This window comes from Mesorhizobium sp. WSM4822 (assembly GCF_055811155.1).
Genome location: NZ_JBVVQM010000015.1, coordinates 1 through 57,005 on the forward strand (window position 1 = coordinate 1; position 57,005 = coordinate 57,005).

At 62.3% G+C, this 57,005-nt stretch carries 50 protein-coding genes and 1 pseudogene (1 of these 51 running past the window's edge); 33 read left to right on the forward strand and 18 right to left on the reverse strand.

The annotated features are described in order from the left end of the window. Positions 1-195: 195 nt before the first annotated feature. From pyrH to lpxB, 11 genes are all read left to right on the forward strand, one after another. The gene (gene pyrH, locus AC0L3E_RS28380) at positions 196-918 is read left to right on the forward strand and encodes a UMP kinase (RefSeq protein ID WP_013531760.1); all 723 of its coding nucleotides are present in this window, start codon (positions 196-198) and stop codon (positions 916-918) included. A gap of 100 nt (positions 919-1,018) precedes the next feature. Next, positions 1,019-1,573, forward strand: a complete 555-nt coding sequence (frr, locus tag AC0L3E_RS28385; protein WP_013531759.1) for a ribosome recycling factor — start codon at positions 1,019-1,021, stop codon at positions 1,571-1,573. Positions 1,574-1,607: 34 nt separating this feature from the next. After that, entirely contained in the window at positions 1,608-2,342 is a 735-nt protein-coding gene (locus tag AC0L3E_RS28390; protein ID WP_023812930.1) for an isoprenyl transferase, read from the forward strand. Further along, complete coding sequence (locus AC0L3E_RS28395) at positions 2,339-3,154, forward strand: phosphatidate cytidylyltransferase (RefSeq protein ID WP_473606138.1); 816 nt, start codon at positions 2,339-2,341, stop codon at positions 3,152-3,154. Before AC0L3E_RS28390 ends, AC0L3E_RS28395 begins: the two co-directional genes overlap by 4 nt. Positions 3,155-3,258: 104 nt before the next feature. Further along, positions 3,259-4,401, forward strand: coding sequence for an RIP metalloprotease RseP (gene rseP / locus AC0L3E_RS28400; protein WP_127273216.1), 1,143 nt, complete (start codon positions 3,259-3,261; stop codon positions 4,399-4,401). Between the two features lie 217 nt (positions 4,402-4,618). After that, on the forward strand, positions 4,619-6,982 hold the full coding sequence (bamA, locus tag AC0L3E_RS28405) for an outer membrane protein assembly factor BamA (RefSeq protein WP_473606139.1): 2,364 nt from the start codon (positions 4,619-4,621) through the stop codon (positions 6,980-6,982). A 75-nt stretch (positions 6,983-7,057) separates the two neighbouring features. Beyond that, positions 7,058-8,116, forward strand: a complete 1,059-nt coding sequence (gene lpxD, locus AC0L3E_RS28410; RefSeq protein WP_027036658.1) for a UDP-3-O-(3-hydroxymyristoyl)glucosamine N-acyltransferase — start codon at positions 7,058-7,060, stop codon at positions 8,114-8,116. Continuing rightward, positions 8,109-8,576: a 3-hydroxyacyl-ACP dehydratase FabZ gene (gene fabZ, locus AC0L3E_RS28415; protein ID WP_127268627.1), complete on the forward strand. Its 468-nt coding sequence runs from the start codon at positions 8,109-8,111 to the stop codon at positions 8,574-8,576. Before lpxD ends, fabZ begins: the two co-directional genes overlap by 8 nt. Before the next feature lie 13 nt (positions 8,577-8,589). Then, positions 8,590-9,423 carry an acyl-ACP--UDP-N-acetylglucosamine O-acyltransferase gene (gene lpxA / locus AC0L3E_RS28420; RefSeq protein ID WP_473606140.1) on the forward strand — a complete coding sequence of 278 codons (834 nt, stop codon included), beginning with the start codon at positions 8,590-8,592 and terminating at the stop codon, positions 9,421-9,423. After that, on the forward strand, positions 9,395-10,312 hold the full coding sequence (locus tag AC0L3E_RS28425; RefSeq protein ID WP_127810459.1) for an LpxI family protein: 918 nt from the start codon (positions 9,395-9,397) through the stop codon (positions 10,310-10,312). Before lpxA ends, AC0L3E_RS28425 begins: the two co-directional genes overlap by 29 nt. Further along, positions 10,305-11,483 carry a lipid-A-disaccharide synthase gene (lpxB, locus tag AC0L3E_RS28430; protein WP_473606141.1) on the forward strand — a complete coding sequence of 393 codons (1,179 nt, stop codon included), beginning with the start codon at positions 10,305-10,307 and terminating at the stop codon, positions 11,481-11,483. The genes AC0L3E_RS28425 and lpxB overlap by 8 nt, the downstream gene beginning before the upstream one ends. A 55-nt stretch (positions 11,484-11,538) precedes the next feature. Here the strand turns inward: lpxB and gltA are convergent, their stop codons facing one another. After that, a complete protein-coding gene (gene gltA / locus AC0L3E_RS28435; RefSeq protein ID WP_127270290.1) occupies positions 11,539-12,867 on the reverse strand; it encodes a citrate synthase in 1,329 nt (442 codons plus the stop codon). 185 nt (positions 12,868-13,052) lie between these two features. After that, positions 13,053-14,477 (reverse strand): glutamate--tRNA ligase, encoded by a 1,425-nt coding sequence (gene gltX, locus AC0L3E_RS28440; protein WP_352583907.1) that lies wholly within the window; start codon positions 14,475-14,477, stop codon positions 13,053-13,055. Positions 14,478-14,579: 102 nt separating this feature from the next. On the opposite strand from gltX, the gene AC0L3E_RS28445 reads away from it, so the two are divergent. Continuing rightward, positions 14,580-17,042: a ComEC/Rec2 family competence protein gene (locus tag AC0L3E_RS28445; RefSeq protein WP_473606142.1), complete on the forward strand. Its 2,463-nt coding sequence runs from the start codon at positions 14,580-14,582 to the stop codon at positions 17,040-17,042. Here the strand turns inward: AC0L3E_RS28445 and lexA are convergent. The 4 genes from lexA to AC0L3E_RS28465 all read right to left on the reverse strand — a co-directional run bounded on the left by lexA (position 17,036) and on the right by AC0L3E_RS28465 (position 21,962). After that, a complete protein-coding gene (lexA, locus tag AC0L3E_RS28450) occupies positions 17,036-17,776 on the reverse strand; it encodes a transcriptional repressor LexA (RefSeq protein ID WP_127272195.1) in 741 nt (246 codons plus the stop codon). The two genes, AC0L3E_RS28445 and lexA, sit on opposite strands and share 7 nt — an antisense overlap. Positions 17,777-18,184: 408 nt before the next feature. Further along, entirely contained in the window at positions 18,185-19,432 is a 1,248-nt protein-coding gene (gene kynU, locus AC0L3E_RS28455; protein ID WP_473606143.1) for a kynureninase, read from the reverse strand. 71 nt (positions 19,433-19,503) lie between these two features. After that, on the reverse strand, positions 19,504-20,340 hold the full coding sequence (kynA, locus tag AC0L3E_RS28460; RefSeq protein ID WP_473606145.1) for a tryptophan 2,3-dioxygenase: 837 nt from the start codon (positions 20,338-20,340) through the stop codon (positions 19,504-19,506). Continuing rightward, the gene (locus AC0L3E_RS28465) at positions 20,337-21,962 is read right to left on the reverse strand and encodes an AMP-binding protein (RefSeq protein ID WP_473606146.1); all 1,626 of its coding nucleotides are present in this window, start codon (positions 21,960-21,962) and stop codon (positions 20,337-20,339) included. Before AC0L3E_RS28465 ends, kynA begins: the two co-directional genes overlap by 4 nt. Positions 21,963-22,274: 312 nt before the next feature. Here AC0L3E_RS28465 and AC0L3E_RS28470 point away from each other — a divergent pair, with 312 nt between their 5' ends. Beyond that, positions 22,275-23,105 (forward strand): alpha/beta hydrolase, encoded by an 831-nt coding sequence (locus AC0L3E_RS28470; RefSeq protein ID WP_128308560.1) that lies wholly within the window; start codon positions 22,275-22,277, stop codon positions 23,103-23,105. A 48-nt stretch (positions 23,106-23,153) separates the two neighbouring features. Here AC0L3E_RS28470 and AC0L3E_RS28475 read toward each other — a convergent pair whose 3' ends face one another. From AC0L3E_RS28475 to AC0L3E_RS28495, 5 genes are read right to left on the reverse strand one after another with little or no spacing between them, the layout of a single operon-like run. Beyond that, positions 23,154-24,359 carry a molybdopterin molybdotransferase MoeA gene (locus AC0L3E_RS28475; protein WP_128308559.1) on the reverse strand — a complete coding sequence of 402 codons (1,206 nt, stop codon included), beginning with the start codon at positions 24,357-24,359 and terminating at the stop codon, positions 23,154-23,156. Further along, complete coding sequence (moaC, locus tag AC0L3E_RS28480; protein ID WP_127271357.1) at positions 24,359-24,841, reverse strand: cyclic pyranopterin monophosphate synthase MoaC; 483 nt, start codon at positions 24,839-24,841, stop codon at positions 24,359-24,361. The genes AC0L3E_RS28475 and moaC overlap by 1 nt, the downstream gene beginning before the upstream one ends. Positions 24,842-24,843: 2 nt before the next feature. Continuing rightward, complete coding sequence (trpC, locus tag AC0L3E_RS28485; RefSeq protein WP_128308558.1) at positions 24,844-25,656, reverse strand: indole-3-glycerol phosphate synthase TrpC; 813 nt, start codon at positions 25,654-25,656, stop codon at positions 24,844-24,846. A gap of 10 nt (positions 25,657-25,666) precedes the next feature. Continuing rightward, positions 25,667-26,677 (reverse strand): anthranilate phosphoribosyltransferase, encoded by a 1,011-nt coding sequence (gene trpD / locus AC0L3E_RS28490; RefSeq protein ID WP_127397779.1) that lies wholly within the window; start codon positions 26,675-26,677, stop codon positions 25,667-25,669. After that, positions 26,674-28,566, reverse strand: coding sequence for a SurA N-terminal domain-containing protein (locus AC0L3E_RS28495; protein WP_473606147.1), 1,893 nt, complete (start codon positions 28,564-28,566; stop codon positions 26,674-26,676). Before AC0L3E_RS28495 ends, trpD begins: the two co-directional genes overlap by 4 nt. A gap of 145 nt (positions 28,567-28,711) precedes the next feature. Here AC0L3E_RS28495 and tpiA point away from each other — a divergent pair, with 145 nt between their 5' ends. The 5 genes from tpiA to AC0L3E_RS28520 all read left to right on the forward strand — a co-directional run bounded on the left by tpiA (position 28,712) and on the right by AC0L3E_RS28520 (position 33,790). Further along, positions 28,712-29,479 carry a triose-phosphate isomerase gene (gene tpiA, locus AC0L3E_RS28500; RefSeq protein WP_473606148.1) on the forward strand — a complete coding sequence of 256 codons (768 nt, stop codon included), beginning with the start codon at positions 28,712-28,714 and terminating at the stop codon, positions 29,477-29,479. Between the two features lie 171 nt (positions 29,480-29,650). Then, positions 29,651-30,121, forward strand: a complete 471-nt coding sequence (gene secG / locus AC0L3E_RS28505; RefSeq protein WP_127268768.1) for a preprotein translocase subunit SecG — start codon at positions 29,651-29,653, stop codon at positions 30,119-30,121. Between the two features lie 211 nt (positions 30,122-30,332). Then, the gene (locus AC0L3E_RS28510; RefSeq protein ID WP_127319981.1) at positions 30,333-31,460 is read left to right on the forward strand and encodes a L,D-transpeptidase; all 1,128 of its coding nucleotides are present in this window, start codon (positions 30,333-30,335) and stop codon (positions 31,458-31,460) included. Positions 31,461-31,606: 146 nt separating this feature from the next. Continuing rightward, positions 31,607-33,235 carry a CTP synthase gene (locus tag AC0L3E_RS28515; RefSeq protein WP_164761665.1) on the forward strand — a complete coding sequence of 543 codons (1,629 nt, stop codon included), beginning with the start codon at positions 31,607-31,609 and terminating at the stop codon, positions 33,233-33,235. 18 nt (positions 33,236-33,253) lie between these two features. Continuing rightward, positions 33,254-33,790, forward strand: coding sequence for a DUF1697 domain-containing protein (locus tag AC0L3E_RS28520; RefSeq protein ID WP_127268715.1), 537 nt, complete (start codon positions 33,254-33,256; stop codon positions 33,788-33,790). Between the two features lie 35 nt (positions 33,791-33,825). On the opposite strand, the gene AC0L3E_RS28525 is transcribed toward AC0L3E_RS28520, so the two are convergent. Together AC0L3E_RS28525 and AC0L3E_RS28530 are read right to left on the reverse strand one after the other, a co-directional pair. Next, positions 33,826-35,283, reverse strand: a complete 1,458-nt coding sequence (locus tag AC0L3E_RS28525) for an NCS1 family nucleobase:cation symporter-1 (RefSeq protein WP_127268714.1) — start codon at positions 35,281-35,283, stop codon at positions 33,826-33,828. Between the two features lie 242 nt (positions 35,284-35,525). Continuing rightward, entirely contained in the window at positions 35,526-36,428 is a 903-nt protein-coding gene (locus AC0L3E_RS28530; protein WP_127397238.1) for a LysR family transcriptional regulator, read from the reverse strand. A 234-nt stretch (positions 36,429-36,662) separates the two neighbouring features. Between AC0L3E_RS28530 and AC0L3E_RS28535 the strand changes: the two genes are divergently transcribed. The 8 genes from AC0L3E_RS28535 (at position 36,663) to AC0L3E_RS28570 (ending at position 45,239) form a co-directional block, all read left to right on the forward strand. Next, a complete protein-coding gene (locus AC0L3E_RS28535) occupies positions 36,663-38,177 on the forward strand; it encodes a leucyl aminopeptidase (protein ID WP_127319989.1) in 1,515 nt (504 codons plus the stop codon). A 55-nt stretch (positions 38,178-38,232) separates the two neighbouring features. Next, positions 38,233-39,138, forward strand: a complete 906-nt coding sequence (locus AC0L3E_RS28540; RefSeq protein WP_473606149.1) for a proline iminopeptidase-family hydrolase — start codon at positions 38,233-38,235, stop codon at positions 39,136-39,138. 19 nt (positions 39,139-39,157) lie between these two features. Then, the gene (locus tag AC0L3E_RS28545; protein WP_127270356.1) at positions 39,158-40,819 is read left to right on the forward strand and encodes an ABC transporter substrate-binding protein; all 1,662 of its coding nucleotides are present in this window, start codon (positions 39,158-39,160) and stop codon (positions 40,817-40,819) included. Positions 40,820-40,858: 39 nt separating this feature from the next. Beyond that, positions 40,859-41,875 (forward strand): ABC transporter permease, encoded by a 1,017-nt coding sequence (locus tag AC0L3E_RS28550; protein ID WP_128309592.1) that lies wholly within the window; start codon positions 40,859-40,861, stop codon positions 41,873-41,875. Continuing rightward, entirely contained in the window at positions 41,875-42,846 is a 972-nt protein-coding gene (locus AC0L3E_RS28555) for an ABC transporter permease (RefSeq protein ID WP_023813929.1), read from the forward strand. Before AC0L3E_RS28550 ends, AC0L3E_RS28555 begins: the two co-directional genes overlap by 1 nt. Beyond that, positions 42,843-43,802 (forward strand): ABC transporter ATP-binding protein, encoded by a 960-nt coding sequence (locus AC0L3E_RS28560; RefSeq protein WP_128309591.1) that lies wholly within the window; start codon positions 42,843-42,845, stop codon positions 43,800-43,802. Before AC0L3E_RS28555 ends, AC0L3E_RS28560 begins: the two co-directional genes overlap by 4 nt. A gap of 8 nt (positions 43,803-43,810) precedes the next feature. Further along, a complete protein-coding gene (locus AC0L3E_RS28565; RefSeq protein WP_127267732.1) occupies positions 43,811-44,797 on the forward strand; it encodes an ABC transporter ATP-binding protein in 987 nt (328 codons plus the stop codon). Positions 44,798-44,936: 139 nt separating this feature from the next. Next, a complete protein-coding gene (locus tag AC0L3E_RS28570; protein WP_127267728.1) occupies positions 44,937-45,239 on the forward strand; it encodes a DUF982 domain-containing protein in 303 nt (100 codons plus the stop codon). Positions 45,240-45,346: 107 nt separating this feature from the next. Here AC0L3E_RS28570 and AC0L3E_RS28575 read toward each other — a convergent pair whose 3' ends face one another. From AC0L3E_RS28575 to AC0L3E_RS28585, 3 genes are all read right to left on the reverse strand, one after another. Further along, positions 45,347-46,153 (reverse strand): DUF1194 domain-containing protein, encoded by an 807-nt coding sequence (locus AC0L3E_RS28575; RefSeq protein WP_127327377.1) that lies wholly within the window; start codon positions 46,151-46,153, stop codon positions 45,347-45,349. Positions 46,154-46,194: 41 nt separating this feature from the next. Then, the gene (locus AC0L3E_RS28580) at positions 46,195-46,896 is read right to left on the reverse strand and encodes a hypothetical protein (protein ID WP_127267726.1); all 702 of its coding nucleotides are present in this window, start codon (positions 46,894-46,896) and stop codon (positions 46,195-46,197) included. 112 nt (positions 46,897-47,008) lie between these two features. Next, complete coding sequence (locus AC0L3E_RS28585) at positions 47,009-48,007, reverse strand: DMT family transporter (RefSeq protein ID WP_128309247.1); 999 nt, start codon at positions 48,005-48,007, stop codon at positions 47,009-47,011. A gap of 151 nt (positions 48,008-48,158) precedes the next feature. Between AC0L3E_RS28585 and AC0L3E_RS28590 the strand changes: the two genes are divergently transcribed. The 3 genes and pseudogenes from AC0L3E_RS28590 to AC0L3E_RS28600 form a co-directional block, all read left to right on the forward strand. Beyond that, entirely contained in the window at positions 48,159-50,141 is a 1,983-nt protein-coding gene (locus AC0L3E_RS28590) for a BTAD domain-containing putative transcriptional regulator (protein WP_128309248.1), read from the forward strand. A 330-nt stretch (positions 50,142-50,471) separates the two neighbouring features. Beyond that, positions 50,472-50,957: a hypothetical protein gene (locus AC0L3E_RS28595; protein WP_128309249.1), complete on the forward strand. Its 486-nt coding sequence runs from the start codon at positions 50,472-50,474 to the stop codon at positions 50,955-50,957. Between the two features lie 255 nt (positions 50,958-51,212). Beyond that, positions 51,213-51,364 (forward strand): annotated as a pseudogene (locus AC0L3E_RS28600) (recombinase family protein); the annotation flags it as partial. A gap of 180 nt (positions 51,365-51,544) precedes the next feature. On the opposite strand, the gene AC0L3E_RS28605 reads toward AC0L3E_RS28600, so the two are convergent. Next, a complete protein-coding gene (locus AC0L3E_RS28605; RefSeq protein WP_473606150.1) occupies positions 51,545-52,273 on the reverse strand; it encodes an SDR family NAD(P)-dependent oxidoreductase in 729 nt (242 codons plus the stop codon). Between the two features lie 95 nt (positions 52,274-52,368). On the opposite strand from AC0L3E_RS28605, the gene AC0L3E_RS28610 reads away from it, so the two are divergent. Then, the gene (locus AC0L3E_RS28610) at positions 52,369-52,791 is read left to right on the forward strand and encodes a winged helix-turn-helix transcriptional regulator (RefSeq protein WP_245470126.1); all 423 of its coding nucleotides are present in this window, start codon (positions 52,369-52,371) and stop codon (positions 52,789-52,791) included. A 734-nt stretch (positions 52,792-53,525) separates the two neighbouring features. After that, positions 53,526-53,852 (forward strand): DUF736 domain-containing protein, encoded by a 327-nt coding sequence (locus tag AC0L3E_RS28615; protein ID WP_473606151.1) that lies wholly within the window; start codon positions 53,526-53,528, stop codon positions 53,850-53,852. Between the two features lie 30 nt (positions 53,853-53,882). Here AC0L3E_RS28615 and AC0L3E_RS28620 read toward each other — a convergent pair whose 3' ends face one another. Continuing rightward, the gene (locus AC0L3E_RS28620; RefSeq protein ID WP_127268216.1) at positions 53,883-55,259 is read right to left on the reverse strand and encodes an aminotransferase-like domain-containing protein; all 1,377 of its coding nucleotides are present in this window, start codon (positions 55,257-55,259) and stop codon (positions 53,883-53,885) included. 142 nt (positions 55,260-55,401) lie between these two features. Between AC0L3E_RS28620 and AC0L3E_RS28625 the strand changes: the two genes are divergently transcribed. Both AC0L3E_RS28625 and AC0L3E_RS28630 read left to right on the forward strand, forming a co-directional pair. Beyond that, a complete protein-coding gene (locus tag AC0L3E_RS28625; RefSeq protein ID WP_473606291.1) occupies positions 55,402-56,721 on the forward strand; it encodes a hydroxymethylglutaryl-CoA reductase, degradative in 1,320 nt (439 codons plus the stop codon). A gap of 3 nt (positions 56,722-56,724) precedes the next feature. After that, positions 56,725-57,005: the beginning of an ABC transporter permease gene (locus AC0L3E_RS28630; RefSeq protein ID WP_128308858.1), read on the forward strand. The gene runs 727 nt beyond the window's last position; 281 of the gene's 1,008 nt are visible here — the first part of the coding sequence; its start codon is at positions 56,725-56,727; the stop codon falls past the right edge of the window.

Consider the following 57,005-nt stretch of genomic DNA (forward strand, 5'->3'; position numbering starts at 1 on the left):
GGGGGGGTTTTTTCCCCTCCGTTCTTCTGGGCTGTTTTTTTGGGGGGGTTTTTTTAAAAACGGCGTTTATATTGGGGGGGGGGGCGCGGGTTCACCGGGGGGCCCCCTTCGTGTATCGGAACGCCATTGTTTCGGTGGCGCGCCTGCGCGAGAGCAGCCACCCGGAACGCGCCACATGCAAATGAAGAGGCCCAGATGACGGTGAAGCCCCTCTACCGACGTGTCTTGCTGAAAGCGTCGGGCGAAGCGTTGATGGGCGAGCAGCATTTCGGCATCGACGTGTCAGTGGTGGATCGCATCGCCGGCGACATCGCCGAGGCGCGTGCATTGGGCATCGAGGTCGGCGTCGTCATCGGCGGTGGCAACATCTTTCGCGGCGTGGCCGTTGCCTCCAAGGGCGGCGACCGTGTCACCGGCGACCACATGGGCATGCTTGCCACGGTGATCAATTCGTTGGCGCTGCGCACGTCATTGAACAAGATCGGCGTCGACGCCGTGGTGCTTTCGGCGATCGCCATGCCCGAACTTTGCGAGAGCTTTTCGCAGCGCCAGGCGACCGCCTACATGAACCAAGGCAAGGTGGTGATCTTTGCCGGCGGCACCGGCAATCCATTCTTCACCACTGATTCGGCCGCAGCCCTTCGCGCCGCTGAAATCGGCGCCGACGCGCTGTTCAAGGGCACTCAGGTCGACGGCGTCTACTCGGCGGACCCGAAGAAGGACCCGAATGCAACGCGTTTCGAGCGCATCAGCCATGGCGAAGTCATAAATCGCGGCCTTTCCATCATGGATACTGCTGCGATTGCACTTGCGCGCGAAAACAACATTCCGATAATCGTCTATTCGATCCACGAAAAAGGTGGTTTCGGCGATATTCTGAGGGGCGGCGGCCGCTGCACGGTCGTCGCGGACGATTGATCGGCGGCCTGACCCGAAAAGGGAAGCCGGTTTTCGAAAGTTCGATTCGAAGACGGCCCCGAAGCAGTGAGCCCGCATTAGACGGGTCGAGGAGATAAAGATGAGTGGTGAGTACGACGATCTCAAGCGGCGCATGGATGGGGCCATTGCCGCGTTCAAGCATGATCTGGCCTCGCTGCGGACCGGTCGCGCCTCCAGCAATCTGCTCGATGCGATCCAGGTGCAGGCCTACGGCACCACCATGCCGATCAATCAGGTCGCCAACGTCTCGGTGCCGGAGCCGCGCATGATCTCGGTATCGGTATGGGACAAGTCGATGGTTGGCGCGGTCGACCGCGCGATCCGCGAATCCAATTTGGGGTTCAACCCGATCGTAGACGGCACCAACCTCAGGATTCCACTTCCCGAACTTAACGAACAGCGCCGCAAGGAACTGGTCAAGATCTCGCACACCTACGCCGAGAACGCCCGTGTCGCCGCGCGCCATGTGCGCCGCGACGGCATGGACTTCCTGAAGAAGGCGGAGAAGGACGGCGACATCAGCGAAGACGATCAGCGCAAACGCTCGGACCAGGTCCAGAAACTTACCGACGAGACGATCAGCACCATCGACCACCTGCTTTCCGATAAGGAAGCTGAAATCATGCAGGTTTAGGGTCATGGCCGCCGGCTGACCCGAAAGCGAGAACATGGCAACGCCCGCGCATGTCGCGATCATCATGGACGGAAACGGACGCTGGGCCAAGGCGCGCGGCATGCCCCGTCTTGCGGGCCACCGTGCCGGTGTCGAGGCGCTGCGCAAGACGGTGCGCGCGGCACCTGGGCTCGGCATTTCCTACCTGACCGTCTATGCTTTCTCGTCGGAGAACTGGTCGCGGCCGAAGTCCGAGGTCAGCGACCTGATGGGCCTCTTGAAAATGTTCATTCGCCGTGACCTTGCTGAACTGCACCAGAGCGGTGTGCGGGTTAGAATCATCGGTGACCGGGCAGGGCTGCAGTCTGATATCAGGGGACTGCTCGACGAGGCCGAAACGCTGACGGCCGCAAACGAATCGCTGACGCTGGTGATCGCCTTCAACTATGGCGGACGAGACGAAATCGTTCGCACGGCACAAAAGCTTGCGGCGGCCGTGGCGCGTGGCGAACTCGACGCCGAGGCGATATCAGCCGAAAGCTTTGCCGGCGCACTCGATACGCAAGGCATTCCCGACCCGGAATTGGTCATTCGCACCAGCGGCGAGCTCCGGCTGTCGAACTTCCTTCTGTGGCAAGCCGCCTATAGCGAACTCGTCTTCCTGCCTTGCTACTGGCCCGACTTCAGCCGCGAGCACCTTGCGGAAGCTTTGCGTGAGTTTGCTGGCCGCGAACGCCGTTTCGGCGGACTTGGAGGCCAGGACGTCGCTTCGCGACCGGCCGCGGGATGAGCAATCTTCAACTACGTATCGTTTCGGCGATCGTGCTCGCCATCATCACTCTCGGTTTGACCTGGCTCGGCGGTTTGCCGTTCCGGCTGCTGTGTGCCGTGATCGTAGCGGCGATCTTCTATGAATGGACCCGCATGTCGCGGCCAACCGGGGCAACGGGCCTTGGTTTCCTGCCGGAAGCACTGCTGGTTGTCTTCATTGGCGCCTTGATTGGCGGTCTGGCCGCCTCCTGGCTGCTGCCGCTTGTGGCGGCCATCGTTGCCGCAACGGCGATAGCCGCCTCGGTTCGCAAGACCGGACAATGGGATGCGAGCGGCCTTGCCTATGCCGCGGTTTCAGGCCTGTCGCTCGCCTTGCTGCGCGATGGCGATCGTTCAGGCCTCATTGCCATCCTGTTCCTGTTCGCTGTCGTCTGGGCCACCGATATCCTTGCCTATTTCGTTGGCCGAGCCGTTGGGGGGGCGAAACTGGCGCCCTCTATCTCGCCCGGCAAGACGCGCAGCGGCGCACTCGGCGGCGCTGTCGGCGGCGTCGTCGCCGGGCTGGTCCTCGCCGCAGCTGCCGGTGTCGGCAATCTGGCATTGCTCGGCCTGGTCGCGCTCGTGCTGTCGATTGTCTCGCAGGCAGGCGACCTGTTCGAATCCTGGATCAAGCGCCGCCATGGCCGCAAGGACTCAGGTGCGCTCATCCCGGGCCATGGCGGCGTCATGGATCGCGTCGATGGGCTTGTCGCAGCGGCATTCGCCCTATACGTCATCGGCTGGATTTCGGCGAACGCCGATCATCCGGCGCAGGGTCTGTTTCCCGTTTGAGCGATGTCATTTCAGGGTCCTTTGCGCGGTGCGCCTTGGATTCGCCCGGATTGGTGTCACAGTCACGGCGCAGTCTGCGCCGTGGAAGAATTTGAGGGTTTGTCTTGAACGAGATTCTTCACGCGCTTTTCAGCACAGAAGGCTTTGTCCTCGGCACGCTGGTGCCATTCCTCTTCGTGCTGACCGTAGTCGTGTTCGTCCACGAAATGGGCCATTACCTTGTCGGGCGCTGGTGCGGCATCGGCGTCAGGGCCTTCTCGATCGGCTTCGGCCCGGAACTCTTCGGCTTCAACGACAGCCACGGCACGCGCTGGAAACTGTGTGCGATACCGCTTGGCGGCTATGTAAAATTCGTCGGCGACATGAACGCCACATCGAGCCAGCCCACGTCGGAAGAAATTGAAACGCTGACCGAGGACGAGCGCAAGGTCGCTTTTCACACTCAGCCGATCTGGAAGCGCGCGGCAACGGTGGTGGCCGGACCATTGTTCAATTTCCTGCTGACGATCGTCGTCTTTTCCGTGCTGTTCACCGCCTATGGCCGCTATGTCGCCGAGCCCATGGTGGCCGAGGTGACCGCCGACAGCCCGGCGGCGAAGGCCGGCATCCTTCCCGGCGACCGATTCGTCAGTGTCGACGGCAACAAGGTCGAAACCTTTGGCGACGTCCAGCGCCTGGTCTCGGGCCGTGCCGACGACGCAATCACCTTCGTCATGTTGCGCGACGGCCAGGAGGTCACTGTGACCGCGGCGCCGCGGCTGATGGAACAGGAAGACGCGCTCGGCAACAAGGTCAAGGTCGCCGTGATCGGTGTCGTCAACAACAAGGAACTCGGTCAGCCGAGGCTGATCACCTACACGCCGGTCGGAGCGGTCGCGGCGGCGGTCGAGGAAACCGGTCACGTCATCCAGCGCACCGGCCAGTTCCTGCAGCGCTTTGTTGTCGGGCGCGAAGACAAATGTCAGCTGGGCGGTCCGGTAAAGATCGCCGACATGGCGGGCAGGGCTGCGAAACTGGGATTCGAATGGCTCGTGCAGCTGGTTGCACTGCTATCCGTTGGCATCGGAATTCTGAACCTTTTGCCGATTCCCCCCCTCGACGGCGGTCACCTCTTGTTCTACGGGGTGGAGGCTGTCATTCGCCGTCCAGTGTCGGAACGGATGATGGAAATGGCCTATCGGGCCGGGTTGCTTCTGGTGCTGTGCTTCATGGGGTTCGTTTTTTGGAACGATCTGTTTGGGTGCTGAAATCATGAAGAAATTTGGCTTCTGCATGGACGATGTTGAGACGCCGTTTACCATGCAAGGGGATATGAGTGACGCGAAAGCCACGCCGCAGGGTTAAGTAAATACAAATTAACCAGAAGCCTTGCGTGTAGGGAAAATCCGGTTAATACGGTAGGGGAAATTACCGCACGTCCGGTTTTCTCGCCGTGGGGACTACGAGAAAAGGTTATTAAGCCCGATGAAGGCAGCATCCAAGTTTCTAAGCGCCGCGTCCGCGGTGACCCTGTCCGCGGCCATGGTCGTGCCAGGCGCGCTCGCAGTGCAGTTCGTTGCCACATCGGCGGCTGAAGCCGCTGTCGTCAGCAGAGTGGAAGTGAGCGGCAACCAGCGTATCGACGCTGAGACCATCCGCAATTACATCACCATCAAGCCGGGCAAGGCGTTCTCCAGTTCCGATATCGACGGTGCGGTCAAGGCACTGTTCGGCACTGGCCTGTTTTCGGACGTGCAGATCAACCAGGTCGGCTCGACGCTGGTGGTCAAGGTCGCCGAGTACCAGGTGGTCAACCAGGTGCTGTTCCAGAACAACAAGAAGCTCAAGGACAATGCGCTTGCGGCGGCGGTGCAGCTGAAGCCGCGCGGAACGTTCTCACAGGCGACGCTCGATGCCGACGTGGAATCGGTCAAGGCTGCTTACCGGCGCATTGGTCGCGACGATGTGACCGTGACCACGCAGGTTATGCAGCTTGGCGACAATCGCGTAAACGTTGTCTTCAACATCGTTGAAGGCGATCGCACGCAGATCGCGGCGGTCAATTTCGTCGGCAACAGTGCCTATTCCAGCCGCCGCCTGGCGGATATCATCAATACCAAGCGCTCGTCCTGGCTTTCCTTCGTCCTGCGCGACGACGTCTATGACGACGACAAGCTGCGCGCGGACGAGGAGCTGCTGCGCCGCTTCTACTACAATCACGGTTATGCCGACTTCCAGGTCGTGTCCGCTGTCGGCGAGCTCGACAGCGCGACGAACAAGTACACGGTCACCATCACCGTCCAGGAAGGCGACCGCTACACGTTCGGCGACGTCAGCGTCGAGAGCTCGATCCCTGAAGTCGACGGCAAGTCGCTGGAATCGGTGATCGAGACCCACAAGGGTGATGTCTACAACGCCAAGAACGTCGAGGACTCCATCATCGCGCTGACCGAGAAGGTGGCCGGGTCCGGCTATGCCTTCGCGCAGGTCACGCCGCGCGGCGACCGCAATTTCGAGAACCACACCATTTCGGTCGTCTATACGATCGACCAGGGCACCAAGGCCTATATCGAGCGCATCGAGATCCGCGGCAACGATCGCACGCGTGACTATGTCATTCGCCGCGAGTTCGATGTCAGCGAAGGCGACGCCTTCAACCAGGTGCTCATCCAGCGCGCGAAAAAGCGCCTGGAAAACTTGAATTACTTTGAGAAAGTCGACATCTCGACCGTGCCGGGCTCGCAGCCCGACCAGGTTGTTCTGGTGGTCGAGGTGGTCGAGAAATCGACCGGCGAGTTCTCGGTGGGCGCTGGTTATTCGACCGGTGGCGACACGGCCGGTCCGTCGGTCGAAGGATCGGTGACCGAGCGCAACTTCCTCGGTCGTGGCCAGTTCATCAAGCTGTCGGCGGGCGGCGGCAAGAATTCACGCGACTACAGCCTGTCCTTCACCGAGCCTTATTTCCTCGGACGGCGCATCGCCGCCGGCTTCGACATCTATAAGTCGACGCGGGAGTACGACAACAATTACGATAGTGATACCACAGGTGCGACGATCCGTTTCGGCCTGCCGATCACCGACAGCATCACGACGCAGCTCGCCTACAATATCTCTCAGGAAAAATATACTGTTGACGACGGCTGCAATCCCACCGATGTAGACCCCAGTGGTACCTGCAATATCTCAACCGCAATCCTTGATGGCATAGCGCAGAGTCCTTGGATCAAGTCGTCGGTCAGTCTCGGGCTGGTCTACAACACCATCGACGACATGAAGAACCCGCATGAGGGTATCTATGCCAACACGACCCTCGAAGTGGCTGGTCTCGGCGGTGATGCCAAGTTCGTGAAGATTACGGGACGCGGCAGCATCTACCAGACGCTGTCGGAGCAGTACGACTTGGTTGGCCTCATTTCGGGCGGCGCCGGCCATGTCGAGGGTTATGGCAGTGACGGCCTGCGTATCTTCGATCAGTTCCAGAGCTCCGATCGCATGATCCGTGGCTTCGCCTATGGCGGTATCGGGCCTGTGGATCCTCTCACTGGTGACCATCTCGGCGGCACGACCTATTTCAACGCGTCGGCGGAGGCCCAGTTCCCGCTGCCGGTGATTCCGGAGAGCTTTGGCTTGCGTGGCGCAGTCTTCGCGGACGCGGCAACGCTCTATGGCAGCAAGGTTACGAGCGTTGCTCAGGAGTCGACGGACATGCAACTGCGTGCCTCGGTCGGCCTCGGCCTGATGTGGGCGTCGCCGTTCGGTCCGATCCGTATCGACTATGCGATCCCGGTCAAGAAGGAAGCGCGCGACGACGTGCAGGAATTCAACTTCGGCATATCGACCCGCTTCTGATCGGCGGCCAACGATACTCCCGGGTCTTCAGGGTCCGGGAGAAATGTTCCGACCTAGCTGGATATAGCTTCTGGAATGACCGATCCGGTGTTCTTCGCGCCATCACGCCGGTATACGGCGGGCGAAGTCGCGAATCTGACCGGCTCGGTGCTCGTCGATTCCGGCCACTCCGATATTTCGATCGAAGCACTCGCGCCTGCCAGCGAGGGCGGCGAGAATGCGCTCGTCTTTGTCGATGGCAAGCGTAATTCCGCGCTGATGCCGTCGTTGCGGGCAGCCGCGGTCCTGTGCCCGGCGGAATTTGCCGGCAAGGCGCCGGCAAGCGTTGCCGTTCTCATTCATCCGCGTCCGCAACAGGCCTTCGCGCTGATCGGGCGTCTGCTGTTTCCGAGGGCGGCGACACCAGGGCCAATGACCAGCGAAACCGGTGTCTCGCCGCACGCTCACGTCGATGCGACCGCGCATGTCGAAGCCGGTGCCGTCATCGAGGCCGGCGCGGTGATCGGGCCAGGCGCTTCGATCGGCAGCGGCACTGTCATCGCCCCGAATGCGGTTATTGGACAATCCTGCCAGATCGGCCGCGACGGCTATGTCGGTCCGGGCGCCAGCATCCAGTATGCCTTGATCGGCAATCGCGTCATCATTCATGGCGGCGCCAGGATAGGCCAGGATGGTTTTGGGTTCGTCGGCGGGGCCAAGGGGCCTGAGCGCGTGCCGCAGATCGGCCGTGTCGTTATCCAGGACGACGTCGAGATCGGCTCCAACACCACCGTCGATCGCGGCGCCATGTCCGATACGATCATCGGCCAGGGCACCAAGATCGACAATCTCGTGCAGATCGCCCATAACGTCCGCATCGGCCGCAATTGCATAATAGCCGGGCTTTCGGGTATTTCGGGTTCCGTGGTGGTGGGTGACAATGTCACCATGGGCGGCGGCGTCGGGCTTGCGGATCACCTGACCATAGGGACAGGGGCCAAGCTTGCCGCAAGAAGTGGATTTATGAGCAATGTCCCTGCAGGCGAGATCTGGGGCGGCTATCCGGCACAGCCGATGGCGGAAGCCATGCGGGAGATAGCCATGCTGCGCAAGCTCGCCAGGACCCGCAAACAGGGCGAGGGAGGCAATGGCTGACATGATCGCGTCGACGACGCTGGAGGCAGTCGACATTATGGGGCTGATGAAGCTCCTGCCGCACCGCTATCCGTTCCTGATGATCGATCGTATCGTCGACATCGATGGCGACGAATCCGCCGTCGGCATCAAGAACGTGACCATAAACGAGCCGCATTTTCAGGGCCATTTCCCTGAGCAGCCGGTCATGCCGGGTGTGCTCATCGTCGAGGCGATGGCGCAGACGGCCGGCGCCATCTGTATCCGCAGCCTGGGTACCGAAAAGCCGTCGCTGGTCTATTTCCTGACCATCGACAACGCCAAATTCCGCAAACCGGTGGTTCCCGGCGACCAGTTGAAGATCCATGTCAAGAAAATCAAGAAACGCGGCAACCTGCTCAAATTCGCTTGTGAAGCCATGGTCGACGGCGCCAAGGCGGCCGAGGCCGAGATTTCAGCCATGATGGTCACCAGCGACTGACGATCGAGTGCTTATGAAAATCAAGACATCCATTCATGCTTCCTCCATTGTCGAGGAAGGCGCCCAAATCGGCCAAGGTGCACGCATCGGGCCGTTCTGCCATGTCGGTGCCGATGTGGTGATCGGCGACGACGTCGAACTGGTCAGTCATGTCTCGGTGATGGGCGCGACGTCGATCGGTGCCTCGACCAAGGTCTATCCGATGGCGACATTGGGCGCACCGCCGCAGAACACCAAGCACAAGGGCGGTCGCACCACCTTGGTCATCGGCAGGAACTGCACGATCCGCGAAGGCGTGACCATGCATCTCGGCACCGATTCCAGCCGCGGCGAGACGACGGTCGGCGACAATGGCAATTTCCTTGCCTACGCCCATGTCGCCCATGATTGCGTCGTCGGCAACAATGCGACGTTCGCCAATGGCGCAACGCTGGGCGGCCACTGCGAGGTCGGCAACAATGTCTATATCGGCGGCCTGACCGCAGTGCATCAGTTTGTCCGCATCGGCGACAACGCCTTTCTCGGCGGCTGCTCCGCGATCGTCGGCGATGTCATCCCCTTTGCCATAGCGGTCGGCAACCGCGCCAGCCTACGCGGCCTCAACATCATCGGCCTCAAGCGATCCGGCCTGCCAAGGTCCGAAATCCTTGTGCTGCGCAAGGCTTACAGGATGATCTTCGATCGTTCCCGCACCGTTGGCGAGAACATCGAATTCGCCAAGGCGGAGTTCGCGTCGTCGCCGACCGCCATGAAGATCATCGATTTCATCACCAGTCGCGGCAAGCGGCATTATGCTGTGCCGTCGCTCAAGGGCGGCGATGGCGACGATGTCGATGACGAAGACTGAGACAGCGGCTGCGCGTCTTGATCTTCCGCCGGGCTCCAGGGTCGGCATCATTGCCGGCGGCGGCAGTCTGCCGGTCGAAGTCGCGGCCGGTTCGGCTGAACAAGGTTATCCGCCCTTCGTCATCCTGATGGAAGGCGAGGTCGACCGCATCGCGGAACTCTCCCGATACGATCACGAAAACCTCGCTCTGGAAGGTATAGGCTCGCTCGTCCCTTTGCTGCGGCGGCACCGGATCACCCATCTGGTGCTTGCAGGCGAGATCAAGCGCCGGCCGCGATTGCTTGCGCTGCGCCCCAGTCTCAGCCTGATCGCGGTGATTCCTTTGGTCGTCATGGCGCTCGCGCGTGGCGATGATGGTCTTCTAAAGGTCTTGGCACGGGGCCTCGAAGCGCGTGGAGTAAAGGTCGTTGGCGCCCACGAAGTAGTGCCGAATCTTGTCGCCGCCGAAGGCGTGCTGACCAAGGCCGAGCCGCGAAAATTGGACTGGCGCGATATTGAGGCAGGCCTTGCGGCAGCAAAGGCCATCGGGGCGCTGGATGTCGGCCAGGCGGCGATCGCGGTTGGCGGCCGGGCAATCGCGCTGGAAGGCATCGAAGGAACAGCCGGCCTGCTTGATCGTGCGAAGCTGCTGCGCGGCCACGGCCGTATTGCGGGCAAGACCCGCGGCGTCCTCGTCAAGTGCGCCAAGCCCGGTCAGGAACTGCGCGCCGATCTTCCATCCATCGGTCCGCAGACGATCGAGGCAGCGCACGCGGCCGGACTCGCCGGCATTGCCGTCGAGGCGGGACGCTCGCTGATCCTCGAAGGTCCTGAAACCATCGCGCGCGCCAATGCACTCGGCCTGTTCGTCCTTGGCCTGCGTGCCGCCACGGAGCCGCGCAATGGCTGACAGGGCATTGAAGATCGCAATCGTTGCCGGAGAGGAGTCCGGCGACCTGCTCGGTGCCGACATAGTGCGCTCGCTCAGCCAGGCTGTGGGGCGCGAGGTGCAACTCGTCGGCCTCGGCGGCCGTCATTTGCAGGCGCTGGGACTGGTCTCGCCATTCGATGCCGGCGAGATCGCCCTCATGGGGTTCAGCGCCGTTCTGCGCGACCTGCCGCGCCTGATGCGGCGGATCAGCCAACTGGCCAAGACCGTTGCCGACGAAAAGCCGGACTGCATGGTCACCATCGACAGTCCGGACTTTTCGTTGCGCGTCGCCAAAAAGGTGCGTGCGGCCAACCCGTCGATTCCGATCATCCACTATGTCTGCCCGAGCGTGTGGGCGTGGCGGCCGGGCAGGGCGGTGGCGATGAAGCCCTATGTCGACCACATCCTCTGCATCCTGCCGTTCGAGGTCAAGGAGCTCGAGCGGCTCGGCGGGCCACCGGGCACCTATGTCGGGCATCGCCTGACCCACGATGCGGGTTTGCTGGCCGCAGCCAAGGCGCAGGAACTACCGCGCGACCTTTCTCCTGATCGCGTCAAGACCCTGCTCGTCCTGCCCGGTTCGCGGCGTGGCGAGGTACGGCGGCTGCTCGACCCGTTCGGCGAGACGGTGTCGATTCTGCGTGCGCGTGGCCACCGCCTGCGGCTGCTGCTGCCGACCGTTCCGAATGTCGCCGAGCTCGTCAAATCCTCCGTCAACCGCTGGGATGAAAAGCCTGAGATCATCGTCGATTCCCAGCGCAAATGGCAGGCTTTCGGCAAAGCCGATGCGGCGCTGATCGCGTCCGGGACGGTATCGCTGGAACTGGCGCTGGCCGGCGTGCCGATGATTTCCTGCTACAGGCTCGACCCGGTCGCGCGGGTCTTGGCGCCGTACCTCGTTTCCGTCTGGTCGGCGCTGCTGCCCAATCTGATATCGGATCGAGCGCTTATTCCGGAATTCTACGACGGCTACATCAAGCCGAACAATCTGGCCCGGCAATTGGAAGCCCTGTTCGCCGACAGCGGCATGCGCGCCTGGCAGAAGAATGGATTTGCAGAGATCACGCGGCGCATGGCGACGGATAGACCGTCCGGCGAGATCGCCGCGCAGGTGGTGATACGGTATATCAAGAGAGGGAATAGTCAGTAGGGAGTAGGGAAATTGACCATACCCTACTGCCTACTGCCCGATCCCTACTCCCAATTCACCGCTTGGCGATCGGCACGTAGTCGCGCTCCGGCGCGCCGGTGTAGAGCTGGCGCGGGCGGCCGATCTTCTGGCGCGGATCCTCGATCATCTCCTTCCACTGCGCGATCCAGCCGACGGTGCGGGCGACCGCGAACAGCACGGTGAACATGGTTGTGGGGAAGCCCAGCGCCTTCAGCGTGATGCCGGAATAGAAGTCGACATTCGGGTAGAGCTTCTTTTCGATGAAATAGGGGTCGGTCAGCGCGATCTTTTCCAGCTCCATGGCGATGTCGAGCAGCGGATCGTCCTTTATGCCGAGTTCGCCCAGAACCTCATGCGCCGTCTTCTGCATGATCTTGGCGCGCGGATCATAGTTCTTGTAGACGCGGTGGCCAAAGCCCATTAGCCGGAACGGGTCGTTCTTGTCCTTGGCACGGGCGATGAACTCGGGGATGTGATCGACATGGCCGATCTCGCCAAGCATGTTGAGCGCCGCTTCATTGGCGCCGCCATGCGCTGGGCCCCACAGGCAAGCGATGCCGGCGGCGATGCACGCGAACGGGTTGGCGCCCGAAGAGCCGGCGAGACGCACGGTCGAGGTCGAGGCGTTCTGCTCGTGGTCGGCGTGCAGAATGAAGATGCGCTCCATGGCGCGCGCCAGCACCGGGTTGATCTTGTATTCCTCGCACGGCACGGCAAAGCACATGTGCAGGAAGTTGGCGGCAAAGTTCAGTTCGTTCTTCGGGTAAATGAACGGCTGGCCGATGTGGTATTTGTAGGCCATCGCCGCGATCGTTGGCATCTTGGCGATCAGCCGCATGGAGGCAACCATGCGCTGGTAGGGGTCGGAGATGTCGGTGGAGTCGTGGTAGAAGGCCGACAGCGCGCCGACCACGCCGCACATCACCGCCATCGGGTGCGCGTCGCGGCGGAAGCCGGTGAAAAAGCGCGACATCTGCTCATGCACCATGGTGTGGCGCGTCACGCGATAGTCGAAGTCGTCCTTCTGCGCTTTGGTCGGCAATTCGCCGTAGAGCAGGAGATAGCAGACCTCGAGGAAGTCGCCATGTTCGGCCAACTGGTCGATCGGATAGCCGCGATGGAGGAGGATGCCGGCGTCGCCGTCGATGAAGGTGATTTCGGACTCGCAGCTTGCCGTCGAGGTGAAGCCCGGATCGTAAGTGAAGGCGCCGGTGGTTGAGTAGAGCGAGGCGATGTCGATGACATCAGGCCCGACCGAACCACTTCGCACCTTGAATTCATGGGTCTTGCCGGCGAATGCAAGCGTTGCCGTGGCCTCCTGGGTCTTGCCGCCCAAATCCATTTTTTTCGCAGCTTCGGTCATTGCAAACTCCTTCTTGTTTCCTCATGCCGGCAAAGGCAAAATTCTGCAGAGCGACACGTCGAAAATCACCGCAATGCGCGTATTCGCCACCGCATTTCAGGAGGTGCGTGCCAGATTGGGCCAAGGCCTAATGTTGCACTGCGAAACCCGCCTTTCAATGCCAATCTTCTTGGGCCAGTTTGCTCCTAATCGATTTGATCTGAGATGCGCGCCAGGCTTTCCTCGCGGCCGAGCACGGCGAGCACGTCGAACACGCCCGGCGAGGTGCTTTTGCCGGTCAACGCAGCGCGCAAAGGCTGGGCCACCGCGCCGAGCTTGTGACTGCCGGCCGCTGCCACCTCGCGTATCGCCGCCTCCGCCGAGGCGGCTGTCCAGTCACTCGCAAGCCCGTTCAAAGCTTCGTGAGCACTGCGCAGGATCTTGCGGGCATCGTCGGTAAGCAGAAGGGCCGCCTTGTCGTCGATCGGCAGGGGGCGCGTGGCGAACAGGAAGGCCGCGCCATCGACGAGCTCGACCAGCGTCTTGGCGCGGTCCTTCAAGCCGGGAAGCGCTGCCAGCAACTGCGCCTTGGTGCTGTCGTTCAGGCGCGCGGCGATCGCCGGGCCACCTTCGAGATAGGGCAGGGTAGCGATGAAGATGTCGAACAGTTGGGCATCGCTCATGCGGCGCATATGCGCGCCGTTGATCGCCTCCAGCTTGGCGAAGTCGAAGCGCGCCGCGCCCTTGTTGACATCGCCGATATCGAACCAGGAAATCATATTCTTGATCGACATGATCTCGTCGTCGCCATGGCTCCAGCCAAGGCGCGCCAGGTAATTGAGCAGCGCCTCCGGCAGGTAGCCCATGGCGCGATAGGCCTCGACGCCAAGCGCGCCGTGCCGCTTCGACAGCTTGGCGCCATCGGCGCCGTGGATCAGCGGGATATGCGACATGGACGGCACGTTCCAGCCCATGGCGTTGTAGATCACGGTCTGGCGAGCGGCGTTGGTCAGATGATCGTCGCCGCGAATGATATGGGTGACTCCCATATCATGATCATCGACGACGACGGCATGCATGTAAGTGGGATTGCCGTCAGAACGCAGGATGATGAAGTCATCGAGATCCTTATTGGGAAAGCGCACCTCGCCCTGGACACGGTCATGGACGATGGTCTCGCCTTCGGTCGGCGCCTTGATACGAATGGCGCCCTTGACGCCTGCGGGCGCCTCAGAGGGGTCGCGGTCGCGCCAGCGGCCGTCATAGCGGGGCGGCAGCCCCTTGGCTCTGGCAGCCTCGCGCATGGCCTCCAGTTCGGCCGGCGTGGCATAGCAATAATACGCCTTGCCCATGCGCACCAGCTCCTCAGCCACCTCGCGGTGGCGCGGCGCACGCTCGAACTGCGACACCGGCTCGCCGTCCCAGCTCAGGCCAAGCCAGGAAAGCCCGTCGAGGATGGCAGCCGTCGCGGCTTCATTGGAGCGTTCGCGGTCGGTGTCCTCAATGCGCAGCAGCATCGTGCCGCCAGTGTGCTTCGCATACAGCCAGTTGAACAGCGCCGTGCGCGCGCCGCCTATGTGCAGATAGCCGGTGGGCGAAGGGGCAAAACGGGTGACGACCTTGTCGGACATGGAACTCTCGGAAACCATCTGAAGCGGGGTGCGGTTGCGCGGGCTTTCGCGCGCCCGGCGTTCATGTAGCATAGGGTGTCGAGGGCGCAAGGGGCAGACCCGATGGCTGGACGAGGCTGGGGCTCGGATCAGGGCGAGGACGCTGCCATCGGCGTCAGCGAACGGTCCCTGTTTGCGCCTCGGCCAGCCCCATTACCGCCGCCATCGCCCCTTGTGCCGGATCCCGGCAAGGCGCCCTTGCAAGCGGATGTCGCCGCCTCTGTTCCTGTTGCCGAAACCGGCAGGATCGTTCGCGTGCGCCGGCAAATCAGCCTGACATCACTGCCTCGCCTGCGCCACAGCGTGAACACGGCGGCGAGCCTGGAACTCGACCGGGGCGTGGCCTTCCTGCTGGTGCCGGTCTGCCTGGCGATCGGAGCGATCGGCTATTTTTCGCTGACGGCTGAACCCGACTTTGCGAGACCTGTCGCGGTTGTCATCTTGACGGGGATCTGTGCGCTGGTCTCGCGCTCATGGCCAAAGACCCATCTGTGTTTCATGGCGGCGCTTTTGTGCGCCCTAGGACTGCTTGCTGCCAAGGTCGAGACGTGGCGTGCGGGCACACAAATGTTGGGCTCGGAAATCTCGACGCAGGTGACCGGCCGCGTCGTCTCGCTCGACCGGATGGAAACTGGCCGCATCCGGCTGACCATCGACGTGACATCGACCGCAAGACCGAAACTGCGCTATGCGCCGGAACGGGTGCGGCTTTCGGCACGCAAGATCCCGGCTGACGTGACCGCAGGCTCCCTCATCACTGGATATGCCAAGCTTTTGCCGCCGACCGGGCCGGTGCGGCCGGACAGCTATGATTTCTCCTTCGACAGCTATTTTGCCGGCATCGGCGGCAGCGGGTTCTTTCTCGGCAACCCCAAGCTTGTCGTCAGCGATGATGGCGACATGCCGCTGCCGGCCCGAATTTCCTCTAGCGTGGAAAATGCCCGCGAGGCCATCGCCGACCATATCAGGGCGAGCGTCGGCGGCGCCGAAGGCGAGATCGCCGCGGCGCTGATCGTCGGCGTGCGCGCCGGCATTCCCGATGACATCAATGAGGCGATGCGACGTACCGGCATCTACCACATCATCTCGATTTCGGGACTGCACATGGCGCTGGTCGCAGGCACCATCATGGGCTTGCTGCGCGGCGCCTTCGCCTTGTTTCCCGACTTTTCCGCGCGTCGCCCGGTCAAGAAGTATGCCGCCTTCGCCGCACTGTTCTCGATCGCGGCCTATCTCATCATCTCTGGAGTCGTCGTTGCCGCCGAGCGCAGCTTCATCATGCTGGCGGTGATGCTGATTGCCGTGCTGTTCGATCGAGCAGCACTCACCATGCGCAATCTGGCGATCTCGGCGATCGCCGTCATCGTGGTGTCGCCGCATGAGGTGGTCGGCCCGAGTTTTCAGATGTCGTTCGCCGCGACCGCGGCTCTGGTCGGCGCCTATGCCGGCTGGGCCGATCACCGCGCGGGAAAAGCAAGACCGCCGCCCCCAAAGCGATCCATGCCCGGTTTCCTGACGCGAAAGTTCGTGCTCGCGGCAACCGGCCTTGCCATGACCTCCATCATCGCCGGCAGCGCCACGACGCTGTTTGCCATCTGGCATTTTCAGCGTGTGTCGCCGCTCAGCCTGTTCGCCAATCTGGCGGTTATGCCGATCGTCACCGTGGTCATGTTCCTGGCTGTCGCAAGCGCGCTGCTGATGCCTTTCGGATTGGATTGGCCGGCCCTCTACCTGATGGGCAAGGGTCTGACGGTGATGATCGCCATATCGGGTTGGATCTCCGAACGTTCGCCTGTCGATGGGGTTGGGCTGATTTCGCAGCAATCTGTCCTGCTGGTGACAATTGCCCTGGTCATCGCGACGATGGCGACAACTTGGCTGCGGCTCGCTGCTCTGCCATTCGCGCTGGCAGGCTTGCTGACCGTCTCGGATACGCGCACGCCGGATGTGCTGATCTCGGAAGACGCCCGGCTGGTGGCGTTGCCGATCGGTGGCGGCGAGCTTGCCGTCAGCCGGGAACGGCCGAACGAATTCACCGTCGACAACTGGAAACGCGCCCTGACATCAGAAACCATCGTCGTGCCAGAGGTGTTCGACAAGAGCGATGGGCAATTCGACGTCGCGGACGCCGTTGAGCTACCGCCGGGATCGCCGTTCTATTGCTCCTCAGGCGTTTGCGTGGCCAGGCATATGTCCGGTGCGATCATTGCCTATGTCGAGGACCGCAAGGACACCTGGAAAGCCTGCGGCTTCGCCGAGCTGATCGTCATCAATGACGCCACCGCCTATGACGCCTGTCACAATCCGCTGGTTCTCGTCATCACCAAGCGGCAACTGGCTCGCAAAGGCAGTGCCGCGGTCTTCTTCGATCGCCAATCGGCGACCACGCCGGCGACAATCAGCTTCGCGGTGAACAGCCCATATCGGCCCTGGCACACGCAACGCAAATACTCTCGTGAGGCGAGGGGGCTGGCACCCTTCAAGAAACCCGAGAAGCCAGCGGCCAACCCGCAGCCGCCTCAGTAGCGGCGGATGAGGCCGACGAGCTTGCCTTGCACCTTGACCCTGTCTGGGCCGAAAATACGGGTTTCATAGGCCGGATTGGCGGCTTCGAGAGCGATCGAAGCGCCCTTGCGGCGGAACCGCTTCAGCGTCGCTTCCTCTTCATCGACCAGCGCCACGATGATCTCGCCGGGGTTCGCCGTGTCGGCATTGCGGATGATGACGGTGTCGCCGTCGAAGATACCGGCCTCGATCATCGAGTCGCCCTTAACCTCCAGCGCATAGTGGGCGCCGCCCATGATCATGTCCGGCGGCACCGAGATCGAATGCGTCTGATGCTGGATGGCATCGATCGGCACACCGGCGGCGATACGGCCCATCACCGGTATCGACACGGCGGAGACCGCATCGTCATCATTGCCGGGCGAGGGCATCCGCGAAGGCGCCGGCTTGATCTGCCGGCCAAGAGCACCACCCTGACCGAGACTGCCCTGGATGACGCTTGGCGAAAACTTCTTTGCCGCGTTGAGGCCGGGCGCGATCGAGTCCGGCAATCGCAGCACTTCCAGCGCGCGTGCCCGGTTGGGCAACCGGCGAATAAAGCCGCGCTCCTCAAGTGCGGTGATCAGCCGATGAATCCCGGATTTGGAGGCAAGGTCGAGCGCCTCCTTCATCTCGTCGAAGGATGGCGGAATGCCGCTCTCCTTCAGGCGTTCATGGATGAACATCAGCAGTTCATGTTGCTTGCGTGTCAGCATGGCGGCCCCCAGATTACCTGAAACCAGAATCGAAAAACAAACCCAGAACAAACACTATCTGTTCCAGTTGTGTTCTGCAACCGTTTAAAGTTTAATGAATTTGTTAAGGCTGCTGAAATTATTTGGGCTTGCCAGCGGGTCGCAATCGACAGGCGCCAACCACGGCGATGCGCCTGCTCACATTGAAACCATTATGGTTAATGACCTGTGGCTCATCCTCAACCCGAGGCTTGGCATCATCTGCCGGCCGACCTCCACAAGGACGATATCAATCTTTGGGACGTTCGTTTGCCGTGAACGAAACGGAGCCAAAACGCCAACGTCTGTTGGCATTTGTGGCTGGAATTCAGCCTTCCGTCATCCGCCGGGCAGTGAGGGCGGCGACGGCAAATCGCGGAGATCGTTGCGTCAGGTAACGGCTTCCTTGACGGCGAAACGCTGGTCCTTCCATGCGCCCGTGCGCAGAATGTCTTCTAGCACTTGAACCGCCAGCCACACATCCTTGTAGCCGATATAGAGGGGCGTGAAGCCGAAACGGATGGTCGATGGCGCGCGAAAATCACCGATGACGCCGCGCTCGATCAGCGCCCGCATGATTTGATAGCCGTGATCGTGAAGGAACGACACCTGGCTGCCGCGCCTGGTCGCGTCGCGGGTGGTCTCCAGCGTGAGGCCATAGGCGCCGCACTTTGCTTCGACGAGCTGGATGAACAGTTCCGTCAGCGCGACGCTCTTTTTTCGCAATGCCGCCATGTCGACGTCGTTCCAGATGGCAAGCGCGCCTTTGAGCGCCCGCATCGACAGGACCGGCTGGGTGCCGCACAGAAAGCGGCGGATACCGGTGCCGGCAACATATCCCCGTTCGAAGGCAAAGGGCCGCGCATGGCCCCACCAGCCGCTGAGCGGCTGGCTGATATCGCCGTGATGGCGCTGCGCGGCATAGATGAAGGCCGGTGCGCCCGGACCGCCGTTGAGGTACTTGTAAGTGCAGCCGATGGCGAAATCGGCATTTGCGTGATCGAGCTCGACGGGCAGGGGGCCGGCGGTGTGGCATAGATCCCAGACGATCAGCGCTCCGGCCGCATGAGCCTTGCGCGTCAGCGCCGCCATGTCGCGCAGTTCACCCGATTTGTAGTTGACGTGGTTGACCAGCACCACCGCGACGTTTTCGTCGATCAGCTCTTCGATGGTGGGCGCGTCGACGCCCGCGAGGCGCAGCAGGACGCCGTCCCGTGTCGAGGCCACCCCTTCGGCGATGTACAGGTCGGTGGGGAAACTGTCACCCTCGGCGACAATGACCGACCGGCCCGGCCGCATCTTCAGCGCCGCATGCAGCACCTTGTAGATGTTGGTCGAGGTCGTGTCGCAGACGACGGTCTGGCCGGCCGCGGCTCCAATCAGGCGCCCGAGTTGATCGCCGAGTTCGATCGGCATCTCGAACCATCCGGCCGTATTCCAGGCTCGGATGAGGTCCTGGGCCCATTCCTGGGTTGCCGCCTGCTGCAGCTCGCCGAAAACGGCATGAGACGCTGCCCCCAGTGAATTGCCGTCGAGATAGATCACCCCCTCCGGCAGAATGAAACGGTCGCGCATGGCCCGCAGCGGATCCGTGGCATCCATCGCTTCGACTGCGGCGAGATCAGGAATTCCACTCATGGTCAGTCAGTCCCCGGTTGTTCGCGAAGGGTGTTCCGCCGCCGCGCGTCGCTGTTTTCATTTCGACGATGTCAGAGCCGGGTGCGGACCGTCCACAGCTCCGGGAACAGCACCACCTCGAGCATCTTCTTCAGATACGAAGCACCCGACGTGCCGCCGGTGCCGCGTTTCAGGCCGATGATGCGCTCCACCGTGGTGACGTGGTTGAAGCGCCAGCGGCGGAAATAATCCTCGAAGTCGACCAGCTTCTCTGCCAGTTCGTAGAACATCCAGTAGCGCTGCGGATCGCGATAGATCGTCTGCCAGGCGACCAGCACCTCTTCGTTCTCGGTTCGCGTCTCACGCCAGTCCGTGCGCCTGGCATCGGCACCGATGTCGAATCCGTTGCGCGCAAGCAGCAGCAGCGCTTCGTCGTAGAGCGATGGTTCGGTCAGGATCGCTTCCAGCTTTCCGCTCAGGTCGGGCCGGTGCTTGTGCGGCCCGAGCATTGCCAAGTTTCGGTTGCCGGCCATGAACTCGATGGCGCGATACTGCCAGGACTGAAAACCCGAGGACTGGCCCAGCGCGTCGCGGAACTCGGTGTATTCGCTCGGCGTCATCGTCCGCAGCACATCCCAGGCATTGTTCAACTGCTCGAAGATGCGAGCAACTCGCGACAGCATCTTGAAGCTCGGCTCGAGCCGGTCGGCGCGGATGGAACGGATCGCGGCTCCAATCTCGTGCAGAGCGAGCTTCATCCAGAGTTCGGAGGTCTGATGCTGGATGATGAACAGCATCTCGTCATGCGCCGATGACAGCGGCGTCTGGGCCTCCAGCACTTTCTCCAGGTGCAGGTAGTCGCTGTAGGACATGCGCTCCTTGAACGACATCTGGGCGCCTTCGGACGCCGGATCGTATAGCTCGCTCAATCGATTTTCTCCGTGCGCAGCCGGAAGCGCTGGATCTTGCCGGTCTGGGTCTTGGGCAGGGCGGCGATGAATTTTACCGATCGCGGATATTTATAGGGCGCGATCATTGCCTTGACATGGTCCTGCAGGCGCTTGGTGGTGAGGGCGTCGGGCGCGACGCCCTGCACCAGCACGACATGCGCCTCGACGATCTGGCCGCGCTCGGCGTCCTCGGCGCCAATGACAGCGCATTCGGCGACGTCCGGGTGCGCCAGCAGCGCCGCCTCGACCTCGGGACCGGCGATGTTGTAGCCGGCGCTGACGATCATGTCGTCGGAGCGTGCGGCGAAATGGAAGAAGCCGTCCTCGTCCTGCGTGAAGGTATCGCCGGTGAGGTTCCAGCCGTCGCGCACGTATTCCTTCTGCCTGTCATCGGCCATGTAGCGGCAGCCGGTCGGTCCGCGCACCGCAAGCCTGCCGGTCGCGCCGCGTGGCACCTCGCGCATCTTGTCATCGACGACGCGCGCCTCGTAGCCGCCCACCGGCTTTCCGGTCGACGCGGGCTTCATGTCGTCAAAACGGTTGGAGATGAAGATGTGCAGCATCTCGGTGGCTCCGATGCCGTCGAGGATCGGCTTTCCGGTCTTTTGTGTCCACTCTTCGAAAACCGGAGCAGGCAAGGTTTCGCCGGCCGAAACGGCGACGCGCAGCGACGACAGGTCGGCACCTTCATCCATGGCCTTCAGCATGGCGCGGTAGGCAGTCGGCGCGGTGAAAGAGATCGTCGCTTTGTAGGTCTCGATGATGTGGATCATGTTGGGTGGCGTCGCCTGCTCCAGCAGCGTCGCCGCCGCACCGAAGCGCAGCGGGAAGATGGCGAGCCCGCCGAGGCCGAAGGTGAAGGCCAGCGGCGGCGAGCCGACGAAGATGTCGTCCGGCGTCACCTCCAGAATTTCGCGGGCGTAGGCGTCGGCGATGATCAGCAGGTCGCGGTGGAAATGCATCGTCGCCTTCGGAACGCCTGTCGTGCCTGAAGTGAAGCCGAGCAACGCGACATCGTCGCGGCCGGTGTCGACGGCGGTGAACGTCACCGGCTTGTCGAGAGCGGCACGATCGAGTTCAGCATCATGGTTGGCGGTGCCGTCGAAACCGATGACCTGCTTGAGGAATGCGCTGTCCTTGGCGCAGGCGGTCATCTCGTCCATCAGCCTGGTGTCGCACAGCGCGACGGTGATCTCCGCCTTGTCGACGATCTTGGCGAGTTCGCCAGCGCGCAGCATCGGCATGGTGTTGACGACCACGGCGCCAACCTTGGTGGCGGCCAGCCAGCAGGCGACCATTGCGGGGTTGTTGGCCGAACGGATCAGCACCCGGTTGCCGGGCTCGACCCCATAATTCTCGACCAGCGCGTGGGCCAGCCTGTTCGTCCAGTCGGACAGTTCCTTGTAGGTGCGGCGGCGGCCATTGCCGATCAGCGCGGTGTGGTCGCCCAGGCCTTTCTCGACCAGCCTGTCGGTTAGTTCGACACCGGCGTTGAGGCGTTCGGGATAGTCGAAGCCGTCGAGCAGGATTTCAGGCCATTGCTCCGGCGGCGGCAGGTGATCGCGCGTGAACGTGTCGATATGCGCTGAAGGCCCAAGCATGTCGCCGCTCTCCTGTCTGCTGGACGGCCAGTGCGCGAGGCGCCTTGGCCGGATGTCGTGGATCCTAAGGTCCTGCTCTGAGGAGGCTTCGTACTGCCCATCGCACCTGCTGAGATGCGCCCAGAAAGGGTGAACATCTGCAGGTTTGGGCAGCACAGCAGACCTCCCATTGTCGGCTGTTCGTACGGGCAGGATCGCACCAGTCGAAATTTGTTTCAAGCCTAAAATGTTTTTGCCCTGGAGCATTGACGCATGGCGTGGCGGTGGCCATTGCTAGCGGAACAGCGATGCCGTTTTTGGGGAAGGGCGCAGATGTTCGAACGTCACATCGTCGATTGGGATGATGCCTATGCCAACGGTGCGAATATCGCCGGCAGCGACCGATGGCCGGCCGCGTGGGTGGAGCCTGCGCAAGCGTTTCGTGACGCACTCTCGGCGCAGGGCCGGGCACGGCTCGACATCACCTATGGCGATGGGCGACGCAATCGGCTCGATCTCTTCCTCCCCAGCGCCACGCCCAAAGGGTTGGTGGTGTTCATCCATGGCGGTTACTGGAAGGCGTTCGACAAGAGTTTCTGGTCGCATCTCGCCAATGGTGCGGTCAGCAGCGGCTTTGCCGTGGCGATGCCGTCCTACACGCTGTGCCCGGACTTACGCATCGCCGGCATCGTCCAGGAGATCGGCGTGGCGATCGGCAAGGCGGCGGCAATGGTCGACGGGCCGCTGATGCTGACCGGACATTCGGCCGGCGGCCATCTTGCCAGCCGGATGGTGACGACAACCACGCCTCTGGCGGACGATGTGGCGCGGCGCGTGCGCCATGTCGTTTCGATTTCGGGTGTCCACGATCTGCGTCCGATCATGCGCACCGAGATGAACGCGACTCTGGCCATCGACGAAGATGAGGCGCTGGCTGAAAGCCCGGCGCTGCTGCGGCCCAGGGATGGTGCCCGCATCACCTGTTGGGCCGGTGGTGGCGAGCGCGCCGAGTTCCTGCGTCAGAACGCCTTGCTTGCCAACATCTGGACGGGCCTCGGTGCTGCAACCAGCACCGTGGTCGAGCCCGACCGGCATCATTTCAGCATTGTCGACGGCCTTGCCGATCCGGCCCACCCACTGAGCCGCGCCTTGATATCGGGCTAGCACCGAGATCATTTTCCATTTTTTATTAATGGTTTGTCTTGTTCTGCTTCAGCGCAGCATCAGTACGCCGCAGGCCTCGCCAGCAGCTGCTGCGGGGGCAAACGGCGCCCGCACGATCAGCCCGTTGGCGTCGGCCAGCATTCTCAGCATCGAGGAATCCTGGATACCGAACGGCGTCGCCACCAGCACGCCGTCATCTTCCCTGACCACGGCTCGGACGTAGTCCTGGCGCAAATCATTGGCCGGCATTGCGGCGCCCAACCGTGCCGGACGTATGTCCTGGCGATGATTGCGGCCGCCGAGCCGCGCCAGCAGCGGCTTCAGGAACAACTGCGAGCAGACCAGGCTTGCCACCGGATTGCCGGGCAGGCCGATGCACCTGATATCGCCGAGGCGGCCGAACATCAGCGGCTTGCCGGGGCGCATGGCGATCTTCCAGAAGCCGAGCGTCATGCCTTCGCCGGTCAGCACGTCGTGGATCAGGTCGTGATCGCCGACCGAGGCGCCACCAAGCGTCACGATGACATCCGCACCGGCCGCGACCGCTTTTTGCACCAGTTCGGCGATAGCCTCCTTGCGATCGGCGGCAATGCCGAGATCGAGCGCGCGGGCGCCGACCGAGTGTGCGGTGGCGGCGACGCCATAGGCATTCGATGAGATGATCTGGTCCGGGCCGAGATCACTGCCGGGCGGCAGCAATTCGTCGCCGGTGGCGATAATGGCGACCAGCGGCCGTTTCACCACGCTGACCCGAGGATGGTTGGCCGATGCTGCCAGCGACAGTGCCGCCGGGTCGAGCAAGCGGCCTTTTTCCAGCAGCATGTCGCCTGTTGAAAAATCGAGCCCGATGCGGCGGATATTGCGCCATTGCGCCGTTGGCTCGGTCACTTCGATTTCGCCGCCGCCGAGGTCGCGGACATTCTCCTGGATGACGATGGTGTCGGCGCCTTCGGGCAGCGGCGCGCCGGTGAAGATGCGCACGGCCTGCGTCTGGCCGACCGTGCCGTCGAAGCCACGCCCAGCCGGCGCCATGCCGATCACCGACAGCCTGGATGGGACCGACGTGACGTCGGCGGCGCGCGCTGCATAGCCGTCCATGGCGGAAGCATTGAAAGGCGGCTGGGTGCGAAGTGCCACGACCGGTTCCGCCAGAACACGATCCACAGCCTCGAACAGGGGAACGCTTTCGCCGGCTAGAGGCGCCGCACCATCGAGCAGGCGTTCAAGCGCCTCCGCGATAGGAACCAGCGCCATCAGGCACTCGCCTTGTAGTCACCCGACTTGCCACCGGTCTTTTCGACCAGGCGGATGCCGGTGATGACCATGGCGCGGTCTACTGCTTTGGCCATGTCGTAGATGGTCAGGCAGGCGACCGAAGCGGCGGTCAGCGCTTCCATCTCGACACCCGTCTTGCCGGTGACGCGCGCCAGTGCGGTGACCTTCAGGCCCGGCAAAGCATGGTCGGGCTCGATGTCGACGGAAACCTTGGTCAAAAGCAGCGGGTGGCAGAGCGGGATCAGTTCATGCGTCTTCTTCGCCGCCATGATACCGGCGATGCGCGCGGTGCCGAGCACATCGCCCTTCTTGGCGTTGCCGGCGAGGATCATCTTCAGCGTCTCGGGCTGCATCGCGACAAAGCCTTCGGCGATCGCCGTGCGCGTTGTTTCATCCTTGTCGCCGACGTCGACCATGTTGGCCTCGCCCTGCGCGCCGAGATGGGTAAGGCCCGATACCATCGTCAGATGACCTCGGCCAAAGCCTTGCCTGTCAGAAGCAGGCGCGTCGCCGCGGTGACGTCCTGTTGCCGCATCAGGCTCTCGCCGACAAGAAAAGTGCCGATGTCGCTCTTTTGCAGCCTGAGGCAGTCGTCATGCGAGAAAATACCGCTCTCGCTGACCAGCAAGCGGTCGGCCGGAACCATCGTCGCCAGCCGCATGGAAGTGTCGAGGCTGGTCTCGAATGTGCGCAGATTGCGGTTGTTGATGCCGATCAGCCGCGACGACAGTTTTAGCGCGCGCTGCGTCTCGGTCTCGTCGTGCACTTCGACCAGTGCATCCATGCCGAGTTCGGAGGCCGTCGCCTCGAGCTCGCTGGCCAGGACGTCGTCGACACTGGCCATGATGATCAGGATGGCATCCGCGCCCCAGGCGCGGGCTTCGTAGACCTGATACGGATCGAACAGGAAATCCTTGCGCAGCGCCGGCAGCGCGACGGCGGCTCGCGCCCGGGTGAGAAATTCGGGCGCACCCTGGAAGGACGGTGCATCGGTCAGCACCGAAAGACAGGCAGCACCACCCTTGGCATAGGCCTGCGCCAGCGCCGGTGGATCGAAATCGGCACGGATCAGACCCTTGGAAGGGCTCGCCTTCTTGATCTCGGCGATTAGCGCGAAGGCGCCGGATTTGCGCTTCGCTTCCAGTGCGGCAAGAAAGCCGCGCGGTGCGTCGGCGTCTTTTGCCCGGGCCTTGATTTCGGCCAACGGCACGCGTGCCTTTGCTGCCGCGATCTCGTCGCGCTTGTAGGCCTCGATCTTGCGAAGAATGTCAGACACGCTCTATCCGTTATCCGTTCGAAATCTCGACCAGCCTGTCGAGCACTTGCAGGGCACGGCCGCTGTCGATGGCTTGCGCCGCCGCCGCGATGCCGTCGCCAAGCGTCGTCGCCTTCCCGGCCACAACCAGTCCGGCACCGGCGTTCATCAGCACGGTGTCGCGATAGGCGCCGGCGGCACCGCCCAGCATATCGCGCAGGGCCTTGGCGTTGTAGTCCGCATCGCCGCCACGCAATTCGTCCTTGCTGTGGCGCGGCAACCCAACCGCTTCAGGCGTCAGGGTGAAGCTGCGGATCTCGCCGCCGATCAGTTCGGCAACCTGCGTCTCGCCGGTGGTGGTGATCTCGTCATAGCCGTCGCCATGGGCAACCCAGACATGCTCGGCACCCAGCGCCTTCAGCGTCTCGGCAACCGGCAGGATCCATTCCGGCAGGAACACACCGACCAGCTGCCGCTTGACGCCGGCCGGATTGGAGAGCGGCCCGAGCAGGTTGAATATGGTGCGGGTGCCGAGTTCGACGCGAGTCGGGCCGACATGCTTCATCGCCGGATGGTGCGCAGGCGCGAACATGAAGCCAACGCCTGCCTCGTGGATGCAGCGGCCGATGAATTCGGGCGAGATGTCGATCTTGACGCCGAGCGCAACCAGCACGTCGGCTGCCCCCGTCAACGATGACAGGCCGCGATTGCCGTGTTTGGCAACCGGCACGCCGCTGCCGGCAACGACGAAGGCCGATGCCGTCGAAATGTTGACGCTGTGAGAATTGTCGCCGCCGGTGCCGACGATGTCGATGGCGTCGGTGGGCGCGTCGACGTGCAGCATCTTGCCCCGCATGGTTGCGACGGCGCCTGAAATCTCGCTCACCGTCTCGCCGCGCACACGCAGCGCCATCAGGAAACCGCCGATCTGGCCGGGGGTCGCGTCACCCGACATGATGATGTCGAAGGCCTCGCGCGCTTCCTCGAAGGAAAGCGCGCTACCGGTCGCGATCTTGGCGATATGGGTTTTCAGCGCGCTCATCTTGTCGAGGCTTGGGCGACGGCGGCCTGGTCGATGCGAACGTCGTACTGCGTCTGCAACTGCGCCACCAACTGGTCGAGCAGGTCATCCGACATGCCGGAGGTGAAGGATTTCTGCGCGTCGTCCGGCACCGAACTGGCATCGGCTCCGGCGGGCTCGAACACTTCGGCGACCTTGTACAGGATCTGCCCGTCTCCGGTGGGTGAGGGGATCAGGCCGGTGCCGCCTTCGCCGACACCGAACATCGCTGCCGCACCCTCCTTACCGAAGTCGACATCGTCAGCCTCACGCTTGACACCGCGCTTGGTCTGCTTTTCGAGCTTCAGTTCGCTGGCGATGACATCGAGCGTTGCGCCGGCCTTGAGCCGCTTTTCCAGTTCGTCAGCCTTGGCGGCCAGCCGCTTGCTTATTTCCGCCGCCGTCCAGTCGGCGACGACTTTCTGACGAACCTCATCCAGCGTGCGGTCGCGAGCCGGCGTGATGGACGCCACCTCATAGAAGACGAAGCCGTTGTCGGCTGTGGTCAAGGCATCGTTTTCCGTGTTGGGTTCGGCGTCGAAGACGGCTTTGATCAGCTCCGGCGATTGCGGCAGGTCCTTGACGATGGTTGCATCTGGCCGCAGTCCACTACGATCGATGGCGTCGATGGTGACGACCTTCAGCTTCAGCTTGGCCGCGGCCTCCGCCAGCGAACTGCCGGCGGCGCGGGTGTCATCGTAATTGTCGCGCACGTCCAGAAGGATGCGGCTTGCCTCGCCCAGCGCCAGATCCTTGCGGATCTGATCGGACACCTCGGCCAGTGGCTTCACCACCTCGGGCTTGATCTCGGTGACGCGCAGCAGCACCGGACCGAAGGCGCCTTGCACGACCTGACTGACTTCATTGGCGTTGAGCGAAAAGGCCGCGTCGGCGACCGCCTTGTCGGCGATCTTGTCCTTGGCAAGCGTGCCGAGCAACGTATCGGCCGGCGTCTTGCCTTCCGCCGTGACAAGCTTGTCGAAAGTGGCGCCGGCCTTGAGCGAATCGAGTGCGGCCTTGGCCGCATCCGGCGTCTTGAACACGAGCTGCTCGACGGTGCGCAGTTCCGGCGTGGTGTAACGCGCCTTGTTCTTGTTGTAGTCGTCGCTGACCTGGCTGTCGGTGACGGCGGTCGTATCCATGATGTCGACGGGTTCGAGGCGGACATAGGAAAATTTGCGGTATTCGGGTGCCGCATATGTCTTCTTGTTGGCTTCGAAATAGGCCGAGAGCACGCTATCGGACGGCGCCGCGATCGGCTCGACCAGTGCCTTGGGCAGCGTCAAATAGTCGATGGTGCGGTCTTCGCCGCGATAGAGCGCAACCGCCTTGAAGAAAGTGTCCGGAGCCTTGAGGCCATCCGAGACCGCCTCGACAATTTGCTGGCGCACGGCCACCTGGGCACGGTTCTTCAAATAGTCCTCGGGCCGCATGCCGATCTGCTGCAGCATATATTCGAACGTTCTGCGGTCGAACTGGCCGCCCGGGCCCTTGAAGGCTGGGTCCTCGCGTGTCAGCTCGGCCAGCCGATCCTTGGAAAGTCCGAGGCCCAGCTTGCGGGCCTGTTCGTCGAGAACGGCACCAGAGACGAGCTGAGCCAACACCTGGTTGTCGACGCCGAGCGCCTTTGCCTGTTCGTGGCTGAGACGTTGGCCGAACTGTTGCGACATGACGGCGATCTGGCGATCGTAGGCGAGACGGTATTCGTTGATCGATACTTTGGTGCCGCCGGCGGTTATCACCGAATCGTGGCCGGCAAGACCGCTCATCAGCTGTCCGGAAACGCCCCAGACCAAAAAGCTGAGCACCAGCAGCACCAACAGTCCCTTCGCGACCCAGGTGCCTGCCGCGTTTCTCAATATACCAAGCATTTTTACTTCCGATTTATGCGCATTTTCGCATGCGCCGAGTCTGAAACAAGCGCAATAGCGCCCTTCCGGCCCACTGTCGATTGCTTTGTGGCCTGATTTTGGTAGTGAGGGCCAGAGCCCCGATATCATCCGGAGAAGCAAACCCATGACGCCAGGAATTCGCCCGCTCGTCGCCGGCAACTGGAAAATGAACGGCACCAGCGCCTCCCTCAACGAGCTCCGGATGATCGGCAACGGTTTCATGAGCGGACTTGACGCGGAGACCGAAGCGCTGGTTTGCGTTCCCGCAACCCTGCTTGCTCACGCCGCGGAGATCCTGTCACGCACGCCGGTGCATGCCGGCGGTGAGGATTGCCATACCAAGGAGAGCGGCGCCTACACCGGCTGCATATCGGCGGAAATGCTCAGGGATGCCGGTGCGAGCCATGTCATCGTCGGCCATTCCGAATGCCGCGAGCAACGCGGCGAGGATGACGCCACTGTCCAGGCCAAGGCATCCGCCGCATGGCGTGCCGGGCTTGTTCCCATCATTTGCGTCGGCGAAACGCATGAACAGCGTGAAGCGGGCGCCACGCTGGACGTGCTGTCGCGGCAGGTCGATGGTTCGGTCCCGTCAAGCGCCACCCCATCGAACACCATCATTGCCTATGAGCCGGTATGGGCGATCGGCACCGGCCTGACGCCGACGGCCGGCGATGTGGCCGCAGCACATGCACATATCCGCGAAAAGCTGTCGGAAAAGCTCGGCGGCGTCGCGGCGAAGATGCGCATTCTCTACGGCGGCTCGGTCAAGCCCTCCAACGCGGTCGAACTGCTCGGCGTCAGGAATGTCGACGGCGCGCTGGTCGGCGGCGCCAGCCTGAAAGCGGCGGATTTTCTCGGCATCGCCGAGGCTTATCGCAATATTGCCTGAAGACATTCGCTCCGCCGGACAAGGGCTTCCGGTGCACGAAATCGTTGCAAAGGACGGGTTGCTTCCCATATTCCGGCCACGGGCTTGGAAATGCCGTCAAAGCATTGTATTGAGCCGCCTCCAATTCACCGGTCGTGTCCGCGGCCGGGCAAGGCCTTGCCAGGATAAACTATGGAAACCGTACTGATCGTCATCCATCTCATGGTCGTGCTCGCCCTTGTCGGCGTGGTGCTGCTGCAGCGTTCCGAAGGCGGCGGCCTCGGCATCGGTGGCGGATCCGGCTTCATGACCGCGCGTGGTGCGGCCAATGCCCTGACGCGTGCGACGGCGATCCTGGCGGCCGCCTTCTTCGCCACGTCACTGACACTGTCGATCGTCGCCCGCTACGGCGAGAAGCCGATCGACATCCTCGACCGCGTGCCGGCGACGTCGGACGGTGCGGGCAAAGGCGTGCTCAACCAGTTGCCCGGCACGACCACCCCGGCGCCCGCCGGCAGCACCACGCCGACGCCGCCTTCCGGCAACGACGCTGCGGCTCCAGCGACTGCCCCGGCCACGGCGCCTGCCGCCGGTTCGACGCCGCCGGCGACCAACGGCACGGCGCCCGCCGCACCGGCGACCCCGCAGGTCCCGAACCAATAGTCTTCCACGCTTGAAACCGCGATCTGTGGTCGTTTGAACACAGTCGCGGCAAATGCAGCAAGATCACGAAGATTCGACAGGGTGAGGCGGGGCCTCGCGCTTGAGGCAGCCGCGCTTATTCGACTATAGATTGCGCGCGGCATTTCCGGCGCCCTTGGGGGGCGCTGGGCGACGCCGTGGGCAACAAGCATAGAACGATCGGATCTTCGCCATGCAGCTTCGCAGCTTCATTTTCCTGGGACTTTGCGCCGCACTCGGCATGAGTTCCCCAGCCTTCGCCGGCGTGCCGGCAAATATGGCCGCACAGCCTTCGGCTGAAACAACTTCTGCCATCAACGTCGCCGTCAAGAGTGATGCGTCGCAATTGAAGCTTCTAAAGAAGAAGAAAAACCCGACGCCCGACGACCTCGCCCAGATCAAGAAGATCGAGGCCAAGATCGTTGCCGACAAGGAAGCCGCCAAAGCCAAGGCGCTCGAAGCCAGGAAACTGGCGATGCGCGAGGCGGCAAAGGCCAAGGCCGACGCTGAACGGCAGGCGTTCCTGGCCAAGAAGGGCAAGAGCACGCAGGCAACCCAGGTGGCCGATGCCAAGCCGGCCAAGAAGCTGGTTGCCAAGATCATCGAACCAATCGAACCGATCGCGCCGATCCAGTCGGCCGAGCCGCTTCCGGCAGAGGCGATGAACATCGCCCTGACCGGCAACAATGGCGAGTTGCGCAGCGAGGTCATCGGCCAGAAGCAGCCGAGCAGCGGCGGTTTGTTCGCCGGTCTCTTCGGCGGTAGCTCTTCCTCTTCGTCGATTTCATATCTTCCCGAGACACGGGCTCTCGACCAGGCTCTCGCCAAGAGGGAAGCCAAGAAGCAGTTCAAGGTGAAGCCGGAATTCGTGCCGCAGGACGTGGAATTCAGCGGTTACGCTGCCGGCACCATCGTTATCGACACCAGCGCGCGCCGCCTCTACCTCGTCGAATCGTCCTCCACCGCGCGCCGCTACGCCATCGCGGTCGGCCGCGACGGCCTGCAGTTCAAGGGTACGGTTGCAGTCGGTGACAAGCAGGAATGGCCGCGCTGGATCCCGACGCTGGACATGCAGAAGCGCGAGCCGAAGCATTACGGCCAGTATAAGGACGGTATGCCCGGCGGTGGCCAGAATCCGCTCGGCGCGCGCGCCATCTATCTCTATGACGGCAAGAAGGACACGCATCTGCGCATCCACGGCACCATTGCGCCGCAGTCGATCGGAACCAGCGCCTCGAATGGTTGCTTCCGCATGATCAACGAGCACGTCATGGACCTTTACAGCCGCGTCAGGGTTGGCACCAAGGTCGTCATCATCTGACGTTTTCGTCATCCTGCCGAAAGGGCCGGCTCAGCCGGCCCTTTTGTTTTGCCTTGTTCACGATCCAAGCGCCTTCTTGGGAAAAAAGCTTCGCGGCGGTTTTTTCTCTGGCGGAATCAATCCGGCCGCGTTAAGCGATGACTCCCATGGCGCGATATGTATTCATCACAGGCGGCGTGGTTTCCTCACTTGGAAAAGGCATTGCCGCAGCGGCCCTTGGGGCTCTCCTGCAGGCGCGAGGCTATCGCGCACGCATCAAAAAACTCGATCCCTACCTGAATGTCGATCCAGGCACGATGTCGCCGTACCAGCATGGCGAAGTCTTCGTCACCGACGATGGTGCGGAAACCGATCTTGATCTTGGCCATTACGAGCGCTTCACAGGCCGCTCCGCCAACCAGCAGGACAACATCACCACCGGCCGCATCTACAAGAACATCATCGAGCGCGAGCGGCGCGGCGACTATCTCGGCGCAACCGTGCAGGTCATCCCGCACGTCACCGATGAGATCAAGAATTTCGTTCTTAACGGCAATGACGACTATGATTTCGTGTTGTGCGAGATCGGCGGCACGGTCGGCGACATCGAGGCGATGCCATTCCTGGAAGCTATTCGCCAGCTCGGCAACGACCTGCCGCGCAACAACGCCGTCTACGTCCATCTGACGCTGATGCCCTACATACCGACGGCAGGCGAGCTGAAGACCAAGCCGACTCAGCATTCGGTCAAGGAGCTGCGCGGCATCGGCATCGCGCCCGATATCCTGCTGGTCCGTGCCGACCGCGCCATTCCCAAGGAAGAGCGCAGGAAACTGTCGCTGTTTTGCAATGTGCGCGAAAGTGCCGTGATCCAGGCGCTCGACGTGCCGCATATCTACGATGTGCCGATGGCTTACCATAGGGAAGGGCTCGATTCGGAAGTGCTGGCCGCCTTCGGCATCGATCCGGCGCCGAAGCCGCGCATGGAGCCGTGGCAGGCGGTATCCAACCGCATCCACAATCCGGAAGGCGAGGTCACCATCGCCGTTGTCGGCAAATATACCGGCCTCAAGGACGCCTACAAATCTCTGATCGAGGCGCTCTCGCATGGCGGCCTTGCCAACCACGTCAAGGTCAAGCTCGACTGGATCGAATCGGAGATCTTCGAAAAGGAAGATCCGACGCCCTGGCTGGAAAAGGTGCATGGCATCTTGGTTCCCGGCGGTTTTGGCGAGCGCGGCTCCGAAGGCAAGATCCTGGCGGCGAAGTTCGCGCGTGAGCGCAAGGTGCCGTACTTCGGTATCTGCTTCGGCATGCAGATGGCCTGCATCGAGGCGGCGCGATCGCTGGCCGGCGTCGAACATGCGTCTTCGACCGAGTTTGGTCCGACCGAAGAACCGGTGGTCGGCCTGATGACCGAATGGCTGAAAGGCAACATGCTGGAGAAGCGCCGCGAAACCGGCGATCTCGGCGGCACGATGCGGCTCGGCGCCTATCAGGCCGAGCTCGCCAAAGGCTCCAAGATCGCCGAGATCTATGGCGACACACAGATTTTCGAGCGCCATCGCCACCGCTACGAGGTCAATGTCGACTACAAGGAGCGGCTTGAGGATTGCGGCCTGGTGTTTGCCGGCATGTCGCCCGACGGCGTGTTGCCGGAAACGGTCGAATACCCGGACCATCCGTGGTTCATCGGCGTGCAGTATCACCCGGAACTGAAAAGCCGGCCGCTCGAGCCGCATCCGCTGTTCGCCAGTTTCATCGAGGCGGCCGTGGAGCAGAGCCGGCTGGTGTAGCGATCAGGTCGGGCGGCAATGCAGACCTATGTCGCACTGCTTTACAGTATCATCCTGGCTGAGGGGCGACGGGTCGTCATGGCCGACCTCAAGGCCATGGCCGAAGAGCTCGGGCTGAACAACCCGCGCACGCTGGTGGCGACGGGCAATCTGGTCTTCGAGGCACCGGCAACTGATATCGCCGACCTCGAACAGTGGTTGGAGGCAGCCTTCGAAAAAACCTTCGGCCGCCATGTCGATATCATCGTGCGCGGTGCCGAGGACTGGCTGAAGCTTGCCGCCGGCAATCCGTTTCCGATGGAATCGAATGCGACCGCGGATCAGGTGGCGGTGCGCGTGATGCGTAAGCCTGCACCCGAGCAGGCCGTGACGGCACTGCAGGCCTATGCCGCCGAGGACGAGAAAGTGACTTCGCTCGGCGGCGACATCTGGGTCGTCTTTTCGCGAGAGAGGCCAAGTTCGCGGCTGCTCGCGGCAATGAACCACAAGCGCATGGGCATCGGCACGTCGCGCAACTGGAACACGGTGCGCAAATTGGCCGAGATGATCGGGTAGTTGGGGCGGCTTTGCGCCGCCCCTGATGATGCTCGTCAGGCTTTCGCGGTCTTGGCGCCTGCGCCCAGAGCGGCGGTGCGCAGCACGTAGTAGATAATGCCGGCGATCGCCACGCCGAAGAACCAGCCATAGACACCCCACCAGGACGGCAGCCAGTTGGTGAAGTTGGGCAGGATCGACGAGAAGATGGCGCCGATGCCTGCTGCGATGAATGCATTGACGTGCCAGCCGCCCTGGAAACGGAACTCGCCGTCCTCGCGGTAGAGCGCCTCGACGTCGACCTCGCCCTTCCGGATCAGGTAGTAGTCGACCATCATCACGCCGAAGATCGGCCCCATTGTCGCGCCGATGATGTTGACGAAGGAAGCGGCACTGCCTTCCCACGGCGCGAAGGGGTAAAGCAGCAGGGCAATCACGGCCGCGATATAGCCGCCCTTCTTGAAGTCGATCTGCCTGGGAAAGACGTTGGAGAAGTCGAAGGCCGGCGAGACGAAGTTTGCCACCACGTTGATGCCGAGGGTTGCCACGGCAAAAGTCAGGGCTGCGAGCGCTGCCAGGAACCAGCTGTCGAATTTCGCCGAGATCTGGTCGGGATGCAGCAGCACTTCGCCATAGACATCAAAGGCGGCAATGGTGGTGACGCCGGCGACCAGCGAGAACAGGATCAGGTTGATCGGCAGGCCCCAGATGTTGCCCTTGCGCAGCGATGCCTTGTCCGGCGCGTAACGGGCGAAATCGCAGAAGTTGAGATAGAGCGCCGAGAAATAGGTGACCCAGATCGCCGCCACCGCAAACAGCGAGGTCCACGATCCCGGCGTGCCCGGCACGCCCGCGTCCTTCGTCTTGTCCAGCAGCACGTCCATCGGGATATCGCTGGTGAAGGCAAATCTCCCGGATTTGACGCAGAGATAGATCGCCAGGATCAGCATCATCACCCAAACCGCGGGGCCGGCCCAGTCCTGGAAGCGGCGCACCGTTTCCATGCCGTTCTGGATGATCAGCAGTTGCAGCCCCCAGATGACCACGAAGCAGATCACCTCCAGGCCGGTATGGCCGAGGAAATGCGTGCTGGCGTTGAAATCGGCGAACCATTGTGTGCGGATCAGCAGCGCCACGATCGCGCCCGAGGCGGCGGCCGTCTGCGCGCCGTACCAGAAACAGGCGACGATGGCGCGCACCAGTGCCGGTATGTTGGCGCCCCAGATGCCGAAAGAGGCGCGGGCAAGCACGGGGTAGGGCACGCCCGTCTTCACGCCGGCATAGCCGACCATGTTCATCAGCACATAGATGATCAGCGAGCCGATACCGATGGCGATGATGAAGTTGACGAAGCCGCCGCAGAACAGAAACAGGCTAGCGGCCAGATAGTAGCCCCAAAGGCTGTGGACGTCCGACGTCCAGACGTTGAAGATCGAGAATGGTCCCCAGTTTCGAACTTTGGCCGGAGCCAGATCCTCGTTGTACAGATCAGGTGAAGCACCCTGTATCGTCATGGCAATGTTCCCCTTTTGCAGCACGCGCCCTCACGCGTTGACCGCGTGCAGGTTAAGCCTGCCGCAGGGGAACCGACAAGCAACCTATTTGCCGGCTTTGGCCTTAAAGATATTCAATGAGAACTGCGATTATCGATGCAAGGCGATGGTGGGTCATCGCTGAACCCGGCACGGATGATTCGAAGTTCGACGCTGGGATTCCAATGTGAAGCGGTGGCTGCCGACATCTTCGGTAGGGGGCCCTAAGCGATGGCCATCACCTGCTTGTGGTCCGCGACTTCAGCGAGCAGCCAATCCTGAAACAGGCCGGTGCCTGGTTTGTTGCCGATGCTGCGACGCTGATGCAGGTAAATGCCGGCCGGATAGGTGTGGCGGACATGGAACGGCGCGACCAGTTTGCCTTGCTGCAGAAAATCTTGCGCCATGATCGTGTCCGCAAGCGCTATTCCGGCGCCATTGATCGCTTCGCGCATGATGAGCGTACAATCATCCAGTGTTGTGCTGGATTTTGGCGTCGTTTCCAGAACGCCTTCCTGCTCCAGCCAACGCTTCCATCTCATGGTTTCGCATTCATGGATCAGATGATGATTGACCAGATCGGCCGGCGATCGCAGCGGCACAGGCCCCTCCAAAAGCGAAGGCGCACAGACCGGCGTCAAAAGCAGCGGGATCAGCAACGTCAAAGCCGGGCCGGCCTTGTAGACGAACTCGTCGACAATGGCCAAATCGAAGTTGGCGCGCTTGCCTGAAGTGGAGATCTCCAAATCCACCGACGGATGCAACCGGCGAAAGTTCGGCAACCGGTCCGCCAGCCAAAGGTTCAGAACGGTGGGCACGCACAAGACCCGGACCCGTTGGATCTTGCCGTGGCGCGAGCCGTCCGAGAGGCTGACGTCATCGGTGGCGCGCCAGATGGCTTCGAACGCCTCCGAGAGGCTGCGCGCATAGTAGGAGCCCCGGATGGTTGGCGTTATCTGGCGAAAACCGCGTTCGAACAGGTCCTGGCCAAGATTTCGTTCAAGCGCGCGGATGTGGCGGCTGACAGCCGAGGGTGTCAGATGCAGTTCTTCCGCCGCGTCCTTGACGCTGCCGAGGCGAGCGGCGGCCTCGAAAGCGCGCATGCCATTGAGTGAGGGAAGGGCCATTCGACGATCATGAATTGTCAGTTGAGTTTTTGTCAATCGACATGGGCAGAATTCGCGTTTGATCGCCTGCCCCGTTAGGGGATACCCAGAGGACAAGAGCAATTAAGTCGTCTCAAGCGACTGTTTGGGAACACCGGTACCATACCATCGACGGCTGAGACCGGCTTGACCAGTCTCACCGGTGGAGAGCGAAGCTTTGCTCGGTATCGCCGCAATTGGAGAGAGCGCCAGCCTATGCCTCAATCGCCAGCGCCGGTCTTCGAAGCTGCGGAGGAGATTTCCGCGGAAACCTCCGTCGTCGTGATTTTGCAAACTGCCCAACCAGGCTTTGGTCCCCGGGCAGCGGCTCTGGACGCTGAGATGAGCGGGATTCTCTCTCGTGCATGCTCTGACCCGGCCGCCTTGGCCGAATCCGGCACCTGCATCGATCTTATTGCCCCGCAGGCAGTATCGACCAAGCGCGTGGTTGTCCTGGCCTTGGGCAAAGCCGAAGCCGTAACCACCCTCTCGTTGGCGCGCGCCGGCGGTCTGCTTGCCGCACATCTGGAAGGCAAGGGGGAATGCGCGGCCACTCTGGTCCTGGACCCCATCGCTGGCATTGAACTATCCGGCGCCGAAATCCTGGCGCGTGTCGCGCTTGGCATGCGGCTGCGCCGCTATCGTTTCGACATGCGCAACCGGCGGCAAGGAGCGGGAGCGGATCGAACCTTGCGGGTGAAACTGGTCGGAGCCGGCGGCCCGGATCTGACCGCGGCGCTGACGCGGATCAATGCAATCGCCGATGGCGTCGAATATGCACGCACCTTGGTCAACCTGCCGCCAAACCATCTCCACCCCGACAATTTCCATGATCATCTGGAGCCGCTGCGTGAAGCCGGCATCGACATCGAAATGCTCGATGCCGCGCAACTGAAGGAGCTCGGCATGAACGCGCTCCTCGCCGTTGGGTCGGGCTCGGCGCGTCCGCCACGGGTCGCTGTCCTGCGCTACCGCGGCAAGGGTGCTCCCGCCCAACCACTCGCTTTCGTCGGCAAAGGCGTCTGCTTCGATTCGGGAGGCCTCTGCATCAAGGGCGGAGCGCAGATGTTCGACATGAAAGCCGACATGGGCGGAGCGGCGGCTGTGGTCGGCCTGCTGATCGCGCTCGCCCGGCAAGGCAGCCCGGTACACGTTGTCGGTGTTCTCGGCATCGCCGAGAACATGCCATCGGGCACCGCGCTCAAACCGCGCGACATCATCACCACGGCCTCGGGACAGACAGTGGAAGTGTTCGACACGGATGCGGAGGGACGCCTGCTTCTGGCCGACTGCCTCTACTATGCAGCCACGCGCTTCAACCCTTCGGTGATCGTCGATCTGGCGACGCTGACCTATTCGGTGACGCGTGGCCTGGGGTCGATATTCGCAGGCCTATTCAGCACCGACGATGCCATCGCTTCACAGATGATCGCGGCCGGAGAAACGGTCGGCGAGCGGTTCTGGCGGCTGCCGCTCGACCGGGCCTATGATGAGGGTCTGCAATCGCCGTTCGCGGACCTCAGGCATCATGCCAAGGACATGGAAGACGGCGACGCTCCCTATGCGGCGGCCTTCCTGCGTCACTTCACGGAAGACCGCCCCTGGGTGCATCTCGACATCGCCAGCAAGGAACTGACCGACACCGATCGGCCTCTGGGCAGGCAAGGCGCCACGGCATTTGGCGTGCAGATGCTGGAAGAGTGGGTGCAGGTCACCCGCAACATGAGTTAGGGCGCCTGCCGTCACGGACAAATACAAGATGCCTTCAACCGCACTGGGAACTGGGATGTCATCTGAGATCATAGGCATGGAAGGACGGGCCGCTTTCGACGCCTACGAGACCTGGTATCGGGTCAGTGGCGAACTCGGTGGCGAAAAGGCGCCTGTGGTGATCCTGCATGGCGGCCCGGGCGTCGCTCACAACTATGTCGATGCCTACAAGCTTCTTGCGCGAAGGGATCGCGCCGTCATCCACTACGACCAGTTGGGCTGCGGCAATTCCACCTTGCTGCCTGAGAAAGGCGCCGATTTCTGGACACCTGGGCTGTTCATCGACGAGCTTGAAAACCTGGTCGACCATCTCGGCATTCGGACGGGCTTCCACGTGCTCGGCCAGAGCTGGGGCGGCATGCTGGGCGCCGAATATGCCGTGACGCGGCCGCAGGGCCTGAAGTCGCTGACCATCGCCAACTCACCGGCGTCCATGAGACTGTGGGTCGAAGAGGCCAACCGGTTGCGCGCGGATCTGCCTGCGGATGTGCAGGAGACCCTGACCCGACACGAGCAGGCCGGCACGACAAACGATGCGGCGTACCAGGCGGCGACGATGGCGTTCTACGAGCGGCATGTCTGCCGGGTCGTGCCTTTCCCGCCCGAAGTCACGGAAAGTTTCGCCCAGGTCGTGCGCAATCCGACCGTCTATAATCTGATGAATGGGCCAAACGAGTTCCACGTCATCGGAACGCTGAAGAACTGGAGCATCGTCGACCGTCTGCCGGCCATCGATGTTCCCACCCTGATCATCTCCGGACGTCACGACGAGGCCACGCCCGCGACCGTGCAGCCCTACAAGGACGGCATCAAGGGGTCTCGCTGGGAGATATTCGAGCATTCCAGCCACATGCCGCATGTCGAAGAGCAAGATGCGTGCATGCGGGTGGTGGGAGACTTCCTGGACCACAACGACAATTGAAGAAAAGGGGAATGAAGACATGAAGAAACTGCTTCTGGCGGCAACAGCCGCGGCATTGCTGGCCGGTACATGGCTGGCCCCGGCACAGGCCGAATATCTCAAGGAGCACCGAGGCGGCACCATCCGCCTGCTGGCCCGCTCCGCGGCCGGAACGCTCGATCCGCACATCAATTACACGGACCAGGGCTGGCAGATGTACCAGCCGATCTATGACGGCCTGGTAGCCTTCCGCAAGGCCGAGGGTATGGACGGCTTCACCATCGTTCCCGATCTGGCCGAGGCGTTGCCACAGGTCAGCAATGACGGCAAGACCTTCACCTTCAAGCTGCGCAAGGGCATCAAGTTCTCCAGTGGCCAGGATCTTGGCGTGAAGGACGTCGTCGCTTCTTTCCAGCGCATCTTCAAGGTTTCCGGACCCACCTCCGGCACGTTCTATGCCGGCATCGTCGGTGCCGACAAATGCCTGGCCGACACCAAGAGCTGCACGCTGGAAGGCGGCGTTGTCGGCGACGAAGCGGCCGGCACCATCACCATCAACATCACCAAGCCGGATGCCGAGCTGCTCTACAAGCTCGCCTTGCCGCATGCCGTGGTCCTGCCGGCGGACACGCCCGCCGAAGACATGGGCTCCAAGCCCATTCCCAGCACCGGCGCGTACATGATCTCCGCCTTCGACCCGAACAAGGGCATGACGGTTTCCCGCAACCCCAATTTCAAGCAGTGGAGCGAAGAAGCCCAGCCGGACGGCTATCCGGATGTCGTCCAATATGATTTCGGCCTGTCCGAAGAGGCAGCCGTCACCGCGATCCAGAACGGCGAAGCGGACTGGATGTTCGACGCTCTGCCCAGCGATCGCCTGGGCGAACTGGGCAGCAAGTCCATGGACCAGCTGCACATCTCACCGCTTTCGGCTTGGTGGTACGCGCCGCTGAACAACCGTCTCGCACCCTTCGACAATGAAAAAGCCCGCCAGGCCGTTGCCTATGCGATCGATCGCAACACGTTGGTCAAGCTGTTCGGCGGAAAGGTGCTGGCCTCGCCGGTCTGTCAGGTCCTGCCCCCGGACTTCCCCGGCCATGAAGACTATTGCCCCTTCACCAAGAATCCGGGCGCCAAATGGTCGGCCCCTGACCTCGACAAGGCAAAGCAGTTCGTCGAGGACTCCGGCACCAAGGGTCAGAAGGTGACCATCATCGTCGAGGACACCGCCATTTCGCGGTCTATCGGCGTCTATCTGCAGAGCGTGCTGACCAGCATCGGCTATGTCGCCGACGTCAAGCCGATCTCGTCGAACATCCAGTTCACCTACATCCAGAACACCAACAACAAGGTGCAGATGTCCGTCACCCAGTGGTACAAGGACTATCCGGCGGCTTCGGACTTCCTGAACATCCTGTTCAGCTGTGCCTCCTTCCGCGAAGGTTCGGACGCGTCGATCAACATCGCCGGCTTCTGCGACAAGGAAATCGACGCCAAGATGCAAAAGGCATTGGACCTCGGCGTCACCGATCAGAAAGCCGCCGACAAAATGTGGGCTGAAATCGACAGGCAGGTCACCGACAAGGCACCTGCCGTCGGCCTCTTCACGCCGAAGCGGCTTGACTTTGTCAGCAAACGTCTTGGCAATTTCAAGTTCAACCGTCAGTTCAACTGGATGATCACCCAATCCTGGGTGCAGTGATGGCCTGGGTGCAGTAACGAACCGCGGAGGGGCACGTCCGTGTCGAACGTAGCTGTCGCCGCGCCGCGCAAGACGCGAGGGCCCTGGGCCGTCGCGTTTGCGAAGCTGGCAAGGGACAGGGCCGCCATGGCGTCCCTGGCCGTGTTCCTCCTCATCGTCCTTGCCTGCCTCAGTGCGCCTCTTTATGCAAAATGGGCAGGCGTGGACCCCTTCGCCTCGACGCTCGACGCCGTCGTCCAGATCGACGGTGCCGACGTTCCGGTGATGGAACAATCGACGGAAGGGCTGGGGCTTGGCTACACACCGCTCGGCCCGACCTGGCGGCTGGGCAATTATTTCCTCGGCGCCGACAGTCAGGGGCGCGATGTCATGGCCAGGATGCTCTATGGCGGGCTGAGCTCGTTGCTGATCTCCGGAGCAGCCACCATCTTCACCCTGATCCTGGGCACGGCGGCGGGATTGATCGCCGGCTATTTCGGCGGCGTTACCGACACGGTGCTGTCGCGGTTCCTCGACATACTGTGGGCGTTCCCCATCTATCTGCTGGCGATTTCGCTCTCCATCGTCACCATCGCGCATGGCATCACGATCGGACCGATCCAGATCGAGTCCGGCAGTCTGTGGCTGCCTGTCATCATCATCGGCATCGTCTACGTGCCCTACGTGGCCCGCCCAATACGCGGGCAGGTTATGGCGCTGCGCAAAAGCGAGTTCGTGCTGGCCGCGATCAATCTGGGCGTGCCGGGGTGGCGCATCCTGTGGCGCGACATCCTGCCCAACGTCACCACCACGCTAATCGTCTTCGTGCCGCTGATGATGGCGCTGAACATGCTTACCGAATCAGCCCTTTCCTTCCTTTCGATCGGCGTGCAGCCGCCGGCCGCGAGCTGGGGCACCATCATCCAGGACGGACAGGCGCTGCTTTACACCAGGCCATTGGTGGCGCTGGTGCCGGGCCTGGCGATCGCGGTTTCCGTCATGGCGCTCAATGTCTTCGGCGACGGCCTGCGCGACGCGCTCGATCCGCGCTCCAAGGTTCGGCTGGGGCGCGACTGATGATCTACGCAATCCTGCGCCGGTTCGGCCAGATGCTGTTCGTGATGTTCGGCATCTCGGTCATCGTCTTCCTGATTTTCTTCGCAACGCCGGGCGCCGACCCGGCTGCGCGCATCGCCGGCCGCAATGCATCGCCCGAAGTGCTGGAGGCGGTACGCCACAGCTTCGGCTTCGACCGGCCGCTCTACGTGCAATATGTGACGATGATGGAGAAGATCTTCGTCACCGGCGATCTGACCTCCTTCGTCAATCGTGGCTGGAAGGTGGTGCCGGCGGTCATGGATTCGATCCCGGTCACGCTCTCGCTGGTGTTCGGAGCGGCGATCCTGTGGGTGGTGGTCTCCATCATCATCGGCATCGCCGCCGCCGCCACGCGCGGCAGCTGGCTGGACAAGTTGCTGATGGCGCTAGGGCTGCTCGGCATTTCCATGCCGGTCTACTGGCTGGGCGAGGTGATGAACCTGATCACCCAGAGCCGCTACCACGACAGCTGGGCGTTCTCCTGGGTGCCGCCGCTCGGCTACAAGAATTTCTCCGACGATCCGAAGGGCTGGTTCCTGACCCTGGTCATTCCGTGGATCACACTGTCCATTCTCTATATCGGTATTTACGGGCGCGTGCTGCGCGCGGCAATCATCGAATCCCTGCAGGAAGACTATATCCGCACGGCCCGGGCCAAGGGGCTGTCGGAGACCCGCATCCTGCTGCGCCATGCCTTGCGCACGTCGCTCATCGCATTCGTCACTCTGTTCGGCCTGGACTTCGGTGCGCTGGTCGGAGGCTCAGCCCTGCTGACGGAGGTGGTGTTCGGGCTGCACGGCATCGGCAAGCTCACTTACGACGCTCTGCAGAATCTCGATCTGCCGATGATCATGGCAACCGTGATGTACGCGTCCATGTTCGTGGTCATCGCCAATGCGGTCGTCGATTTCGTCTACATCCTTCTCGATCCGCGCCTGAGGACATCATGATACTGTCGGTGCGCGACCTCAGAGTTTCCTTCCGCACAAATGATGGCCTGGTGCGGGCCATCGATGGCGTTTCCTTCGACCTTAAGGAGAGCGAAATCCTCGGCGTCGTCGGTGAGTCCGGTTCCGGCAAGACCGTGTCGCTGCTGGCCGTCATGGGTCTCATCACCGATCCCAACGCCACCATCGAAGGGTCGATCCGCTACAAAGGCCGCGAACTCGTGGGACTGCCCGCGCGCGAGCTCAGGCGGCTGCGCGGCAACGAGATCGCGATGATCTTCCAGGATCCGATGACGGCGCTGACGCCTGTCTACACGATCGGCTGGCAGATCGCCGAACAGATTCGCGCGCATCGCAGCATCAGCAAGTCCAAGGCGATGGAGCGCGTGGAGGAACTGCTGGCCGAGGTGAATTTTCCCAACCCGCACGAGGCGATGTCGCGCTACCCGCACCAACTGTCCGGAGGCATGCGTCAACGGGCGGTGATCGCAATGGCTTTGTCCTGCAATCCGGCGCTTCTGGTGGCTGACGAACCGACCACGGCGCTCGACGTCACCGTACAGGCCGGCATTCTCGATCTGGTGCGCAAGCTGCGCGCGACGCACAAGTCGGCGGTCGTCTTCATCACACATGACATGGGCGTGGTCTCCGAACTCGCCGACCGGGTCATGGTCATGTATGCCGGCCGCGTGGTGGAGCGCGGCAGTCGCATGGAACTGTTTTCCGATCCACGACACCCCTATACGCGCGCGCTGCTGGGTTCGATCCCGCCGCTGACCGGCGAAAAACCACGGCGCTTGCCGGCCATTCCCGGTTCGCCGCCGTCATTGCTGCGATTGCCGCAGGGCTGTGCGTTCGGTCCGCGGTGCCCGGTTCACTACGAGCCCTGCCAGGCCGGCAAGCCCGACCTCGGGAGCGGCACCCATGCCGCGGCATGCTTCAGGGTGGCACAGGCATGAGCGGACCGATGATCGACAAGAACCGCCCAATCCTCGAGACGCGTTCGCTGGGCAAGCGCTTTTCCATCGGCAGCCGTTTCTCCGCCGAAGGCAAGCGAACCGTTCATGCGGTCGACAATGTTTCCCTGACCGTGTGGCGCGGCGAGACGGTCGGGCTGGTCGGCGAATCCGGATGCGGCAAGTCCACGCTGGCGCGTTGCCTGGTGAGGCTCTACGACATATCGGACGGCGAGCTTCTGTTCGAAGGCAACGACATAACCTCCAAGTCGCTGTCCGAACTCAGGCCGCTGCGGCGCCGCCTGCAAATGGTTTTCCAGGACCCGTCGGCGTCGCTCAATCCGCGCCGGCGCGTCGGCGACCTGGTGGCCGAGCCGCTGCGCATCCATGGCAGGCTCTCGTCGAGCGAGATCACCAAACGCGTGGCGGAACTGTTCGACCTTGTCGGCTTGCTGCCGGATCACGTCATGCGGTTTCCGCACGAATTTTCCGGCGGACAACGCCAGCGCGTCGGCATCGCGCGGGCTATTGCCCTGAACCCGGACCTCGTGGTCCTGGACGAACCCGTCTCCGCGCTCGACGTGTCGGTGCAGGCACAAATCGTCAACCTGCTTGCCGATCTGCAGGAGAAGCTCAATCTCACGTACATCTTCATCGCCCACGACCTGTCGGTGGTGCGCCAGGTGTCGACCCGCATAGCGGTCATGTATCTCGGCTCGATCGTCGAAGAAGGGCCGGCGGAAGACGTGTTTGCAGCACCGGCCCATCCCTATAGCCAGGCGCTGATTTCGGCGGTTCCCGTCGTGGAGACGACGCCGGGTGGGACGCGCAAGCGCATCATCCTCACCGGCGACGTACCGAGCCCTCTGAACCCTCCAACGGGCTGCCGTTTCCATCCCCGATGCCCAATCGCGGCGGAGCGCTGCCGTTCGGAGCGGCCACAGTTACGGGAATACCGACCCGGTCGCAAAGTCGCCTGCCACTTCCCGACAATGTAGGCGACACTCACCACCGCACGGGTGATCGCCTTCGCCTGACAGATTTCTAAAAGATTCCATTCTTTATCTGGAACCAACCGGCTGTTGGCGCGTTTGGTGGGGTTCGATCGAGCGCATTGCGGTCGACCGGGAGGAAACGATGGATCAATTGCATTTCTTTTCGCCCGTGCGGATTTCGCGCGGGCAGGGACACCCTGCGGAAGAAATCGATAGTGTTGCCGAAGCCATGATGTTCTTGCGGAAATGGCCGACGGGACGGCGCGGTCCGGTTTATCAGTGCGCGCTGAATTGTTGCTCGGCCGCCTTGTCGGGCCAGATGTCGGCCGAGGAAGCAAGGAAAGCGTTCACCGGCTTTGCCCGCATCACGCGCCTTCTCGATGACGACATGGCGTTGCCAGTGCCCGGCGAAGGCGAGGCAAGGGTGCACGCGTTGCGGCGATAGGCTGTTGTCCTGACGGACCTACAAGGTCTCGCGCTGCAGCGGGGCGGGTCTTGTTGTGCAATGCGCTCGGTCTGGCGGGTCGAAAGTTCGTCTTGCGTGGCACACTTTCACAGCGGACGCTCGTCGTTCATGCTTACTTCAGTCACGAGCTTGCGGCGAAGCGCCATCGTGTAGTCGTCTGGCCCCTTCGGCGTCATGACGAAGGCCTGGGAACCGCCAATGACCGATCTGGCAAAATAGGATGCCAGAGGTTCGTCGGGATTCTCATCCTCCGTCGGGATGGCGATGGCATTGATCGTATATCCCTTGGCTATGGCGTTCGACCTGCTCGGCTGGACGGGAAGCCCGTCGTTGTTCTCGCCATTGGAGGAGATATCGATGACTTTCTTGGCCGCCTTTCCCGGAAACTGGTCGAGCAGGAGACTGCCGATGTCGATAGCCGAGGAAACGGATGTTCCGCCTCGCCCTCTGCGGATGAAGCCGGTATCGCCTTTCCTGCTGATCACCGCAGCCGCCGCTTTGGCATCTTCCAGTCCGCAGATGCTTGTCCACGGCAGCACGACGCGTGCGTGTCCGGGGCTCGACCATTCAAAATAGGCAACGCCGATGCAGCCGACATAATTCCGGCTGATGGCGGCGATGATCTCTGGCGAGGTGAGTGCCGCGGCATGTCCCTCGCGTTGCATATCGGCGATCTTCGGATCGATCGATGACGAGAAGTCGACCGCGAACACGATGGCGACGTCAACGTTCGCGGCATGGGCCGAGGCCCCCCAAAACAGCGAAGCTGCAAGTATCCCTGTCACTCTCGAGATTAAACCGGCCAGCGTCAGGAGACTGCCCCAGCCTGTCGCCCGCACCCGTTCGCGAAAGGATGGGGGGCCGGCGTCCTGATGATACACGCTGCCAAACATGTCATTCTCCATCTCGACATCCGGTCGTTTCAAAAGCGAGCTCAACATGTGGAAATCTGGCGGATCGCCTTGGTACCCACGCCGAACAGCAGCAGATCGGCCTTGGTCCACAAGAGATAACAGCCGAGCAAGGTCAGTGGCATGGCGAGGGCCGCGAAGGAGCCGCCCGACCAGACCTCAGGCAAAGCACGGCCGAGGGCCACTGTCGTCGCCAGCATTGCAGGCAACCGGCTGGCGAGCACCGCACTGCGGAACGGATCGGGCCAAGCGGCCGGCCACATCGGAATTGGCGTGCCGGGCCTGTGGAAGGTGCTGCCGAATTTGCCGAGCGCATGCAGCAGGCCGGAGGTCGCCGCAAGCAATGGATCGCCGAGCAGCAACAGGGCAATGCCGAGCCCGATCGCCCCCAGGCCCGACAGGAAGTCGCCCAGACGGTTGAGGGCGGGATCGGGAGCATCCGGCCTTGCCCAGGCCCGGTGATAGGCCTCGCCGCCCCAGAAGAAGACCAGGGTGGTCAAGGTCAGCGCAACAGTGCCATGGCTGCCAGCGAAATATTCGATCACCGCCATGGTAACGCTGCTTCCCTCATGCAAGCCGACCGGCGCGGTGGCAATCTGGATGGCGAGACCGACAATGAGGCCGAGCGCGTTACCGCTGTTGTAATAGCCGCCCGGTCCCTTCATGCGGGCGCGAAGCGCCGATACCAAATGTGCGATAGGAAGAAGGATCGTCCGCGCGTCCATCACTGCGCCTCCACGACAAGTCCTGCCGCCATCGGCAAGGCCACCGCCGCCTGGCTGATCGACGCCACTGGCCCGGTGTCGGGCGGCAGCCGGGGCCGGAATAGGTTTCGCATCACCGGCAAGGGTCATCACATTCCTCCACTGGACCTGAATTGTTGGGGTGACGATCGCCTGCCCAATTTGCGGCGGCAGCTGCAAAGGCAGGGGCCCCGTCGAAGGGTTGAACCGAAGCGGTTCGCAAGGACGTGCGTGCCTGCGGCGCTCGGTTCGACAGTGCCACGGACAGGATCGCACCCAGAATGATGGCGGCACCCAATGCGCTCGCGGACGAGCTCCGCTCGCCGAGAAAGATCGCCGCGCCCAGCGCCCCGAAAACGCTTTCTGCGCTGACGATCACGGCGGCGTGGCTGGCCGGCGTAAAGCGGAGGGCAACCGTCTGTATGCCGAAGGCAATCGCAGTGGAGAACACGCCGAGGATCGCCAGTTCCGGGCCAGCTGCGAATGCGGCGGTCAACGACAGATTGCCTTGCACTGCGCCGAGCGGCAGGGCGAAGGCGGCGGCGCCGAAGAACTGTGTCGCGGCTGCGGTGAACGGCCGCGCATGCACCTGCATGTGCCGGCCCAGTTCGACTGCCCAGAGCGCATAGCAGGCAGCCGAGAGGACAGCGGTGAGATCGCCACTGCTGAACCCGGCAATCCCTTCCGACAACAGCAGGGCTCCAACAACGGTCAGCCCGGCGGCGACCGTGAGACTCGCTGTCGGACGTTCGCCTACGAGAAACCAGGCGGCTAGCGGTGTCATTACCGTTGCCGTGCTGACCAGGAAGCTCGCATTGGTGACGGAGGCGCCGAGATAGCAAAGCTGCTGGAGCGTGATGGAGATGGCAAACAGCGCGCACACCTTGGCCAAGCTGGAAAAATAGTCCGGCCCGAGCGGAAGCCGCCTCTCCATCAAGACAAAGGGCAACACAAGCAGGCCGCCGATCAGGCAGCGCAGACCCACCGCACTCAGCGCGTCGAGATGCACAAGCACCATCTTTTGCGAGACATTGCCGAAGCCCCACAAAGCGGCTGCGAATAGCAGCAGCAAATTGGCTCTTGTCCTGGACACGCGTCCCCCTCGAACCAAGCCTTTCGTTGACTTGGTCACTTTAATTTAGCAAAGCCTAAACAGCCTGCCGTTACGGCAGCGCTTGAGCGCGAAGGCCGACTGTTGCGAAGCGTTAGTTTTGAGTTAGGATTTCGTCAGGCTGGGATAGCAAATGCAAAGTGAGGACAGGGGCGCTGCAAATAGAATCTCACTCTTCGGCGGTTTCCGGATTGAAAATGAAACGACCGGTCCGCTTCGGCTGACCGGGAAACGAGGGCCGGCAATCATCGCCTATCTGGCCCGGTGTCCGGGCATGGCGGCGACGCGGGAGAGGCTGGCTGACCTCCTATGGGGCGACAGCGACGGCGAACATTCGCGCAACAGCCTTCGGCAAGCCCTCAGCGTCCTGCGCCAGGATCTGGCGCGAGAGGGGGTGGATCTCATCCATTCCAGCGGGGAGTTGATCGCCCTGAGGCCAGAGGCCGTTCAAGTCGACGTGGAGAAGTTCGAAACGGGTCTCTCGGCCCGTTCCGCCCAGGACCTCGCGAAGGCCTTGGCGAACTACACCGGGCCCTTCCTCGACGGGCTTTATCTGGGAAGCAATGCGTTCGATGACTGGATCACATCGGAACGCGACAGGCTGCTCGGCCGCGCGCTTGAGTCCTTCGAAAAACTGGCCCGTCTCGTCGACCCTGATGCCGGGCTGATCCTGGCCGATCGTATTGTGACCATGGAACCGACACGGGAAGAATCCTATCGGCTCAAGATGGAATTGCTGCTCGCATGTGGCCAACGCGACAGGGCAATCAGGACATACGAAGCTTGCAGAAGCATGCTGAAGAAGGAGTTCGGCGTCGAAGCCGGCCCTGAAACGCGGGCGCTTTGGCAATCTCTGTTGCTTGCCGCCGACGACACCTCAAATGTGCAGTCGACAAGTGGTGTTCCGGCCAGCCAGCGCCTTGGGCGTCCCTCCATCAGCGTTGCCGACTTCGTCAATCTGACCGGAAAGCAAGGCGACGACTTTTTCGCCAAGGGACTTGTCCAGGACATCACGACAGCCCTCTCCGAAGTGGCCGACTATGTCGTGCTCGCCGCGCTTCCGCCCGAAAAGAGCGGTCCGGGCGAAGAAGCCAAGACGCCAGGAATACTCCGGGCGCGATATATGCTCAGCGGCAGTGTCCAGAGATCCGGCAATGGGTTGAGGGTGAATGTCCAGCTCGTCGATGCCGCCGGCGGCCACCACGTCTGGGCCCAGAAGTTCGACGGCCACTCCGAGAACGCGCTCGAATTCCAGGACAGGATCGCACAGTCTGTTGTTCTTGCCGTGATCCTCGAACTTCAACTGACCAACTGGAAGGTTCGAGACAAAAGCCCGCCGGGTACCCCTGAAGTGCGCAGGCTGGTCAACGAAGCTCTCATGAAATACTTTGAGATGACTCGGGACTCACTTTTGGTCGGGATTGAGCTTGCCGAGAAGGCTTTCTCGATAGGTCCCGACAACGCCCGTGCAAAGCGGACGCTCTCGATCGTGATATCCATGGGCGTGGCGTTTGGTGCGCTGCCTCGGGAGCGTGGGGTGATCGAGCGTGCGGTCGAGCTCGCGGAAGCCGCGGTGCGGGCGGTACCGGACGATGAAATTGCCCGATGTATCCTGTCGTTCGCTCTCGAAAGTTGCGGTCGTATCGACGAGGCGATCGCCGAATGCCGCCACGCGATCAGCCTCAACCCAAGCTACCCGACTGGCCACGGCGATATTTCGATGCTCTTTGCATTGCGCGGACAGGTCGACGAAGCGGTGCGCGAGGCCAACGAAGCAATCCGGCTCGGAACGCACGATGTCATCGACTTCTGGCGCCACCACGGCCTGGTTGTGGCGCTCTTCGCTGGCGGAGACAACCAGCGGGCGCTCGAAGCCGCCCGCAAAGTGGTCAGGACAAAGCCTGGCTTCGTTCGCGGCGCCCTTTATTGGGCCGCGACCGCGTCAGCCACCGGAAACAACGAAGAAGCATCCCGGGCCATCCACCATTGCCTGTCACAACTTCCGCATCTCAATCTGAGCAATGTCTGCCCTGGCTTTGTGCCGCGCTATGTGAAGGATCATCACCATTCCCGGTTCCTTGAGATGCTGTCGAGGGCTGGCCTCCCCGGCTCCTAGCCACATCATTGGCGTAGACACCGGCATACGAAGCTGGAGGCTTCCGTCCTCCGCCCAGGCATCGAAAGCAGATAACGCGTTGGCATTTCCGGCCAGGTCGACCTATAAGCTACCCTGCGATTGAGGTATTCGGCGCCGCACGCCGTCGCGCCGGCCAGGGCATTCGGCCGATTTGCGGCGGGGGCTGTCATGGCAGGCGATAGCGTTCACGCGACGCGTGCCCAAACTTTATTGAAGCTATGAAGATGCAACATTATCAAGGGTTTGGGATAGCCATAGCCCCCTGGGTGGGGCAGATAGATAAGTAATATCAGATAGTTACTGGAGCCCGTGTGCAAAAATCGCACACGAAAGTTCACCTTCTCCGGTGGCTCGACCTTTGCCGAAGCAAGCGTCGAGCCGTGGTTGAAGCTCGCGGCGGCGTATCCCGACAAGCTGATACCGGTCGGCTGCATGGCAGCGACGGTCGAATTGCGCGGCTTCGTCGACATCGGCGACGAGATGGCCGCGACAGATGCGCCGCCGCTCTGCGACGTCACAGGCTTCGACGCCTGCGACGTGGTGCGCACGCCGGCGTTCGGCGTCATCGTCTACCGCGTCGAACTTGGCGAGCGGGTCACGTCCGGACAGCCGATCGCCGACATCGTCGCGCCCGCTGCGATTGGCGGCGATGCCCGTATCACCGTCCATGCGCGTACTGACGGCGTGGTCGTCACCCGCAGACTGAAGAAGCTGGTGGCGGCCAACCAAGTCATCGCCAAGGTAGCCGGCACCGAGCCGCTTTCCCATCGCAAGGGCTATCTTCTGGAGGATTGATAACATGTCGCTCGAAAGCTGCTCCGGTTTCGAGAAAACGACATGCATGCCTGTCACTGCGAGACACCGACCGGCATGAGCCCCGTTCCGCAGGGGAGACCGCAAGCCTATTGAAGGAGAAGCGGCTGTCCCAACTTCAACGGAGTATCCTTCAGCAAGACCTTGAGCGAGCCAGGACGGTCCTGAACGGCATAGACAAGGACGGATCCTCATCTAGCTCCTGAAGGGAACCCACCGTGCAACTGCGCCGGTAGGGATATTTTGATCCTGACCAAACTCGACCGGCTCGACCGTGAGCAACAGATGTCAGTACCACGGTCAAGGCACTGGATGAAATGGGCGTGAGAGTTTATTGCCTCGCACTCGGCGGCGCCGACCAGACACAGGACGCAACTGAGGTCATGAACCATCATTGGCACGGACACTGGGATGGGCGCGGCTCGCATCTGCCAGATGTCAGGGCTACTTCGCCGTATCCTCCAAGCGCATACGCCCACAACTCAGAGATCCGGACTCTATTCCGGCCCACGCGTAAAGCCACATCGCGCAACGGCGGCCGTCCAGGTTTCAGTGGTCGAAGGCGCACGTCACACCTGGGCCATGCCGCCATCGACGGCCAGTTCCGCGCCGGTTGTGAAACTGCTCTCGTCGCTGGCGAGGAAAACAACCGCGGCGGCCACCTCGTCAGGCCGGCCCATGCGCCCGAGAGGGATCATGCTGGAAAGCGCGTCTCGAATCTGTTGCGAGGCCCCGGCCATCATCGCCGTATCGGTCGGGCCGGGGCTGACGACGTTGACACGAATGCCTTTGGGACCAAGTTCGTTGGCCCAGGTGCGGGTGAACGAGCGGACAGCGGCCTTGGTGGCGCCGTAGACGCCATATCCTTTGGTGCCGATGTCGCCTGCGATAGAGCCGATCAACACGATCGTTCCGCCTGGCTGCATGAGGTTGACGGCACCTTGTGCTGCGAAAACCAGGGAGCGCACATTCAGACCGAATGTCCTGTCGAAATGATCCTCCGAAATATCTTCAAGCGGGGCGTATTCGGAAAGGCCGGCATTCACAATGAGCACGTCGATACGCCCGCGTTCCGATCTGATCTGCTCGAATACACGTTCAAGATCCGCTCTGTTGCTTGCATCCGCCAGGACCGTCCGGATGCTGCCGGTGCCCGCCGCTTCCAAGGCGCCGTCCGCACCCTTGCGGCTGGTCGCATAGACCTGCGCTCCCTCACTGGCGAACCTTTGTGAAACTGCCCCGCCGATACCGCCGGCACCGCCGACAACCAGTGCGATCTTGTTTGCCAATCTGCTCATGTGAACTCCATCAAAAAGTGATGGCTCAAGATATATGCTCTATACCTACGGTCAATTACGCACTACAACTAGAGCAGATATCGAGGAGTATACCTATGTCCGCCGTGACTGAAGACTTGCCCGTCAAGGTCAGCCCGCCCCGTCGTCCTAAGCCCGTGTCCGTCGAGGCGTTGATAGATGTGCAAAAGGCGCGGCCGGTACTTGAGCAGATCGCCAACAAGTGGTCGGTCCTGATTCTGACCGTTCTGTGCACTAGGCCGTCGAGATTCAACGAGATCATGCGGCGCCTGGACGGCATCACGCACAAGGCGCTCGCCGATGCGCTGAAGCGTCTGGAACGTAACGGTCTCATTCGCCGTGAAGTGCTGACGACGACGACGCCGGTCGGTGTCGAATACACGATCACTTCGCTCGGCCACTCCCTTCGGCAACCGTTCGAGGCGCTTTACGAATGGTCGATGACCTACGGGCCGGAACTCGAGCGCGCGCAAGACGAATACGACCGCGTTCGAGACTGATCACGTCCCCGGCCAGGCAGGCTTCTATTGCTCTGACGACACCCTGATAAAGGCCAGGAACGCCAAGGTAACAGCCGTTCGCATCCAGTTCTCCCCCAAGTTAAGGCCTGACCTTACACGGCAATTGCCGGTTTCGCATCCTGTCGCACTGAGTTTACCTGCGGCTGATCGAGCCAAACAACTACTCCCCAGAATGAGGAAATTACTATTATGGCGCATGGACTTCTACGACCCCGTGCGTGCCGCGCCTAATCTGGCGGCGTCCATTCTCTCTCATCGACCCGCTGATGACGATTCAGCCCAAAGATTAGGGAAGTCGGACGTCCCTTCTTCACCGGTTGGAGTAGGACCAACACCGCCCTCGGGCGTGAGGAAGCGTCTTTGACCGAAATAGAGAAGCGCAGCGGAGCAAGCGACAATGGCCGGGACTGATCTTAGCCACTGTGGCATTCCTTCCGCGTATTCTTTCCAAGCTACGCCCACGGCGTCCTCGAATGGATTGGGTCTGACTGAAGACCGCCTTCGCTTCTCTTAGTCTCGATCGTCTTCCCGTAACGACGTCGCTGCGTTCTCTTCCCCTGGTCGCTGCGCGTCCATTCCTCGGCGGCCCAAGAAAGCCTCGCGCCGCCGTTACTTCGTTTCAGCCCCTTCGGGATGCAGACCGATCGTCTCCGGCCTCACGACCACCATCGAGAGATGGGTGCGGCCCGAGAAAAACAGATGGAACCACCACGATGGCTACGGTCGGCACATTCTCGCGCACCGCGAACGGTTTCTCCGGTTCGGTCAAGACCCTCAACCTCAACGTCAAGACTGTGACGTTCTCTCCGGTCGATGGCGACAACGAAAAGAGACCCGACTTCCGCATTTTCGCTGGCGCCCCGAGTTCGGGGCGGCCCTGGAAGAAGACCTCGCGCGAGGGCCGCGACTACCACTTCGTCGAGCTCGACGATCCCAACTTCCCCGCTCCGATCTACGCGAGCTTGGTCGAGACCGACACCGGGGGCGACTTCTCGCTCATCTGGTCACGACGCGCCGCGGAGTGGTCCGTCAAGCACTAAGCCCCGCCGCAAGGCGGGGCTTTGTCCTGTTCAAGTCCGCCGATGCCTAAGCTCTGCCAGCATGAAGTCAAAAAAATGAGGATCCGAGGCCCAGGCGATGTTGACGCGGATGCCTGCCTTGGCAGGTTGGCGCTCCGGCGAAAACACGGTACCAGGTGCAATAAAAATCCCCTGGCGAGCGCCTTCCCGGGCGAGGGCGATGTCATCGACATACTCGGGAAGCTCCAGATAGACGTAGTATCCACCTGTCGGCTCGGCAAAGAGCTTAAGACCCATCTTCTGAAGGCGGGGAACGACCGTCTCGGTGGCCTGCTGCACACGCTGCGCCAAACGCTTGAGGTGGCGCCGATAGTGACCTTCACTGATCAATCCATGGATCAACCGCTCAATGTGTCCTGAGCTGTTGACTGTCGTCAGCATCTTCAACTCGGCAAGGGAAGCGATAAGGTCGGGGCGCGCGGCGATATAGCCGCAGCGCAGGCTGGCCGACAACGTCTTGGCAAAGGTGCGCACGCAGATGACGTTCCGCAACTGGTCGAGAGGCGCAAGGCCAACGCCACGGACCGTCGGCAGGTCGACGAACGGGTCGTCCTCGACCACCAGCATGTCGCAGCGCGCGGCGATCGTCAGGATCGAGTGAGCGGTCGGCAGGTTGGTCGAGCTGCCGGTTGGATTGTGCGCAAGCGATTGTGTGAAGAACAGCTTCGGACGCTCGCGCTCGGCCTTGCCGGCGAGATCGTCGAGGTCCGGACCGGTCGGCGTCCGCTTCACGCCGATCATGCGGATCTGCGCCAGCTTCAGCTTGGCGAAAAGCGGGTAATAGCCGGGGTCGTCGACCAGCACGGTATCGCCGGCGACGAGGAAGCGGCGTATGATCAGGTCCAGTGCGTGGTTGGCGCCGAATGTCAGCAGGATCTGGTCCGGGCTCGCCTGCACCTCGCGCTCCATGAGGTCGAAGGCGAGGCGCTCGCGCAGCGCCGGCAGGCCCATCGCCGAACCATAGCCGTCACTGCTGGACCTCTGGTGCCGGCCGAGCAGCCCGAGATGGCGCCGCACTTCCGATTCCTCCATCCATGAGGCGGGCGGCCGCCCGTCGCCGACGCGGATCGAAAAGCTCTCCTCCAACTGCGCATTGAGCAGCGAGGCGATGTCGACCGCTTCCGCGACATGGCGGGGACGCTCGCTCGGCGTCTGCCGGCGACGCTCGGCGACCATGAAGCCGGCGCCGGGCCGCGAAAACGCGATGCCCGCGGATACCAGCCGGTCATAGGCATCGACGATGGTGTTCTTGGAAACGTCGAATTGCTCGGCGGCCTTGCGTATCGACGGAAGCTTGGCGCCGACGGTAATCGAGCCGGTCTCGATGCGCCTTCTGATCTCTGCCGCCACGGCCTCGGCGCGCGTCATCCCAGAACATCCTCCGATGGGCTGCGTGCCCTGATATGGACTGGTACAGTTTGTCGCTGTTTCCTGTAGCTGTACCTTGATAGATGGTATCAGTTAAACGATAGCTGCCTCAACGACAAGCATTCGCAGGGAGGCGATCGTGATGGTGGCTGTCCAGGACAGCGGTGTCGAGCCGCGGCTGAATTCCCGCATCGAGAAATTCCGCGACCTGTCGCCGGCCGATCGCCTGGCGACGGTCGGCGACGCCGCTCGTCTTGGGCAGGCGGATCGCGATGCCTTGCGCGGCGGCGTCCTGCCGCTCGATCTCGCCAACGGCATGATCGAGAATGTGGTCGGCACCTTCGAGATTCCGCTCGGCGTCGCCACCAACTTCACCATCAACGGTCGCGATTACCTCATCCCGATGGCGGTGGAAGAGCCGTCGGTGGTCGCCGCCGCCTCCTACATGGCGCGCATCGCCCGCGGTTGCGGCGGCTTCGAGACATCGAGCACCGCACCGATCATGCGGGCACAGGTGCAGATACTCGGTCTGTCCGATCCGCACGGCGCACGCGCCAGGCTGCTGTCGGCCCGCGACCAGATCATCGCCGCCGCCAACGAGAAGGACCGGGTGCTGATCGGCCTCGGCGGCGGCTGCCGCGAGATTGAAGTGCAGGTGTTCGAGGAGACGCAAGTCGGACCGATGGTGGTGCTGCATCTGCTCGTCGACGTGCGCGACGCGATGGGCGCCAACACGGTCAATACCATGGCCGAGGCAGTCGCACCGATGATCGAGCGCATTTCGGGCGGCACCGTCCGGCTGCGCATCCTCTCCAACCTGGCCGACCTCAGGCTGGCGCGGGCGCGGGTGCGGCTGACGCCGAAGGCACTGGCGACGAAGGAGTTCACCGGCGAGCGTATCGTTGCCGGCATCGTCGAGGCCTGTTCACTGGCGATCGTCGATCCTTACCGCGCGGCCACGCACAATAAGGGCATCATGAACGGCATCGATCCAGTCGTCGTCGCGACCGGCAACGACTGGCGGGCGATCGAGGCCGGCGCCCACGCCTGGGCGGCGCGCGGCGGCCGTTATACGTCGTTGAGCCGCTGGGAGATCGACGCCGCCGGAAACCTCGTGGGGACGCTGGAAATGCCGATGGCGCTGGGCATGGTCGGCGGCGCCACCAAGACGCACCCGGCCGCTCGCGCAGCGCTGAAACTCCTCGGCGTGACCACGGCGCAAGAGCTTGCCGAGGTCACCGTCGCGGTCGGGCTGGCGCAGAACATGGCGGCGCTCAGGGCGCTGGCAACCGAAGGCATCCAGCGTGGACACATGGCGCTGCATGCCCGCAACATAGCCATCGTGGCGGGCGCGAGCGGCGCGAATATCGATGCGGTGGCAAAGGAACTTGCGGCGGATCACGATGTGCGCGTCGATCGCGCCAGGGAAATCCTGCTCAGACTGGGCAAAGAGGAGACCTGAGCGGTGAGCGAGGCGGCCGCACACGGAAATCAGGCTCGGCTTTCCAGCCTGCTCAAAAGCCAGGAAGGCATCGTGCTGGTGCTGGCGGTGCTGGCCTTCGTGCTGTTCTCGTTGCTGCTGCCGTCCTTCTTCAGCCCCGGCAACATCCTAGCCCTGATCAGAAGCGTCTCGATTCTCGGCATCCTGGCGCTGGGAATGGCGCTGGTCGTCATCGCCAGGGGCATCGATGTCTCGATGATCGCAACGATGGTGGTGTCGGTGTCCTGGGCCTTCGTGATCGCCCG

Excerpts from the sequence above, each read along its gene's own strand:
- AC0L3E_RS28625 (WP_473606291.1), top strand. The coding sequence starts at position 55,402 with ATGGTGGCTGTCCAGGACAGCGGTGTCGAGCCGCGGCTGAATTCCCGC.
- AC0L3E_RS28470 (WP_128308560.1), top strand. The coding sequence starts at position 22,275 with ATGTTCGAACGTCACATCGTCGATTGGGATGATGCCTATGCCAACGGT.
- AC0L3E_RS28545 (WP_127270356.1), top strand. The coding sequence starts at position 39,158 with ATGAAGAAACTGCTTCTGGCGGCAACAGCCGCGGCATTGCTGGCCGGT.
- AC0L3E_RS28605 (WP_473606150.1), bottom strand. The coding sequence starts at position 52,273 with ATGAGCAGATTGGCAAACAAGATCGCACTGGTTGTCGGCGGTGCCGGC.
- AC0L3E_RS28445 (WP_473606142.1), top strand. The coding sequence starts at position 14,580 with ATGGCTGGACGAGGCTGGGGCTCGGATCAGGGCGAGGACGCTGCCATC.
- tpiA (WP_473606148.1), top strand. The coding sequence starts at position 28,712 with ATGACGCCAGGAATTCGCCCGCTCGTCGCCGGCAACTGGAAAATGAAC.
- AC0L3E_RS28465 (WP_473606146.1), bottom strand. The coding sequence starts at position 21,962 with ATGCTTGGGCCTTCAGCGCATATCGACACGTTCACGCGCGATCACCTG.
- AC0L3E_RS28475 (WP_128308559.1), bottom strand. The coding sequence starts at position 24,359 with ATGGCGCTGGTTCCTATCGCGGAGGCGCTTGAACGCCTGCTCGATGGT.
- AC0L3E_RS28565 (WP_127267732.1), top strand. The coding sequence starts at position 43,811 with ATGATCGACAAGAACCGCCCAATCCTCGAGACGCGTTCGCTGGGCAAG.
- AC0L3E_RS28525 (WP_127268714.1), bottom strand. The coding sequence starts at position 35,283 with ATGACGATACAGGGTGCTTCACCTGATCTGTACAACGAGGATCTGGCT.
- lexA (WP_127272195.1), bottom strand. The coding sequence starts at position 17,776 with ATGCTGACACGCAAGCAACATGAACTGCTGATGTTCATCCATGAACGC.
- secG (WP_127268768.1), top strand. The coding sequence starts at position 29,651 with ATGGAAACCGTACTGATCGTCATCCATCTCATGGTCGTGCTCGCCCTT.
- AC0L3E_RS28610 (WP_245470126.1), top strand. The coding sequence starts at position 52,369 with ATGTCCGCCGTGACTGAAGACTTGCCCGTCAAGGTCAGCCCGCCCCGT.
- AC0L3E_RS28620 (WP_127268216.1), bottom strand. The coding sequence starts at position 55,259 with ATGACGCGCGCCGAGGCCGTGGCGGCAGAGATCAGAAGGCGCATCGAG.
- AC0L3E_RS28575 (WP_127327377.1), bottom strand. The coding sequence starts at position 46,153 with ATGTTTGGCAGCGTGTATCATCAGGACGCCGGCCCCCCATCCTTTCGC.
- AC0L3E_RS28530 (WP_127397238.1), bottom strand. The coding sequence starts at position 36,428 with ATGGCCCTTCCCTCACTCAATGGCATGCGCGCTTTCGAGGCCGCCGCT.
- moaC (WP_127271357.1), bottom strand. The coding sequence starts at position 24,841 with ATGGTATCGGGCCTTACCCATCTCGGCGCGCAGGGCGAGGCCAACATG.
- AC0L3E_RS28555 (WP_023813929.1), top strand. The coding sequence starts at position 41,875 with ATGATCTACGCAATCCTGCGCCGGTTCGGCCAGATGCTGTTCGTGATG.
- lpxA (WP_473606140.1), top strand. The coding sequence starts at position 8,590 with ATGAAAATCAAGACATCCATTCATGCTTCCTCCATTGTCGAGGAAGGC.
- AC0L3E_RS28390 (WP_023812930.1), top strand. The coding sequence starts at position 1,608 with ATGGCAACGCCCGCGCATGTCGCGATCATCATGGACGGAAACGGACGC.
- AC0L3E_RS28510 (WP_127319981.1), top strand. The coding sequence starts at position 30,333 with ATGCAGCTTCGCAGCTTCATTTTCCTGGGACTTTGCGCCGCACTCGGC.
- fabZ (WP_127268627.1), top strand. The coding sequence starts at position 8,109 with ATGGCTGACATGATCGCGTCGACGACGCTGGAGGCAGTCGACATTATG.
- kynU (WP_473606143.1), bottom strand. The coding sequence starts at position 19,432 with ATGAGTGGAATTCCTGATCTCGCCGCAGTCGAAGCGATGGATGCCACG.
- pyrH (WP_013531760.1), top strand. The coding sequence starts at position 196 with ATGACGGTGAAGCCCCTCTACCGACGTGTCTTGCTGAAAGCGTCGGGC.
- AC0L3E_RS28395 (WP_473606138.1), top strand. The coding sequence starts at position 2,339 with ATGAGCAATCTTCAACTACGTATCGTTTCGGCGATCGTGCTCGCCATC.
- AC0L3E_RS28570 (WP_127267728.1), top strand. The coding sequence starts at position 44,937 with ATGGATCAATTGCATTTCTTTTCGCCCGTGCGGATTTCGCGCGGGCAG.
- AC0L3E_RS28615 (WP_473606151.1), top strand. The coding sequence starts at position 53,526 with ATGGCTACGGTCGGCACATTCTCGCGCACCGCGAACGGTTTCTCCGGT.
- bamA (WP_473606139.1), top strand. The coding sequence starts at position 4,619 with ATGAAGGCAGCATCCAAGTTTCTAAGCGCCGCGTCCGCGGTGACCCTG.
- gltX (WP_352583907.1), bottom strand. The coding sequence starts at position 14,477 with ATGTCCGACAAGGTCGTCACCCGTTTTGCCCCTTCGCCCACCGGCTAT.
- AC0L3E_RS28580 (WP_127267726.1), bottom strand. The coding sequence starts at position 46,896 with ATGGACGCGCGGACGATCCTTCTTCCTATCGCACATTTGGTATCGGCG.
- lpxB (WP_473606141.1), top strand. The coding sequence starts at position 10,305 with ATGGCTGACAGGGCATTGAAGATCGCAATCGTTGCCGGAGAGGAGTCC.
- trpD (WP_127397779.1), bottom strand. The coding sequence starts at position 26,677 with ATGAGCGCGCTGAAAACCCATATCGCCAAGATCGCGACCGGTAGCGCG.
- AC0L3E_RS28535 (WP_127319989.1), top strand. The coding sequence starts at position 36,663 with ATGCCTCAATCGCCAGCGCCGGTCTTCGAAGCTGCGGAGGAGATTTCC.
- AC0L3E_RS28540 (WP_473606149.1), top strand. The coding sequence starts at position 38,233 with ATGTCATCTGAGATCATAGGCATGGAAGGACGGGCCGCTTTCGACGCC.
- frr (WP_013531759.1), top strand. The coding sequence starts at position 1,019 with ATGAGTGGTGAGTACGACGATCTCAAGCGGCGCATGGATGGGGCCATT.
- AC0L3E_RS28520 (WP_127268715.1), top strand. The coding sequence starts at position 33,254 with ATGCAGACCTATGTCGCACTGCTTTACAGTATCATCCTGGCTGAGGGG.
- AC0L3E_RS28495 (WP_473606147.1), bottom strand. The coding sequence starts at position 28,566 with ATGCTTGGTATATTGAGAAACGCGGCAGGCACCTGGGTCGCGAAGGGA.
- AC0L3E_RS28560 (WP_128309591.1), top strand. The coding sequence starts at position 42,843 with ATGATACTGTCGGTGCGCGACCTCAGAGTTTCCTTCCGCACAAATGAT.
- AC0L3E_RS28425 (WP_127810459.1), top strand. The coding sequence starts at position 9,395 with ATGGCGACGATGTCGATGACGAAGACTGAGACAGCGGCTGCGCGTCTT.
- AC0L3E_RS28515 (WP_164761665.1), top strand. The coding sequence starts at position 31,607 with ATGGCGCGATATGTATTCATCACAGGCGGCGTGGTTTCCTCACTTGGA.
- AC0L3E_RS28590 (WP_128309248.1), top strand. The coding sequence starts at position 48,159 with ATGCAAAGTGAGGACAGGGGCGCTGCAAATAGAATCTCACTCTTCGGC.
- lpxD (WP_027036658.1), top strand. The coding sequence starts at position 7,058 with ATGACCGATCCGGTGTTCTTCGCGCCATCACGCCGGTATACGGCGGGC.
- gltA (WP_127270290.1), bottom strand. The coding sequence starts at position 12,867 with ATGACCGAAGCTGCGAAAAAAATGGATTTGGGCGGCAAGACCCAGGAG.